Annotated in this window: 55 protein-coding genes and 2 pseudogenes (1 of these 57 running past the window's edge); 19 read left to right on the plus strand and 38 right to left on the minus strand. The window is 62.3% G+C overall.

The annotated features are described in order from the left end of the window. On the plus strand, window positions 1-612 hold a 612-nt coding region (locus MR825_RS11720), incomplete at its 5' end, for a DDE-type integrase/transposase/recombinase (RefSeq protein WP_287880840.1). Window positions 613-873: 261 nt separating this feature from the next. Here MR825_RS11720 and MR825_RS14435 read toward each other — a convergent pair. After that, window positions 874-2171 (minus strand): annotated as a pseudogene (locus MR825_RS14435) (ISL3 family transposase). A gap of 241 nt (window positions 2172-2412) precedes the next feature. On the opposite strand from MR825_RS14435, the gene MR825_RS11735 reads away from it, so the two are divergent. The 13 genes and pseudogenes from MR825_RS11735 to MR825_RS11790 all read left to right on the plus strand — a co-directional run bounded on the left by MR825_RS11735 (window position 2413) and on the right by MR825_RS11790 (window position 18085). Continuing rightward, complete coding sequence (locus MR825_RS11735) at window positions 2413-3390, plus strand: ABC transporter ATP-binding protein (RefSeq protein ID WP_287880846.1); 978 nt, start codon at window positions 2413-2415, stop codon at window positions 3388-3390. Between the two features lie 2 nt (window positions 3391-3392). Next, complete coding sequence (locus MR825_RS11740) at window positions 3393-4385, plus strand: ABC transporter ATP-binding protein (RefSeq protein ID WP_287880848.1); 993 nt, start codon at window positions 3393-3395, stop codon at window positions 4383-4385. After that, the gene (locus MR825_RS11745; RefSeq protein WP_287880850.1) at window positions 4385-5347 is read left to right on the plus strand and encodes an ABC transporter permease; all 963 of its coding nucleotides are present in this window, start codon (window positions 4385-4387) and stop codon (window positions 5345-5347) included. The genes MR825_RS11740 and MR825_RS11745 overlap by 1 nt, the downstream gene beginning before the upstream one ends. 2 nt (window positions 5348-5349) lie before the next feature. Beyond that, window positions 5350-6195 (plus strand): ABC transporter permease, encoded by an 846-nt coding sequence (locus MR825_RS11750; protein ID WP_287880852.1) that lies wholly within the window; start codon window positions 5350-5352, stop codon window positions 6193-6195. Between the two features lie 43 nt (window positions 6196-6238). Further along, a complete protein-coding gene (locus tag MR825_RS11755) occupies window positions 6239-7858 on the plus strand; it encodes an N-acyl-D-amino-acid deacylase family protein (RefSeq protein ID WP_287880854.1) in 1620 nt (539 codons plus the stop codon). A 105-nt stretch (window positions 7859-7963) separates the two neighbouring features. Continuing rightward, the gene (locus MR825_RS11760; protein WP_287880856.1) at window positions 7964-9616 is read left to right on the plus strand and encodes an ABC transporter substrate-binding protein; all 1653 of its coding nucleotides are present in this window, start codon (window positions 7964-7966) and stop codon (window positions 9614-9616) included. 110 nt (window positions 9617-9726) lie between these two features. Beyond that, window positions 9727-10941 carry a dipeptidase gene (locus tag MR825_RS11765; protein WP_287880858.1) on the plus strand — a complete coding sequence of 405 codons (1215 nt, stop codon included), beginning with the start codon at window positions 9727-9729 and terminating at the stop codon, window positions 10939-10941. A 12-nt stretch (window positions 10942-10953) separates the two neighbouring features. After that, complete coding sequence (locus MR825_RS11770; RefSeq protein ID WP_287880860.1) at window positions 10954-12171, plus strand: dipeptidase; 1218 nt, start codon at window positions 10954-10956, stop codon at window positions 12169-12171. An 18-nt stretch (window positions 12172-12189) separates the two neighbouring features. Next, the gene (locus MR825_RS11775; RefSeq protein WP_287880862.1) at window positions 12190-13407 is read left to right on the plus strand and encodes a dipeptidase; all 1218 of its coding nucleotides are present in this window, start codon (window positions 12190-12192) and stop codon (window positions 13405-13407) included. 758 nt (window positions 13408-14165) lie between these two features. Continuing rightward, window positions 14166-14369: pseudogene (locus MR825_RS14480) on the plus strand (IS1182 family transposase); the annotation flags it as partial. Between the two features lie 101 nt (window positions 14370-14470). Then, window positions 14471-15118 carry a hypothetical protein gene (locus tag MR825_RS11780; protein ID WP_287880864.1) on the plus strand — a complete coding sequence of 216 codons (648 nt, stop codon included), beginning with the start codon at window positions 14471-14473 and terminating at the stop codon, window positions 15116-15118. A 360-nt stretch (window positions 15119-15478) separates the two neighbouring features. Beyond that, a complete protein-coding gene (locus MR825_RS11785) occupies window positions 15479-17641 on the plus strand; it encodes an S-layer homology domain-containing protein (protein WP_287880866.1) in 2163 nt (720 codons plus the stop codon). 243 nt (window positions 17642-17884) lie between these two features. Then, window positions 17885-18085, plus strand: a complete 201-nt coding sequence (locus MR825_RS11790) for an IreB family regulatory phosphoprotein (protein WP_287880868.1) — start codon at window positions 17885-17887, stop codon at window positions 18083-18085. 203 nt (window positions 18086-18288) lie between these two features. Here MR825_RS11790 and MR825_RS11795 read toward each other — a convergent pair whose 3' ends face one another. The 21 genes from MR825_RS11795 to MR825_RS11895 all read right to left on the minus strand — a co-directional run bounded on the left by MR825_RS11795 (window position 18289) and on the right by MR825_RS11895 (window position 35171). After that, window positions 18289-18882: a polysaccharide deacetylase family protein gene (locus tag MR825_RS11795; RefSeq protein ID WP_287880870.1), complete on the minus strand. Its 594-nt coding sequence runs from the start codon at window positions 18880-18882 to the stop codon at window positions 18289-18291. Between the two features lie 215 nt (window positions 18883-19097). Continuing rightward, a complete protein-coding gene (locus MR825_RS11800) occupies window positions 19098-19724 on the minus strand; it encodes a single-stranded DNA-binding protein (protein ID WP_287880871.1) in 627 nt (208 codons plus the stop codon). Between the two features lie 152 nt (window positions 19725-19876). After that, window positions 19877-20008, minus strand: a complete 132-nt coding sequence (locus MR825_RS11805; protein ID WP_287880873.1) for a hypothetical protein — start codon at window positions 20006-20008, stop codon at window positions 19877-19879. 9 nt (window positions 20009-20017) lie between these two features. Then, window positions 20018-20152, minus strand: coding sequence for a hypothetical protein (locus tag MR825_RS11810; protein ID WP_256176536.1), 135 nt, complete (start codon window positions 20150-20152; stop codon window positions 20018-20020). Between the two features lie 24 nt (window positions 20153-20176). Continuing rightward, complete coding sequence (locus MR825_RS11815; RefSeq protein ID WP_186908566.1) at window positions 20177-20602, minus strand: cupin domain-containing protein; 426 nt, start codon at window positions 20600-20602, stop codon at window positions 20177-20179. After that, window positions 20595-21689 carry an ethanolamine utilization protein EutH gene (gene eutH, locus MR825_RS11820; protein ID WP_186908567.1) on the minus strand — a complete coding sequence of 365 codons (1095 nt, stop codon included), beginning with the start codon at window positions 21687-21689 and terminating at the stop codon, window positions 20595-20597. The genes MR825_RS11815 and eutH overlap by 8 nt, the downstream gene beginning before the upstream one ends. A 163-nt stretch (window positions 21690-21852) precedes the next feature. Next, complete coding sequence (locus MR825_RS11825; RefSeq protein ID WP_186908568.1) at window positions 21853-22086, minus strand: EutN/CcmL family microcompartment protein; 234 nt, start codon at window positions 22084-22086, stop codon at window positions 21853-21855. After that, entirely contained in the window at window positions 22061-22333 is a 273-nt protein-coding gene (locus MR825_RS11830) for a hypothetical protein (RefSeq protein ID WP_287880875.1), read from the minus strand. The genes MR825_RS11825 and MR825_RS11830 overlap by 26 nt, the downstream gene beginning before the upstream one ends. 73 nt (window positions 22334-22406) lie before the next feature. Continuing rightward, window positions 22407-23027, minus strand: coding sequence for a phosphate propanoyltransferase (gene pduL / locus MR825_RS11835; protein ID WP_186908570.1), 621 nt, complete (start codon window positions 23025-23027; stop codon window positions 22407-22409). 46 nt (window positions 23028-23073) lie between these two features. Then, window positions 23074-23832 carry an ATP-binding protein gene (locus MR825_RS11840; RefSeq protein ID WP_256176537.1) on the minus strand — a complete coding sequence of 253 codons (759 nt, stop codon included), beginning with the start codon at window positions 23830-23832 and terminating at the stop codon, window positions 23074-23076. Window positions 23833-23835: 3 nt separating this feature from the next. Next, window positions 23836-24135, minus strand: coding sequence for an ethanolamine utilization microcompartment protein EutM (eutM, locus tag MR825_RS11845; protein ID WP_186908603.1), 300 nt, complete (start codon window positions 24133-24135; stop codon window positions 23836-23838). Window positions 24136-24503: 368 nt separating this feature from the next. Continuing rightward, on the minus strand, window positions 24504-25967 hold the full coding sequence (locus MR825_RS11850) for an acetaldehyde dehydrogenase (acetylating) (RefSeq protein ID WP_287880877.1): 1464 nt from the start codon (window positions 25965-25967) through the stop codon (window positions 24504-24506). 177 nt (window positions 25968-26144) lie between these two features. Beyond that, window positions 26145-26798, minus strand: coding sequence for an ethanolamine utilization microcompartment protein EutL (gene eutL / locus MR825_RS11855; protein ID WP_186908573.1), 654 nt, complete (start codon window positions 26796-26798; stop codon window positions 26145-26147). 4 nt (window positions 26799-26802) lie between these two features. Then, a complete protein-coding gene (gene eutC, locus MR825_RS11860; protein WP_287880878.1) occupies window positions 26803-27687 on the minus strand; it encodes an ethanolamine ammonia-lyase subunit EutC in 885 nt (294 codons plus the stop codon). A 369-nt stretch (window positions 27688-28056) separates the two neighbouring features. Next, window positions 28057-29421 carry an ethanolamine ammonia-lyase subunit EutB gene (locus MR825_RS11865; RefSeq protein ID WP_186908575.1) on the minus strand — a complete coding sequence of 455 codons (1365 nt, stop codon included), beginning with the start codon at window positions 29419-29421 and terminating at the stop codon, window positions 28057-28059. 35 nt (window positions 29422-29456) lie between these two features. Further along, on the minus strand, window positions 29457-30878 hold the full coding sequence (gene eutA, locus MR825_RS11870; protein ID WP_256176539.1) for an ethanolamine ammonia-lyase reactivating factor EutA: 1422 nt from the start codon (window positions 30876-30878) through the stop codon (window positions 29457-29459). Window positions 30879-30985: 107 nt separating this feature from the next. Continuing rightward, the gene (locus tag MR825_RS11875; RefSeq protein ID WP_287880880.1) at window positions 30986-32077 is read right to left on the minus strand and encodes a 1-propanol dehydrogenase PduQ; all 1092 of its coding nucleotides are present in this window, start codon (window positions 32075-32077) and stop codon (window positions 30986-30988) included. Window positions 32078-32265: 188 nt separating this feature from the next. After that, window positions 32266-33864, minus strand: a complete 1599-nt coding sequence (locus tag MR825_RS11880; protein WP_256176540.1) for an MBL fold metallo-hydrolase RNA specificity domain-containing protein — start codon at window positions 33862-33864, stop codon at window positions 32266-32268. A 31-nt stretch (window positions 33865-33895) separates the two neighbouring features. Next, window positions 33896-34120 carry a hypothetical protein gene (locus tag MR825_RS11885; RefSeq protein ID WP_186908579.1) on the minus strand — a complete coding sequence of 75 codons (225 nt, stop codon included), beginning with the start codon at window positions 34118-34120 and terminating at the stop codon, window positions 33896-33898. A gap of 144 nt (window positions 34121-34264) precedes the next feature. Then, the gene (locus MR825_RS11890) at window positions 34265-34864 is read right to left on the minus strand and encodes a LysR family transcriptional regulator substrate-binding protein (RefSeq protein ID WP_287880882.1); all 600 of its coding nucleotides are present in this window, start codon (window positions 34862-34864) and stop codon (window positions 34265-34267) included. Beyond that, window positions 34779-35171 (minus strand): LysR family transcriptional regulator, encoded by a 393-nt coding sequence (locus MR825_RS11895; protein WP_287880884.1) that lies wholly within the window; start codon window positions 35169-35171, stop codon window positions 34779-34781. The genes MR825_RS11890 and MR825_RS11895 overlap by 86 nt, the downstream gene beginning before the upstream one ends. A gap of 115 nt (window positions 35172-35286) precedes the next feature. On the opposite strand from MR825_RS11895, the gene MR825_RS11900 reads away from it, so the two are divergent. Together MR825_RS11900 and MR825_RS11905 are read left to right on the plus strand one after the other, a co-directional pair. Beyond that, window positions 35287-36576 (plus strand): MFS transporter, encoded by a 1290-nt coding sequence (locus MR825_RS11900; RefSeq protein WP_287880885.1) that lies wholly within the window; start codon window positions 35287-35289, stop codon window positions 36574-36576. A 16-nt stretch (window positions 36577-36592) separates the two neighbouring features. Then, window positions 36593-38044: an aldehyde dehydrogenase family protein gene (locus MR825_RS11905; protein WP_186908582.1), complete on the plus strand. Its 1452-nt coding sequence runs from the start codon at window positions 36593-36595 to the stop codon at window positions 38042-38044. A 52-nt stretch (window positions 38045-38096) separates the two neighbouring features. Here MR825_RS11905 and pyk read toward each other — a convergent pair whose 3' ends face one another. The 9 genes from pyk to MR825_RS11950 all read right to left on the minus strand — a co-directional run bounded on the left by pyk (window position 38097) and on the right by MR825_RS11950 (window position 48534). After that, window positions 38097-39527 carry a pyruvate kinase gene (gene pyk, locus MR825_RS11910; protein WP_287880886.1) on the minus strand — a complete coding sequence of 477 codons (1431 nt, stop codon included), beginning with the start codon at window positions 39525-39527 and terminating at the stop codon, window positions 38097-38099. 196 nt (window positions 39528-39723) lie between these two features. Continuing rightward, window positions 39724-40935, minus strand: a complete 1212-nt coding sequence (locus MR825_RS11915; RefSeq protein WP_256176113.1) for a DHHW family protein — start codon at window positions 40933-40935, stop codon at window positions 39724-39726. 14 nt (window positions 40936-40949) lie between these two features. Further along, the gene (locus MR825_RS11920; protein WP_287880888.1) at window positions 40950-42356 is read right to left on the minus strand and encodes an MBOAT family O-acyltransferase; all 1407 of its coding nucleotides are present in this window, start codon (window positions 42354-42356) and stop codon (window positions 40950-40952) included. Window positions 42357-42369: 13 nt separating this feature from the next. Beyond that, window positions 42370-43434: an acyltransferase gene (locus MR825_RS11925; RefSeq protein WP_186908585.1), complete on the minus strand. Its 1065-nt coding sequence runs from the start codon at window positions 43432-43434 to the stop codon at window positions 42370-42372. A 5-nt stretch (window positions 43435-43439) separates the two neighbouring features. Then, window positions 43440-43808, minus strand: coding sequence for a VOC family protein (locus tag MR825_RS11930; protein WP_186908586.1), 369 nt, complete (start codon window positions 43806-43808; stop codon window positions 43440-43442). Between the two features lie 279 nt (window positions 43809-44087). Then, window positions 44088-44936, minus strand: coding sequence for an L-serine ammonia-lyase, iron-sulfur-dependent, subunit alpha (gene sdaAA / locus MR825_RS11935; protein ID WP_186908587.1), 849 nt, complete (start codon window positions 44934-44936; stop codon window positions 44088-44090). Window positions 44937-44939: 3 nt separating this feature from the next. Next, entirely contained in the window at window positions 44940-45608 is a 669-nt protein-coding gene (gene sdaAB / locus MR825_RS11940) for an L-serine ammonia-lyase, iron-sulfur-dependent subunit beta (RefSeq protein WP_256176115.1), read from the minus strand. 63 nt (window positions 45609-45671) lie between these two features. Then, window positions 45672-47228 (minus strand): amidohydrolase, encoded by a 1557-nt coding sequence (locus tag MR825_RS11945; RefSeq protein WP_287880891.1) that lies wholly within the window; start codon window positions 47226-47228, stop codon window positions 45672-45674. Further along, window positions 47215-48534 (minus strand): chloride channel protein, encoded by a 1320-nt coding sequence (locus MR825_RS11950; RefSeq protein WP_287880893.1) that lies wholly within the window; start codon window positions 48532-48534, stop codon window positions 47215-47217. The genes MR825_RS11945 and MR825_RS11950 overlap by 14 nt, the downstream gene beginning before the upstream one ends. A gap of 275 nt (window positions 48535-48809) precedes the next feature. Between MR825_RS11950 and MR825_RS11955 the strand changes: the two genes are divergently transcribed. Continuing rightward, the gene (locus tag MR825_RS11955) at window positions 48810-50150 is read left to right on the plus strand and encodes a hemolysin family protein (RefSeq protein WP_287880895.1); all 1341 of its coding nucleotides are present in this window, start codon (window positions 48810-48812) and stop codon (window positions 50148-50150) included. A 171-nt stretch (window positions 50151-50321) separates the two neighbouring features. Here the strand turns inward: MR825_RS11955 and MR825_RS11960 are convergent, their stop codons facing one another. From MR825_RS11960 to thyA, 3 genes are read right to left on the minus strand one after another with little or no spacing between them, the layout of a single operon-like run. Continuing rightward, entirely contained in the window at window positions 50322-50903 is a 582-nt protein-coding gene (locus MR825_RS11960) for an NUDIX hydrolase (protein ID WP_287880897.1), read from the minus strand. Window position 50904: 1 nt separating this feature from the next. Next, window positions 50905-51384, minus strand: coding sequence for a dihydrofolate reductase (locus MR825_RS11965; protein ID WP_186908591.1), 480 nt, complete (start codon window positions 51382-51384; stop codon window positions 50905-50907). Window positions 51385-51396: 12 nt separating this feature from the next. Further along, window positions 51397-52227 carry a thymidylate synthase gene (gene thyA / locus MR825_RS11970; protein ID WP_256176119.1) on the minus strand — a complete coding sequence of 277 codons (831 nt, stop codon included), beginning with the start codon at window positions 52225-52227 and terminating at the stop codon, window positions 51397-51399. Window positions 52228-52413: 186 nt separating this feature from the next. Here thyA and MR825_RS11975 point away from each other — a divergent pair, with 186 nt between their 5' ends. Further along, entirely contained in the window at window positions 52414-52914 is a 501-nt protein-coding gene (locus MR825_RS11975; protein WP_256176120.1) for a hypothetical protein, read from the plus strand. A gap of 107 nt (window positions 52915-53021) precedes the next feature. Continuing rightward, window positions 53022-53969 carry a 2-hydroxyacid dehydrogenase gene (locus MR825_RS11980; RefSeq protein ID WP_186908594.1) on the plus strand — a complete coding sequence of 316 codons (948 nt, stop codon included), beginning with the start codon at window positions 53022-53024 and terminating at the stop codon, window positions 53967-53969. Between the two features lie 48 nt (window positions 53970-54017). Here MR825_RS11980 and MR825_RS11985 read toward each other — a convergent pair whose 3' ends face one another. The 4 genes from MR825_RS11985 to MR825_RS12000 all read right to left on the minus strand — a co-directional run. Continuing rightward, complete coding sequence (locus MR825_RS11985; protein ID WP_287880900.1) at window positions 54018-54797, minus strand: IclR family transcriptional regulator; 780 nt, start codon at window positions 54795-54797, stop codon at window positions 54018-54020. A gap of 102 nt (window positions 54798-54899) precedes the next feature. Next, the gene (locus tag MR825_RS11990) at window positions 54900-55826 is read right to left on the minus strand and encodes a uroporphyrinogen decarboxylase family protein (protein ID WP_186908596.1); all 927 of its coding nucleotides are present in this window, start codon (window positions 55824-55826) and stop codon (window positions 54900-54902) included. 73 nt (window positions 55827-55899) lie between these two features. After that, window positions 55900-56880: a D-2-hydroxyacid dehydrogenase gene (locus MR825_RS11995; RefSeq protein ID WP_186908597.1), complete on the minus strand. Its 981-nt coding sequence runs from the start codon at window positions 56878-56880 to the stop codon at window positions 55900-55902. A 13-nt stretch (window positions 56881-56893) separates the two neighbouring features. Continuing rightward, window positions 56894-57353: the end of a TRAP transporter large permease gene (locus MR825_RS12000; RefSeq protein ID WP_186908598.1), read on the minus strand. Its footprint extends 839 nt past the window's final position; only the last 460 of its 1299 coding nucleotides appear in the window; its start codon lies off the right edge, out of view; the stop codon is at window positions 56894-56896.

A 57353-nucleotide genomic window follows, 5' to 3' on the forward strand; every position in this document is an offset into this window, starting at 1 on the left:
GAGAGCCTGTTCCGGGTCATGCGCAAGCTGGGGCAGGCCGAGAAGAAACCAGTCTACAAGCCAAAGCCCTATGAGCAGATAACGTATCCAGGGCAACGGGTACCGGTAGATGTGAAGGTAGTCCCACGTTGTTGTATCGCCAACCCGGAACTGCGTTTGTACCAGTACACCGCCATTGACGAGTTCACACGTCTGCGCTTTCTGGCTGCCTACCCGGAGCAGTCCACTTATTCCTCTGCCGATTTCCTGAAAAAGTTGGTCAAATGGTATGCCTGCCGAGGCATCCGGGTGGAGTGCGTCCAAACGGATAACGGTTTTGAGTTCACCAACCGTTTTCCCAACAGCAAGCGGCACCTACCCACCCTGTTTGAAGCTGCCGCCGCTAAACCAGGCATCCGGCACAAACTCATCCGTCCTTATACACCCCGCCACAACGGCAAGGTGGAACGCAGCCACCGGGAGGACCAGAAACGGTTTTACTCCTGCCACAACTTTTACTCGCTGTATGACTTCGCCAAACAACTTGCTGTCCACAACCGCCGCTCCATCAACTTCCCCATGAGGCCCCTTCACTGGCTTTCTCCCGCAGAGTTCGCCATCCAATATGTTTGACTAACCTACAAATTATAAATTCCAACGGAAAATGATTCTGTCTACTCCCTTGGATTTACAGGGGAATTATGCGATAGAAATGCAAATGGGCATCTCACGTCTGTGATTCATTAACGCGGCAAGGGCTCCGGCGACGGAAGTCGCCTGATTATGACATGTGTCATTTACTAACGGGCAACAATGCGGTATTCTATATAAAATCTTTAAGAGGAACTAAAAAAGGTACCACCAAAGGATGCTTCGGTAGAATGTGTGGGTCGGTCAGCGGCCAGGAAGCCTCGGCTGGACGCTTGAACTGGACAGCATGACCATGGCAATCAGGCTGCGGGTATTCCTGAATCCGTAAGCTGTACGGATAATCAGCTTAATTTTGTTGTTCGTAGCCTCTACACGAGCATTGGAGAGGCCGTGTTTGGCTACCGCAACGATGGCGGAGAAGTGCCTCTTAATCTTCAAGCGCAACTCACGGAAGGCCGGAATTCGGTATCGCTGGGCCCACGCCATCCACTTGTGGAGGGCATCGGCAATCTCTTCTGGGCCAGCCTTGAGCGCCAACCGGAGACCTTCTTTCAGCAAATAGGCGCGGTAAAGCCCCGGGTTTGCCTCCATCAAAAACTGGAGCTGCGCCCTCTGGTTATCAGACAGATGCTCTGGGTTTTTGAGCAGGACATAGCGGAGATTCTTCATTGCCTTTGCCTGCTTTTCCTCCGAATTTACGACCTTGCCCTTGGTGGGGCGGCCGCGACCTCTCTTGGGAGCTTTCTTGGATGCCTGGTAGGCCTCGGACCAGGCTTTGTGGCGCACTTTGTCCAAGATTTCTGTGGCCCAAGAAACTACATGGAACGGGTCTACACATCGCTCTGCATCGGGCAGTAATGCGCCACGCAGTCCGCAATCCATCTGGCTTCATCTACTGAAACACAACCGACAGATGCTCTTTGTTCCGGCGTCAGTCGCTCAAAAAACTGGGACAGGACTTCCTTGCCATAGCCTGCGCTGCACCATACCACGGCCTTCGTATCATGATTGAGAACGACGGTCATGTACTTACGGCCTTTCTTGTAGCTGGTCTCATCAATCCTGACATTTACCAGCCCGTCAAAGTGGAATGCATTTGCAGCTTCAAGATCCTTGTAAACCCGGTCGCAGATGTCACCCACCGTGTGCCACTCCACCCGCATCAGCTCTGAGACAACGGAGCGCGAGGTGTGCGTGGTAATCCAGGCAACCTGTTCCTCGAAGCTCGCACAAAACCGGGAGTCACGCCTTGCCCAAGGCACGGCAGCGGCAACCATACCATGCTTCTTGCAGTAGGCACGGGGCACAGGACCTTCTATAAAAGACTTGTTGGTGCCAATATCCAACGCACGCCAGCGGCGCGGTCCTCGCCCAGCATCGTAATATGGTGCCTTGCAGTGACAGCTACTACACCGGCACTGCTCCTTCTTTGTGGGCTGTACTGCAACCACGAAAGCATTGGCCTCGGTGTCAAAGAAAAGATCTTTCACGACAATATCCTTGGTACCGACTAATGGCTGTATGATATCTTTTGTGCGCATTTGGGGAGCCCCACCTTTTGATTCGTTTTGAATAACATAATCATAGTGAGAAAGCCCTTGCGGATCAAGGACTTCTTCAGTTTTTACTGCCCACGCATTCTACCGAAGAGCCTAAAAAGGCGCTAATCTCCCTGGTGGGATAGCGCTATTTTTATAAAGAGCTGCTTCAACGGGTTAATGCGTTACGGCGCAAAGCACATCCACCTCACGGGCCAGGCCCAGAACAGGAGAGAGAAATGTCATGGCGACGATTGTAGAATTCAAGGATTACAGCATGGGCTTCAAGGACGACGATGGGAAGGTCTTCAATCTCCTGGATCGGCTGTGTCTGAGGGTCGAGGCTGGGAAGGCCCTGGGTGTTGTGGGCGAATCTGGCTGCGGCAAGAGCATGACCAGCCTCTCCGCCATGCGCCTGTTACCCGACGCGGCCACCGTGCAGGGCGGCGAGATTCTTCTGGAAGGCGAGGACCTTCTGCAAATGTCAGAGGAGGAGATGCGCCGGGTCCGTGGTAATAAGTTGGCTATGATCTTCCAGGAGCCCATGACCGCCCTGAACCCTGTGCTCACCATCGGGCAGCAGATCGGAGAGGTACTGACTCTCCATCACCCGGAGATGAACGCCCAGGAGGTGCGGGAACGGGTGATCCAATCCCTCGCCGAGGTCGGCATCGCCGCGCCCGAGACCCGCGTGGACCAGTACCCACACGAGTTTTCCGGCGGGATGCGCCAGCGGGTGATGATTGCCATGGCCATCATTAACCACCCCGACCTGCTCATCGCCGACGAGCCCACCACTGCCCTGGACGTGACCATCCAGGCCCAGATTCTGGACATCATGCGCCGGCTAAAGGGCGCCTCGGGCAGCCTCATGCTCATTACCCACAACCTGGGTGTGGTGGCCGAGGTCTGCGACGAGGTGGCCGTGATGTACGCGGGCCGGGCCGTGGAGCAGGGCACTCTGGCCGCCATTTTTGACCACCCCCTCCACCCCTATACCAAGGGTCTTATGGCCTCCGTGCCTACCATGTACAGTGAAAAGAAGCCCCTGCCCACCATTCCCGGCTCGGTGCCCACGGTATACGACTTTGAGCCCGGCTGCCGATTCGCTGGCCGCTGCGAGCATTGCATGGAGCGGTGTCTCCAGGAGTCTCCCCCCACCCGAATCATTAACAAGGACCACTACGTCCAGTGCTGGCTGGACTTTGACGAGGAGGCGTAACCATGGCTGAACAAGCACCGCTCTTAAAAGTGGAGCACCTGACAAAATTTTTCCCGGTAAAAAAGCGCAAGCTCATCGAGCCCAAGCGGTATGTTCACGCGGTGGAGGACGTGAGCTTTGAGCTCTATCCCGGCGAGACTCTGGGCATCGTGGGCGAGTCCGGATCCGGCAAATCCACCTTAGCCCGCACCATCCTGGCCCTGACCCCGGTGACCTCCGGCCATGTTGCCTACGGGGGGGAGGACATCACGGATTTCCACGTCTCCGCCGCCGAAAAGCGGAAACTCCGCAGCGAGCTGCAGATGATCTTTCAGGACCCCTACGCCAGCCTGAACCCGAAACTGAAGATCGGCGAGGCCATCGCCGAGCCCATGCTCTACAACAGGCAGGCTGCCAACCATAAGGAGGCCGAGGTCAAGGTCAAGCGTCTGCTGGAGACGGTGGGCCTGCGGGCCGAGGTCTATGACCGCTTCCCTCATGAGTTTTCCGGCGGCCAGCGCCAGCGCATCGGAATCGTCCGGGCCCTGGCGGTCAGCCCCAAGGTCCTGTTCTGCGACGAGTCGGTCTCGGCGCTGGACGTGTCGGTCCAGGCCCAGATTTTGAACCTCTTCAATGAGCTGAAGCGCAAATTTAATCTGACCTATGTGTTCATAGGCCATGACTTGGCGGTCATCCGCTACATCAGCGACCGCATCCTGGTCATGTACCTGGGCAAGGTCATGGAGATCGCCCACTACGACCAGCTCTTCGCGGATCGCACCCACCCCTACACTCAGGCGCTGGTCTCCGCCATCCCGCAGCCCAGCACCGCGCCCAGGGCCCAGCGAATCCTGCTGGAGGGCGACATCCCCAGCGTGGTGGACCCCCCAGAAGGCTGCCGCTTCTGCCAGAGATGCTTCAAGGCCCAGCCCCGCTGCTTCGAGGAGGAGCCAGAACTGATGAAGGTGGAAGAAGGCCACTACGTTCGCTGTCACTTCGTAAAGGAGGCTCCATGATGCTTCGCTACTTGATTCGCCGCCTAGGACGCGGCATCCTAACCATTTTCGTCTCTGTGACCCTAGTATTCTTCATCGTCCGGGCCATGCCCTCTAACCCCGTCGACCTGCTCATCAGCCCCCAGATGACCGAGGAGTCCCGTCAGGCACTCATCCAGGCCTACGGTCTGGACAAGTCCAAGGGCGTGCAGTATGTGCTCTATATGCGGGAGCTGCTCCACGGGAATATGGGCACCAGCTTCGCCAAGCGCATCCCGGTGAGCGAGTACTTGGCCCAGAAGCTACCCTGGACCCTGACCCTTCTGGCCGCCGTCATGGTCATCGTCATCTTCATCGGAATCGGCGTGGGCCTGTTCGCCGCCGCGCATAAGGGGAAGTTGGCCGACCGGCTCATCAGTATCGTGGTGACCATGGGCATCTCCGTATTCATCCCCTTCATGGCCTTCCTGCTCCTTTATATTTTCTCCTTCCGGCTCAAGCTGCTGCCCACTGGCGGTGCCTATACGCCGCCCAAGGGGCAGGGAATAGGCTTCTACCTGGATGTGATAAAACACCTGATCCTGCCGGCGGTGGCCCTGTCCATCACTAATCTGGCCAACGCGGTGCTCTACACCCGAAACAGCATGATCGATGTCCTCCGGGAGGACTACATCCGCACTGCCTACGCCAAGGGCAACAGCAAGGGCCAGGTAATTCGGGTCCACGCCCTGAAAAACGCCCTGATCCCCACCGTCACCGTCATTGGAATGCAGATCGGCATCATGGTGGGCGGTGCCACCGTCACCGAGACTGTCTTTTCCTGGCCCGGCATTGGGCGGCTCATCTATGACTCGGTGAACGCCCTGGACTACCCGGTACTCCAGGGCGCATTCCTTCTGATGGCCGTGTCCGTTGTCATCATGAGCTTCCTGACAGACCTTGTCGTGGCCTGGCTGGACCCGCGCATCAAGCTGGGAGGTTGAACATGAAAGAGCGAAAGAACTTTTTATACTACTTTGTCCGTAACCGGAACGGAATGATCGGCTTTATCGGTGTCATGATCATCCTGCTCATCGGCATCTTCGGCCCCATGCTGGTGGCCAAGCCTGACGGCTACACCACCGACATCCTCATGGCGCCCAGCGCCCAGCACTGGCTGGGCACAGACAACCTGGGCCTGGACATCTTCGCCGAGCTGGCCTGGGGCGCCCGTACCTCCCTATATGTCTCCATCCTGGCCATGCTCATCTCCGGCCTTATCGGCATCCCTCTGGGCCTGCTGTGCGGCTATACCAAGGGAATCGTCAGCGAGGTCGTGGACGCCTTCATCGACATCTTCATGACCCTGCCCATGCTGCCCCTTATGATCATTATGGCGGCCGTCATGGGGACCTCCATCACCAACGTGGCACTTATTTTAGGCATCTTCTCCTGGCCCCAGCTGGCCCGGGTGACCAAGAACAGCACCTTGAAGATTCGGGAAATGCAGTACATTGAGGCCGCTAAGTGCCTGGGCCTGCCCGGCCGCAGCGTTTTGTTCAGGCACGTGCTCCTCAACGCCTCCGGGCCGGTGTTCGTCAACATGACTCTGGTCATGGCCTCCGCCGTGCTCACCGAGGCCAGCCTGAGCTTCCTGGGTTTGGGTGACCCCACCACCTGGAGCTGGGGCACCGTCCTCAAGCGGGCCTGGAGTCAGAACGCCGTCATCAGCAGCCCGAACCCCTGGTGGTGGTGGCTCATCCCCAGCCTGTGCATCGCCATTTACGTCATCTGCTTCAATCTGCTGGGCACCGCGCTCAACGATTGTCTGAACCCTAAGGGGCGGGAGTAAAGGAAGCCTTCGCGGAACGATATGAAAGGAGCTGGAAGCAGCAATGTATGATTTTCTAATTCGCAACGGCATGGTCGTGGACGGCACCGGAAAGCCCGCCTTTGCCGCCGACGTGGCCATTCAGGGCAACCGGATCGCCCAGGTGGCCCCCGACATCCGGGAGGAGGCCAGGGATACCTATGATGCCAAGGGGAAGTACGTCATCCCCGGCCTCATTGACCCCCACGTCCACGAGGAGTGGTACTGCTTTGACGACGGCTCTTACGAGTCCTACATCCGTCAGGGCGTCACCACCCTGGTGAACGGCAACTGCAGCCACAGCGTGGTCCCCGGCCACAAGAAGGAGATTCTGGACTACTACCTGGGCAATGGCCTGGTAGGCATCAAGCAGTACCAGCGATACATGGAAAAGTGGCCTGACTGGCACGATTTCGCCGGCTACTGCGACGCGGTGGCCACCGTGGGCACCAACTGCAACTTCGTCACACTGCTGGGCCACGGCAGCATCCGCCAGTACGTGATGCACGGGGCCTACAACCGCCCCCCCGACGAACTGGAGCAGGCCCAGATTGAGGCCATCATCCGCCACAACATGGACCAGGGCGCCTGGGGCATCTCTTTCGGTCTGGACTATGTGCCCAGCCGCTACGCCACCACTGATGAGCTGTGCGACGTGGTGAACATCATCAAGCGCTACGACGCTGTCTCCGCTGCCCATCTACGTCACTACATCGGCATCCCGGAATCCACTGCCGAGTTCTGTGAGGTTGGCCGCCGCACCGGGGCAAAAATTCAAATCTCCCACTTGGCCTCCAATAGCCCTGAGTCCTACGACATCGCCCTCAAGGCCATCAGCGAGGGGGTCCGGGCCCACATCGACGTGATTCCCAGCAGTGTGGGCCACTGCACCGGCAAGGAGCGGATGCTCCTCTTCACCATGGCACTCAGCGATGAGCTCTTCAGTCAGGGCATCGAGGGGGTCAAGCGGGCTCTGAAGACCCGGGAGGGCCGGGAGCTCATCAAGCGGGAAAACTATACCATGGCCGGCCCCAAGGACAAAATTTACATCGTCCACTCAGAGGACCCCCATCTGGAGAACCGCTCTGTGCGGGACATCGCCCGGGAGCGGGGCATCGACGAGGATGAGTGTATGCTGGACCTGATGGCCGACGATCTCAACTACGTCTTCTGGCTCAACGCCCCCGCCGCCAACACCCCCAGCAAGTTCATTGACCACTGTGATTCCATCGTCGCCAACCCCTACGTCTCCGTGGGCAGCGACACCATTATGGGCGACCCGGAGGACCCTTTCGACTGGTATGAGATTCGCCGTCGGGGCGGTTTTGCCATCTTCGCCCAGATGTACCAGAAGAAAGGTGTCCCCTACGAGGAGATCGTCCGCCGGAACACCACCATGGTGGCCGACCACTTCGGCATCTACAAACGCGGCCGCCTGATGGAGGGCTGCTACGCCGATGTGGCGGTCATCGACCTGCCCAACTACCGCTACCCTGAGATGGATCAGATACAGTACAAGACCCCAAAGCTCAACGCCACCGGCTGCGACCTAGTGCTGTGCAACGGCAAGGTTGAACTGAAGGACGGCGAGCTGTTCCAGACCTACGCCGGCCGGGTGCTTAAGAAGAATGAGCAGGGCCTTTGACCGATAATTGCGGGTTGCCTTCCCGTAGTTATAATCCCCCAGGACCAGCGAATACCGCGCTCAGTCTCCGGAGGCACCAAAACAAAAAAAGAAAGGAACCTAGTCATGAAAAAAGCCATTTCCCTCCTGCTGGCTGGCTGCCTGACCCTGTCTCTCGCCGCCTGCGGCAGTGGCACCAGCACCCCCCCCGCTCCCAGCGACAGCGCGACTCCCTCTGCCCCCACTGAGGACCGCACCCCCAAGGTGGGCGGCTCTATCAACGTGGGCCTCAACAGCGCCCCCGTCAGTGAGAACATCTGGTGCCAGAACGACTTGAACTCCGCCACCATTATGAACCTGGTCTGCCCCAACCTGGTGACCATGGATGAAAACGGCGTCAAGTACAACTACCTAGCCGAGTCCTCCACCTCCAACGAGGACTGCACCGAGTGGACCATCACCCTGAAGGACCTGGTCTGGAACGACGGAGTGCCCGTTACCTCCGCTGACCTTCTCTTCACCGCCAAGTACGGTGTAGAGCATCACATTGGCTTCTTCGACAGCTACTACGGCCTGGTAGACTTTGATAAGTCCGAGACCGTGGACGACTCCACCGTGCGCTTCGTCCTCTCATCCCCCAACGTGAACTTCTGGAACGGCGCCGGCTACTGGATGCCCATTATGCGCCAGAGCGAGTGGGAGAGCGTGACCGACCCCACCACCTATGATTACAGCGGTGCCGGCTACGGCCCCTACTACGTCAGCGAGTGGGTGGACGGTGAGTACGTGGTGCTGGAGCGCAACCCCTATTTTACCCTCGCTAACGACGGCCAGGGCGCCTACCTGGATGAGGTAGTGTTCCGCGTCTTCACCGATGAGAACGCCATGGTCCTAGCCCTGCAGAACGGCGAGGTGGATGCGTGCGCCAACTTCCTAAGCACCTCCTCCGTCACCCAGCTCCAGGGTAACCCCTCCTACTTCATTGATAGTGTGGGCTCTCTGGGCTACGCTCTGATCACCTTCTCTCAGACTAACCCCCTGCTCACCGATGTAAACATCCGACAGGCCATCGCCATGAGCTGCGACCGTGAGGCCCTGGTGAACGTGGCCTTTGCCGGCGGTGCCACCGCCATGTACACCCCCGTCAGCCCTGTGTACGGCGACTTTGTGGCCTCCGACATCCGTCAGCCCGCCTTTGACACCTCCGCTGCTGCCTCCCTGCTGGAGCAGGCCGGCTACAAGGACTCCAACGGCGACGGTGTCCGTGAGAGCGACGATGGCACTCCCTTGAGCTTCACCCTCACCTATAAAAGCACCCTGAGCAACGCCGATGGCGTAATGACCATTCTGAAGTCCGGCTGCGCCGAGGCTGGCGTCGAGCTGGTGCTCCAGCCCGTAGACGCTGCCACCTTCTCCGCCAACGTGACCCAAGGCCACAAGTACGACATCAGCTACAGCAGTTGGGGTACCATCGACGACGTGGACACCACCCTGCTTACCTGCTTCGGCATCGGCCAGACCCTGAACTTCATGGAGTTCAACGACCAGACCCAGGAGGACCTCCTCCAGGCTATGCAGGGCGAAACCGATTACCAGGCCCGCATCAAGCGGCTGGACCAGTGGCAACAGTGGTTCGTGGAGAACCTGCCCTGCGTCCACCTGCTGGTACCCAACAACACCTATGTGACTAGCACCGAGAAGTTTGACGGCTGGAATCTGAAGCCCGGCAACTCCGCTTTCTTGGCCTGCTCCGACTTTGTGGGTGTCTACGCCAAATAAGCAAGCGCGTACATCCTGATTGAACGCGGGGAGGCGGTCTGGCCCAGGCTCGTCCACCTCCCCGTTTTATTTTGCGGTCTTATCAAATACCGGGAGGAGTTTTGATTATCATGAAATTCAAGCAGAAGCCGGCCTACAAGGGCTATACCGCCTACGATTACCTGGAGCCCGGCAAGGATTACAAGGACTTCGAGTGGGCTCAGTGGGACTGGGCAGGTCGTCATGTGGTGGAGCTTGACCCGGAACAGGAGGCCATGGCCGCCGAAATTTTCGCCAAGTACCCCTACATCAGCCTTCACGACCACCCCACATTCTACCCCAAGGACATGAGCACCCTGGACCACATTTATGACTCCATGCGCCAGGGCCGAGCCGTGTGCGGCTATGAGGCCCTGTCCTGGTCCAACATCGACTGCGTATTCGACAACATGCTCGACGGCGTGAATATCATCTCCAGCCCCGGCGGCTGGAAGTGGATCGACATCATCCACGACCTTGGTATGCGCCTGTGCGATATCGCCCACCAGGATTTCCTAGTCCACTGTAAGACGGTGGACGACATCCTGGCCGCCAAGAAGGCGGGGAAGATCGCCTGGGTGGCCAGCATCGAGGGTGCCGCCTGCATCGAGAATGAGGTGGACCGCATCGACATCCTCTACGGCTTAGGCGTCCGCCAGCTTGGCGTGACCTACTCCGAGAGCAACGCCCTGGGCAACGGCATGAAGGAGGACAACGACGGCGGCCTGACCAAGTTCGGCCAGAGGTGCGTGGAGCGGATGAACAAGGTTGGTATGCTCATCGACGTGTCCCACTGCGGACAGAAGACCGCCTACGACGCCATCATGTACTCCCAAAAGCCTATTATCATGAGCCATGTGGGTGCCAAGGCCGTCTGGGACATCAAGCGGATGGCCAGCGACGAGGTCCTCGAGGCTGTGGGCGCCAAGGGCGGCGTTATCGGAATCGAGTCCGCCCCACACACCACCATGTCCAAGACCAAGATGACCCATGACCTGGACAGCGTCATGGAGCACTTCGAGTATGTGAAAAACCTGGTGGGCATCGATCACGTGGGCTTTGGCGTGGACTGCCTCTACGGCGACCACGTGGGCGTCCATCACGCCTTTGCCGCCGCCCTCTCCACCGCTGAGACCGCCAACTTGCCCTATGAGGAGGTCCCCTTCGTCTGGGGCCTGGAGAATCCCACCGAGGCAAGCTGGAACATCGTCCGCTGGCTGGTGAAGCACGGCTACTCCGAGGAGGACATCGGCAAGGTCATCGGCGGCAACGCCATTCGAGTCCTGCGGGAAGTCTGGGCCAACTAAGGGTCGCGGCCCATGGAATTCAAGCAGAAGAAGGGCTATCGCCCCTATGAGGCATACCAATACCTGGAGCCCAGCAAGGACTACAAGGTCATCGACTGGGCCGACTGGGACTGGGCTGGCCGAAGCATTCTCCCCCTTAGCGGCGAGGAGGAGGCCCGGGTGGCCGAGTTGCTGGCCAAGTATCCCTACATCAGCCTCCACGACCACCCGGATTTCACCACCCGGGATATGTCCACCTGCGAGCCCCTGTTCGAGGGGATGCGGGAGGGCCGGGACAAGTGCGGCTACGAGGCCCTGTCCTGGTCCAACATCGACGGTATCTTCGACAACATGATGGACGGCACCAACATTATCTCCAGCCCCGAGGGCTGGAAGTGGATTGACATCATCCACGACCTGGGGATGCGCCTGTGCGATATTGCCCACCAGGATTTCCTGGTCCACTGTAAGACGGTGGACGACATCCTGGCCGCCAAGAAGGCGGGGAAGATCGCCTGCGTTTTCGCCATCGAAGGGGCCGCTCCCATTGAGAACGAGGTGGACCGTATCGACATCTTATACGGTCTGGGAATCCGCCAGCTTGGCGTGACCTATTCCGAGAGCAACGCCCTGGGTAGCGGCTGCAAGGAGGACCACGACGGCGGCCTGACCAAGTTGGGCCGGAAGTGCGTGGAGCGGATGAACAAGGTGGGGATGCTTCTCGACGTGTCCCACTGCGGGGAGCAGACCGCCTACGACGCCGTGATGTACTCCCAAAAGCCCATTATCATGAGCCATGTGGGTGCCAAGGGCGTTTGGAACACCAAGCGGATGGCCGGGGACGAGTTGCTGAAGGCCATCGGGACCAAGGGTGGCGTTATCGGCATCGAGGCCGCCCCACATACCACCATGTCCAGGACCCGCATGACCCATGACCTGGACAGCTTCATGGAGCACTTCGAGTACGTCAAAAATCTGGTGGGCATCGACCATGTGGGCTTTGGCGTGGACGGTATGTACGGTGACCACGTGGGCCTGCATCATGCCTTTGCTGCCGCCCTCTCCACCGGGGAGACCTCCAGAAGTCAGAACAAGTACACCGAGGTCCCCTTTGTAAAATATCTGGAAAACCCCACCGAAGCAAGCTGGAACATCATCCGCTGGCTGGTGAAGCACGGCTACTCCGACAAGGACATCGGCAAGGTCATCGGCGGCAACGCCATCCGGGTCCTGCGGGAAGTCTGGGCCTGAAACGAAGGAGAATGTCGAATGGAACTGAAAAAGAAGCCGGCCTACAATGGCTATCAGGCTTATGAGTACCTGGAGGAGGGGGTGGATTACCCCAAGTTTGATTGGGCCCGGTGGGACTGGGCGGGCCGCCACGTGGTGGAGCTCAACGCCGAACAGGAGGCCCGGGTGGCCGAGCTGCTGGCTAAGTACCCCTACATCAGCCTTCACGATCACCCCACCTTGTTCCCCAAGGACGTACACACAGCGGAGAACATTTTCAATGTCATGCGAAACGGCCGTGAGATGACCGCCTATGAGGCCCTGTCCTGGTCCAACCTGGACTGTGTGTTCGACAACCAACTGGACGGCGTGAACATTATCTCCAGCCCCGGCGGCTGGAAGTGGATCGACATTATCCACGACCTTGGTATGCGCCTGTGCGACATCGCCCATCAGGACTTCCTGGTCCACTGCAAGACGGTGGATGACATCTTAGCCGCCAAGAAGGCCGGAAAGATTGCCTGGGTGGCCGTGGTGGAGGGCGCCGCCTGCATCGAGAACGAGGTAGACCGCATCGATATCCTCTACGGCTTGGGCGTCCGCCAGCTTGGCGTGACCTACTCCGAGAGCAACGCTCTGGGCAGCGGCTGTAAGGAGGACAACGACGGCGGCCTGACCAAGTTTGGCCAGAAGTGCGTTGAACGGATGAACAAGGTTGGTATGCTCATCGACGTGTCTCACTGCGCTCCTCAGACCGCCTATGACGCGGTGATGTACTCCAAGAAGCCCATTATAGCCTCCCACGTGGGTGCCAAGAGCGTGTGGCCCACCAAGCGGATGGCCAGCGATGAACTGATTCAGGCCGTGGCTAAGAAGGGCGGTGTTATCGGTATTGAGGCCGCCCCCCACACCACCATGTCCAAGACCAACATGACCCATGACCTGGACAGCTTTATGGAACACTTCGAGTATGTGAAGAACATGGTGGGTATCGACCACGTAGGCTTCGGTGTGGACTGCCTCTACGGCGACCACGTGGGCGTCCATCACGCCTTCTCCGCCGCCTTGTCCATCGCCAGCACCTCCAAGGCCGGGGTCTCCTACGAGGAGGTCCCCTACGTCAAGTACTTGGAGAACCCTACCGAGTCCAGCTGGAACATCATCCGCTGGCTGGTGAAGCACAACTACTCCGACGAGGACATCGGCAAGGTCATCGGCGGCAACGCCATTCGGGTCCTCAGCGAGGTCTGGGCCTGATGAAGCTTTTATACCTGATTCCGGGAGTCATGTGATCCTCCCCTTTAGGGCAGGAGGAGATGGAGTGACGCCGGGCCATCCTGCAGGCCCATACCTTCCCGGCACCGCAGTGGATGTATCGGACGTTGCTTTACCGCCATGACCTTGGCCGCCGCCGCGGCCAAGAGCGAATTATAACCAGTTCAATAACGAGTGGAAAATCAACGCCTATCTCAAAAAACTCAAATTGCTAGGCTGGGAGGCACCTATGACCACGACCATACAGCCCACCTGATTAAGCAACTTTATCGCTCTCTTTCTGGGGGTAGGGGGAACTATGCCCTCACAGCACTACCAGGGTGAGAAAGTTTCACAGGAAGCCTCATTTATCAATGAAATAAGTCGCCATATGATCTGGTATCAAGAGAAACGGATCAAACAATCTCTCGGGGCAATGAGTCCGATTGAATTTATAAAAAGTCTTGGGTTGGTCGCTTGGTCCAAGAAAATATCTGCTCTCCCTACCAGCGGAGAACCTTACTTCCCAAGAACGCTCCTCAAGAGTGCAAGATTCCCAAAACATAATTGGCCGCCATCTCAATGCTTGCACACTGAGATGGCGGCCTTTTTGTGCCGATAGATTTGACGAGGTCAGGTAGAATAAGGGACCTGTTGACAAAGTAGTGCCAGAAGCCTCTATGTGGTACAATGATATGGAAAAAGACACGGCTGGCTGCCGTGCCTTAACCCTAAACATATTATAATAGGAGGGATAGAGCATGATGGGACGGCGAGATGGGCAAATGACAATGGTCTTCGTGGATATGGAATCCCTGATCCCAGAGAAACATTTATTGCGGAAAATTGACCGGGTCATATCCTTCGAGTTCATATACGACTTGCTTGCACCATACTATCCCTCTATCGGGCGCCCATCTGTGGATCCCGTCTGTATGTTCAAGATGCTTCTGGTGGGCTATCTATAGCCACCCACGAGGACGAGATCCCTTGCAAAGAAAGAACCCTGTATCGCTACATCAGTGCAGGATATTTGAGTGCAAAAAGCCTTGATATGCGGCGAAGTGTGCGGTATAAGAAACGGAATCTCACAAAAGAGCCGAAAACCAGTCCTCGCAAGAAAGTTGGGCATCACTATAAGAACTTCAAAGAGTGGCTGCTCCAGAACCCGACAGAGCACATTGTGCAGATGGACACCGTAGAGGGAACCAAGGGCGGTAAAGTCCTGCTGACGCTGTTTTGGTGCGAAGAAAAACTGATGCTGGCATTTCTCCTGGATAGCAAGGCGATGGACAATACCGTAGCTGCCATGAACCGATTGGAGGATATGCTGGGAGATGCTCTGTTTAACAGAATGCTGCCGGTGATTCTCACAGATGACGGAACGGAGTTGTTTGAATACCGGCAGGATGGTACTCGCCGTACCCACCTTTTCTACTGCCAGCCACGCTGTTCTGACCAGAAGGGCGTCATAGAAAAGAACCATGAGTATATTCGATATATCGTTCCCCACGGCACCTCTCTGGACGGCTTGACGCAGGAGAAGGTAGACTTAATGATGAGTCACATCAACAGCACAAAGCGGCCCGGACTGGGCAACAGAACGCCGATAGAAGTGGCCATGGAGCGATTTGGGACCGAGACAATCCGGAGGATGGGTTTAACCCTGATACCACCGGATGATGTGAATTTAACCGCAAAGTTAGTCAAGTAAACAAGCCGATTCAGACAGGAGGGTACACATATACTCCCCCCGAAAGACCGGAAGTTACTCTTGCAAACCGTATTTTCCGGGCTGTACCTTTGTGCGGCCTTTTTTACGCAAGTTTTTTGATTTTGACCCCATGCGCCGCTGAAAATGCGGATTTTTCCGGTTCCCTATGACGGCAAATGTGGCAAACCGGAAGTTAGTCTTGCAATTTTTGCGAGAAAAAGCCAAACCCGAAGTTAGTTTGGCATTCAACCCGGATGTATTTTTTCCTATTTGGTATGGAACATTTCCCTATATTTTTCGTCTACTAATATAATAGTATACCCATGAGTACAATATCAGATTTTATTAGGAGGTATCGGCATGAAACGCAAACTGTTATCTCTGGCATTGGCCTTCGTTATGGCCTGTTCGCTGGTCGTTCCCGCTGCTGCACAGTCGGCGAATGAGCGGTTGTCCACCGTAACGGCCCAGGTCAAAAGGACGCTTGGCCTGGATACGACCCCCTACACGGAATTCTACGGGAACCTGCGCGAGGAGATTCTGGCGCCCACCTGGGAGCTGGAGTGGAACGGTTCTGCCGGAAACCTCTCCATTTCTGCCACCGAAGATGGCAAAATCCTCAGCTACCATGTCTACGAAAATCATGGGGAACCCCGTTCCGGCGCTTTTGCCCCGAGTTTTCCCGCCGGCAGCAGGGATGCCGCCCGCGGCGCGGCCATGGACTTTATGGACAAGGTTCTGACTGCAAACGAAAGCCTCGTGATCGAGGACCGCGGAACGGATGGGCTGAACACCACAAGCTACCGGTTCCGGGGCGAAGTCCTTATAAACGGCCTCTCCGCAGGGCTCACGTACAACATTTCCGTCCGGTGCAAGGACAACAAGATTATGTCTTTCTACCGTGACGATCTGAATGGGGCAGTCATTGGCGGCATCCCCTCCGCCACGCCAAAGATCCTGCCCGACCAGGCTGGCAAAGCGCTGCGCGAAACGCTGGCGCTGCGGCTGGAATATGTTCTCGAGCAGGAGGACGGCACAAAGGCTGTCCTGCGGTATCTGCCGGAATACGGCGACGACTACTATGTGGACGCCGCCACCGGCAAGCTGGTGAATCTGACGGAGTTGGAGCAGGATGTGACCAAAGGCGAGCCGAGGGCTTCCGCCGGCAGCGATAATGCTACCACAGAAGATGCCGCCCCAGAGGCGGGGCTGACAGACGCCGAGCAAAGCGGCGCGGCGTTGCTGGAGGGCGCGCTGACGCGCGATGAGCTGGACGCCAAGGCGCGCGCCATCACGGAACTCGGGCTGAAAGCCTATACCCTCTCCGCCGCAAACTACACCGTTCCAAGAGAAAACGATGATGACGATGCCGTCACAGCGACCCTGTGCTATGGCCGGCAGGTAAATGGCGTCTCTTGGCGCCGTACCGTCGTCATGGATGCCAAGACCGGCCAGCTTCTTCGGGTCAGCAGCTCCGCGTGGATGCCGGATGAGGCGGTTACCCGCTCTGTGAATGCGGATGCCGCCGCAAAAACTGCCAAGGCATTTTTGGACAAACAATGCGGCGCGCAATTCGCCAAGACCGGGCTGTATGACAGCTTGGATGCCATGGAGCAGGAATGGCAGATTTCCCACACCTTTACCTTTGCGCAAAAGGCTAACGGCTATTTCTTCCCAGCCAACAGTATCCAGGTGGGGGTAGACGCCACCGACGGCTCCATCAGCTACTACGAGAAACGGTTTGATGACGCTGTGACCTTTGATACGGAAGCGGGCATCATTACCGCAGAGCAAGCGCTGGATGCATGGCTCAATACCTATACGGTCGATCTCCAGTATGTGTCGGTTCCCACCGCCGTGGACTATTCCAAGCCGGAATACGCGCCACTGAAGGACTATGGGATCGGATACCTCTATAAGCTAGTGCTGGGCTATCAACTGGAGCGGGAAACTTCTTTTGCGGGGATTGACGCCAAGACCGGGAAACCGGTAGAGCACAGTTGGGCAGGCGAGGATGATGGCATTTCATACAGCGACCTTGCCGACCACTGGGCGAAATCGAAGGTTGAGGCTCTGGCAAAGTACCGCGTGGGCTATACCGGCGGGAAATTTGAACCCAACCGCGCGCTGACCCAGTTGGATCTGATCGCGCTGCTGGCCAGCACCGAAGGATACCTGTACGACGCAGGTCAGGAAGGGGCCGCCGACCGGCTGTATGAAGTTGCCTATGAGATGGGCTTGCTTCAGAGGGCCGCGCGCAAGGATACCGCCATCCTCAGCCGGATTGACACGGTGCGGATGATTCTGGACGCCATGGGATATGGCCCGGTTGCACGGCTGAACGGCATCTTCCATACGAAGTTTGCCGACCAGGGCAGCATTCCCGCAGCGGATCTCGGCTATGCGGCGCTGGCCCAGGGGCTTGGGATGGTTGCTGGAGAGCCCGGTGGATACTTCCAGCCCCTTGCCAACGCAACACGCGCACAGGCCGCCACGATGCTCTATAATCTGATGGCTCATTGATACATAAATCCTGTATGGCCAACGCGAATGATTCTGCTTGAAAGGGAAAGATAGCGTTCCATCAAGAAAACGGTGTAACTCCGAGAGTCGGGGTTACACCATTTCTTTTTCCGCTACCATACCTGTTTAGAGGATCCCCGTCGGCAGCCATTATTTTTATGTGGCATTCTCTGCACGGTCTGGATTCTAAAGCAATCATATGGTATGATTTTATCAGAATAGAGGGAGGGTTAGGATGTGTAAATGGATACACCGATTGAAAGCATATTCGCACACATCGTCGCATCCATTCAGGCCGCTGGGTATGATCCATACGCCCAACTGTATGGATATCTCAAAACCGGCAATGAGTCCTTTATCACCCGCACAGGCGACGCGAGAAATATAATAAAGCAATTCAGCCGTGAGAAGGTGCAGCATTATACTGAGAAGCTGCTCAAATAAAATCCAATGTTCATATCGACGACAGCGAGGGTTTGCATATGCTCCACTGGCTACATATCGTAGTAAGCAATGCCAAGGCATTTCTCTTTCTATTTTTACGAAACTTATTCTACTTGACCTCTATGAAAGGCCAGGGAAACATCTTTTAACGGTATTTAGCAGGCAAATGATAGGGACGGTCGAAGATGAGCGGAAGGCATAATTCAAATCTGCCCTGCGGAAATCTTCCAGCAAACGGTTGTGTACCAAGCGCTTGAAGCTGTTTGGGATACATCCACATCCCACTGTATGGGCTCCATGCCGATGGAGCGGATCGCAGTGATCACGTTATTGTCATACTCTCCATAAGGCGGCCGGATCAGGGTGGGACGCACGCCGGTCACCGCCTCGATCTTGTCGTTGCAGGCCTCCACATCGGCAATGATCTCCTCTTTGGAGAGCTGCGACATATGGGCGTGATCGTTGGAGTGGTTCATCACCTCGTGCCCGGCATCATGGAGCGCCTTGACCGATTCGGGGTATTTATCCACCCACGAGCCTACCACAAAAAACGTTGCCTTGACGTTATACTTGCCCAGGATGTCGATAAGCTGCTGGGTATCCTCATTGCCCCAGGCTGCGTCAAAGGAGATGGAGAGCATCTTCTGATCCCGCTGGACGCAGTAGATGGGCAGTTGCCGGTCGGTGGCATAGGCGCTGACCGCCGCAGGATAATTGACCACATAGAACATGGCCGCCGCCGCCAGGGCGCAGGCCAGGGCGGTCAGGCGCTTTCGCTGGAGCAGAAACACTTTCATAGCTGGACCTCCTAAACTTCGTTTGCTCCATCTTATGAAAGACAAGGCCGGTTCAGAAGAATGCGGCGGCAGAAAGGCGGGACAGCGCCAGGGCCAGCAGGATGCTTCTTCCCGCATGTCTCATGATCGTTTCCCTCCTGTGCTCCGATTCCTTCCTTGTAACGGAAACAGGTCGGACATGCAAGTCCGCGGAACCCTCCGGCAGGGATTACCGGCTATGTACCCCCCAGCTCCACCGGCTCCAGCTTCATCACGGACACCTCGTAGGCCACCCGCTGCTGACTGACGCCGTCCTCCACCTTGGTGTAGGAGCGGCTCTGCAGCCGTCCGGCAAGGCGCACCCCGTCCCCCACCTCCAACCCGGCGCAGCGCTGGGCCAGCCCGCCCCAGGCGATGCAGGGCAGATAGTCCGCCCGGCCGTAGCGGCGGTTGACCGCCAGCATCAAATCGCAGATCTCCCGTCCCAGCGGGGTACGGCGGAAGACCGGCGGCTTGCACAGCGTCCCCGCCAGCACCAGATCGTTGGCCGGCTCCCCCCCGCCCTTCCGCAGGGAGCGGGCATACAGAGTGATGACCAGGCGGCTGCCCCGGCCGCTCTTGTTGTTGAAGGAGCGCACTTCCCCCTCCACCTCCAGCGGTGTGCCGGCCGCCACGGAACATTGCTCCAGCAGCGGCCGGGCCGCAATGACGTTTACCCGGTCCTCCGAGCCGGAGAGCCGCAGCACCGAAAGCGGAAAGGTCTCGTAAGCCACGCCGTGATTCTCATGGGAAAGGGTGGGCGCCGCCGCCGCCACGCCCCGCAGCAGCGCCCGGTTCTCATTCCAGCCAGTTTGCATATCCATCCACGCTCCTGTGCATTGCTTTTTTGTTCACTGTGGCATGTATATGCGGGCATGTCCGCGGCTATGCCGCGCTCCGGGCCCTCCCCGGCACAAAACCGCCCCCATCCCCGGCGTCTCACGCGGGTGACGGGGGCGGCGCCCGGTGCGTACGCTTACCGCTCGGTGACGGGCTTGGCCTTTTCCTTGGCGGTTTTGGGCCTGCCCTGGAGCTCCGGCACGGGGGGCGCTTCGTTCCGGGGCTTTTCATGGGTGCGCTCGGGACGCTTCATGCCTTGCTTTGCCATAGGGGCACCTCACACATCGTTATTGGGGAGCGACTGCTTCTTTGCATTGGGATTCTGGTTCTGGTTCTCCCGGGTCAGCGGGGTCTGCCCGTTGCACTTCTTTCTTCGTGCCGTCTTGTTGTCGGGCTGGCTGTCCTTTGGCATAGGGCGCTTCCTTTCTGTGCTGTGCTACGCCTGTTCCTGCCAGTTGGCGGGGTAGACGAAGTACAGGAATCGGGCATGGCCCGTGACGGAAAACTGGATGGAGCTGTCCTTGGGGATATAGATCACCTCGCCCGGACCGGCGCTGACGCGTTCTCCGCCGATGAGCACGTCCAGCCTTCCGCTGATCACGTAGTCCATCTCGTCGTAGCGCAGGGTCCAGGGGAACGTGGTGTCGGTCATCTCCATGATGCCCGCCCCCAGGCGCGGGCTCTCCTGGAGGGAAAACAGATCCCGGGTATAGACCCGGTGGCGGGGGTCTCCCGTGTCCATGCGATGCTCCTCAGAGACCGGCAGGTCGGGTACCCGGACGGCACGCACGCCGTGGGCGCCCCCGCCCAGCTTTTCCAGCAGCACCTGGCGCACCAGCGCCTCCAATGCATTTTTATCCATTCCGTTCCTCCCGGCCGTCCTTGCCTGTGAGGAGCATGGCCACGATCACACCGCCGACGCCGCCCACCAGCTTGCCCACGATCATGGGAAAGATCATGGTGGAATCAAACCCGGCGGTAAAGCCCAAATGGTCTCCGAAGACAAAAGCCGCGGACACGGCGAAGGCCACATTGATGACCTTGCCCCGCTTGTCCATATCGGCCATCATACCGAACATGGGGATGTTGTTGGCCAGGGTCGCCACCATTCCGGCGGCCGCCACATCGTTCATACCCAGCAGCCGCCCCAGCTTGAGCAGAGGCTTCTGAAACACCTTGGTGATGACGAAGACCAGGGGAAACGCGCCCGCCAGCACCACTGCGATATCGCCCACGATGGCGACGCCCTCTTCGATGGGGTTCATGCCCGGGATAATGGTGAGGGGGGTGAGCTTCTGGATGATGGCGGCGGCCAGCCCGATGGTGATGATGATGACGATGATCTTGCCGAAAACCTGAAAGCCCTTGACCATTCCATTGGGGATCAGCCAGAGGCCCAGGGCGATGAGCGCCGCGAAGAGAACGATGGGGATCAGGTTGCGCAGCACCATCCCCACCGGGAAGCCCGCCACCAGGCCGCCCACAAAGCTGCCCACCGGGACGGCCACCACGCCCGCCAGCACGCCGGTAGCCAGATACCTGCGGTCCTCCGCGCGGATGATGCCCAGCCCCACGGGGATGGTGAACACGATGGTGGGCCCCAGCATAGAGCCTACGATCAGCCCGCCGAACTGTCCGGCCTGCTTGGTGAGGGCCAGCTCCTGGGCCAGGGGCGCACCGCCCATATCATTGGCCAGAATGGTTCCCGCGAACATGGCCGGGTCCGCGCCCAAGAACTGATAAAACGGGACCACCACAGGGCTCAGCAGACGGGCCAGCACCGGGGCCAGGCAGATGATACCCACCATGGACAGGGCCAGGGAGCCCATGGCCAGGATGCCCTCCTCGAACTTCTCCCCCAGCCCGAAGCGGTTGCCGATGATACGGTCTATGGCGCCCAGGGCCATGAAGACCACCATCAGGTATACAATGATCTCATTGACGGACATTTACATGTCCCCTTTCTTATAGCTTGGCATAAAAGCGCTTCCCGAAGGCGCCGCTCAGACAGACCCGTTTTCTGCGGCAATCCCGGCGGCCCGGGCAAAAACCGGCGCGGCAGGGCGGGACCGTTTGCCGGACCGGCGGGCGCACGGACGGTTCCGTTCTGCCCTACGGCCCATCGATGATGCCCACAATGGCGGCGTCGATGGGGATATGCGCTCCCGCCGCCACCCGTGCCGCGCCCCCGGTGGCCACCAGGACCCGCTCCCCCTCTCCCGCGCCCACGCAGTCCGCGCATACCAGCAGCGCCCCGTCCACCGCTACGGTCAGCAGGGCCTGTCCCGTCAGGGCGGGGGATTTCTTGGTGGCCCATACCTTACCCGCCACTTGTCCTAATAACACCGATGCCCATCTCCCTCATCTGGCGCTCCATGCCCACGAATTTCTGGTAGATGCCCATAGGGGCGGTACGCTTGTACTGCCTGTACTCCATCGCTTCGGCCAGTACCGCCACCCGCTCCCCCCGCAGCAGCGCGCCCAGGATCTGCCGCGCCGGCTCGTCCAGCGGGATGCCCAGGGACAGAAGGGCCATGTCCTGGATGGGCAGGCTGGTGATGACCAACCGCTCCCCTCTCTGCTCCAGCGTCACGGCAGCCTCATCCCCCGGCCGCCCGGGGCGGCGGAAGCGGGAGCGGCCGGCACCGCGGCGGTCGGAACGCGTCTCACGGCAAAATCATCCCCCTGTCGCCCTTCTGGAAGCCGCAGGCGTTGGCCTCGTCGTAGTCGATATGCACCACCGTGGAAAACTTGGGGGACACCCGCACTTCCATCTGTTCGAAGACCAGAGGCCGGTTGGTGAAGCACCGGAACCGGACGTTCTGACCGTCCGCCACGCCGAGACGGCCGGCGTCCTCAGGCGTCATGTGGATATGGCGCTTGGCCACGATCAGGCCCCGCTCCAGGCGGATCACCCGCTCCCCATGGCGCACGGTGAGGCCCGGAGTACCCTGGATATCCCCGGAGAGACGCACCGGGGGCGTGATCCCCAGGGCCACCGCGTCGGTCAGGGAGATCTCCGCCTGACTCTCGCTCCGTTCCGGCCCGAGTATCACCACACGCTCCAGTTTTCCCTTGGGGCCCTCCAGGGTCAAGCGCTCGGCGCAGGCGTACTGCCCCGGCTGAGAGAGATCCTTGACCCGGTTGAGCTGATAGCCCGCGCCGAACAGGGCCTCCAGATCGCCCCGTGACAAGTGGATATGCCGTCCGCTGGCCTCGATCTCGATGGTCAGCCGGGATACGATCTCCTCCGCCAGGCGTTCGATCGCAAGTACATTGGTTGTCATGTTGGTCCACCGCCTTGTACGGCGCGGCGCCCCAGCGCGCCGCGCATCAGGATTGGCGCCGGTATTGCCCGGCCTTCCACTTGATCATCATGATCCACATCAGTGAGGACAGCCGGTTCAGGCCCAGGATCATGTCGCTGCGCGTCACGTTCCCATCCGGGTCCCGGAACGCGGCATAGGCGGCCAGCTCGGTCTGCCGCACCACGGTACGCAGTTTGTTGAGGGCCAAAAGGGCGGGCCCGTCGGTGTAGCGGATCATAAAATGGGGCTGGCCGAAGTGCTTTTCCGGGTAATGGGAATACTCCCGCAGCTGCTCCGGCGTATAGCCGCACAGCCGGATGCTCCCGACCGGCTCGTCCAGCACGTCGAAGCGGATATAGCGCCGTACGAACCCCAGTACCTCCTCCAGCTCCTCCGCCAGCGCGGGGCAGCCCTCCCCCGCGGCCGCCTGCTGGGCCAGGGTGATCTCCGCCTCCAACGCGTCGATCCAGCCCCGGAAGGCGATGCGGGGGTGGTCCTTAAAGACCAGGAGATTGCCCTTGAGATGGGTCATATGCTCCGGCTTTTCGGTCAGCGCCGCGCCGAACAGCGTCTGATATCGGGGCGCAGACGGGGCTTCCGCGCCGCCGGAGCCCGGCTTTGCTGCGCCCTCGGGCCTTCCCTGGGGGTAGACGACCTCCACCCGGTGCTCCCGCAGGTAGTCTTTCGCCCCGGGTGTGAGCACCTGGTCCCGATTGACCACCACCGGCCCGCGTGCGCCGTTGTCCGACATGCGGCGCACATCCTCTTCGGTCAGCAGGGCCATGGCTTACTGTCCGTCGGATTCGCCCTTGGTATGGGGCAGGATGTGATCCACCTCGGCATGGGGCCGCGGGATGACGTGCACGGAGATGAGCTCGCCAACCTTCTCAGCGGCTGCGGCGCCCGCGTCGGTGGCGGCCTTGACGGCCCCCACGTCGCCCCGTACCATAACGGTCACCAGGCCGCCGCCCACCTGTTCCTTTCCCACCAGCTGGACGTTGGCGGCCTTCACCATGGCGTCGGCGGCCTCGATGGCCCCCACCAGTCCCTTTGTCTCCACCATGCCCAGCGCATTCGTGTTTGCCATACGTTCGTTCCTCCTGTGATTCCTGTTTTTTTCATCCGCCGCTTCCTTGGGAAGGGCGGCGCTTTGGCTCTCCTTTTTGGCGCTCCGGGGCCGCGCCGTCTTTGGGCCTGCTGCGTCCGGACGGGCGGCGGCGTAGCTGCCGCTCCCCGCCCCCCGGCGCCTGCCCGGCGGAGCGGCGGTCTCGGGCGGGATATGTGGCGCGCCGCCCACCGTCCCGGCCGCCTCGCCGTTTCCGGCGAAGACGGTATGCTCCTGGTCGTCCTCCATCCCCTGGGGCGTTTCGGCCATCAGGGTGTTGGACAGGGCCTGTACCTGCTGAAGAATGGCCTCATGGGGGTTGAGCAGCACGCCGTCGGCGTTGACCTCGCTCATACGTTCAGCCTCCTCAGGATCTGCTGGACCAGCTCCTCCAGGCCGGGCATGGCCACAGCCTGTTCCGGCCGTCCCGGCTGGTACGGCGCGCGATCCTGCCGCAGATCTTCCAGCTCCCGCACGCCCCAGGCCACGCGCTTGATGTTGATCAGGTCCAGCGGCCCGATGTTGTTGGAGCTGGAGGAGCCGCCCACCGCGCCGCATCCCAGGGTCAGCGCCGGGAACAGGCAGGTGGTGGCGCCCACGCCGCCCAGGGACGCCGGGGTGTTCACCAGCACCCGGCTGGCGGGCACCTCCTGGGCAAAGCGCTTGACGGTGTCCTCGTCCTGGGCGTGGATGGCAAAGGTATGCCCCGCGCCCTCCCACTCCAGGATCTCCACGCAGCGGCGGAGCACCGCCTCTTCGTCGCTCTCCACGTAGTAGGCCAGGATCAGGCCCAGCTTCTCGTTGGAATAGGGATAGCCCCGGCCAACGCCCCGCTCCCGGGCCACCAGCACCCGCGCCGTGGGCGGCACCCGGTCCAGCCCCGCCAGCTTGGCCACCGTCTCCACCGATTTGCCTACGATGGCGGGGTTCATGGTGCCGTTGGAGCGCAGGATGAACCGGGAAAGCCGGCTGTGCTCCTCATCCGAGAGGAGATAGGCCCCCTGGGCCTTCAGCTCGGCGCTCACCGCCGCCTCCATCTCCCGGGTGACCACGATGGACTGCTCGCTGGCGCAGATGGTGCCGTTATCGAAGGTCTTGGAATCCAGGATGCGTTTGACGGCCAGCCTCACGTCGGCGCTGCGGTGAATATAGGCCGGTCCATTGCCCGCGCCCACGCCGATGGCTGGCGTCCCGGAGGAGTAGGCCGCCTTGACCATGGCCCCGCCTCCGGTGGCCAGGATCAGACGGGTCGCGTCGTGGCGCATCAGCGCCTGGGTCGCCTCCAGGGTAGGATTTGTGATGCAGGCGATGGCTCCCGCCGGCGCGCCGGCGCTCTCCGCCGCCCGGCGCACCACGTTCACCGCCTCCAGGATGCAGCCCGCCGCGCTGGGGTGCGGGGAAAAGAGGATCGGATTGCCCGCCTTCAGGCAGATCATGGCCTTATAAATGACGGTGGAGGTGGGATTGGTGGAGGGCACCAGCCCCGCCACGATCCCTACCGGTACGCCGATGTCGATGGTGCGTTTCTCCCGGTCCTCGGCCAGGATGCCGTGGGTGCGCTCGTCCTTGATGGCGTCGTAGAGGGTGAGGGCGGCAAAGCGGTTTTTGATCTCCTTGTCCGCCGGGATACCGAAGCCGGTCTCCTCCACCGCCAGCTCCGCCAGCCTGCGGGCTTGCTCCGCCGCCGATACGGAGATGGCCTTCGTTATTTTGTCCAGCTGTTCCTGGGTCATGCGTTCCAGGGCGCGCTGCGCCTGCCGGGCCTGTCCCAGCAGGTCCCGCACCTCCTGAATGGATTGCAGGTCCTTGTCCAAATCGTTCCCTCCTTGGGCTTGCAGAGACGGCTTGCCGCCTTTGCAGACATTTGCGGAATCGATGCCAGCCGCGGCGGCCCCCTCAAAGCGCGGAGGGGGGCGCACCGCAGGTGCACGTCCGGAGGGAAGCGCTCTCCCCCGGACGGCGCGTCGCGTTTGCGCCGAAAAGCGACGCGTCTAAACCTCACGCGGCCGGGCCGCCACGGCCTTGACCGCCTCGGCGAACGCAGCGGCGGCCGCGTTGCAGGCGGACTGGGTGCCGGTCAGCAGACCGCCGCCGAAGTTGGTCTCGCTGGGCGGCTCAAAAAGGGCTACCAGCTCCACGTCGGAAGCCTTGAGCGCTTCATCCAGGCCCACCACCGCCTCCAGCGGGGGCGCGATCAGGTAGGCCAGGGCCTCGCCCTCCTTTACCCCCGCCGTTTTGGACAAATAACTGCCTGTCCGGGAGACGGTATGGGCGAAGTAGACAATGGAGTCGTCCTCGTTGGCGGAGACAAAGCCCACGCCGCTCTCCATAAAGTCCACGCAGGATCTCAGCCCGCTCTGGACCTCCGCCGGGTTGGGCCCGGCCAGAATGCCGATGACCTCTCCCGCCAGCTTGGTGGAAGCATTGGCCGCTCCGGCATAGAGGGAGCGGCCGTAGACCACCTCCACGGCGGCGGCCTTGGTGGCCTCGTCCAGGGCGCAGTAAGTCACATCGTCGCTGTCGGCGGTAAGGATGCCGATGGAGCGGTATTCCTGGGGCAGGCCCAGCTTCTGGGCCAGCGTCTCGCTGACGTTTGCAATGGTATGGGTGGCCAATACCTTGGCCGGGATCCGGTCGCCTGTCATAACATCACCTCAAATCAATGCCGGAGGCTTTCTTCTCCAGCATCCTGTGAATCAATTCCGCAATGTGGGCCCCGGCCTCCACCGCGGTGGTGCCCTGCCGGTGGATGTTGGATACCACGGTGCGCTTGGACTCGGGTATGCCGATGTGGGGCTGATAGGTCACGTAGGCGGACATGGATTCCGCCGTCACCAGACCGGGCCGTTCTCCGACCAGCATGCACACCACCTCCGCCCCCGTCAGATCTCCGATGTGATCGCAGGCCCCCACCCGGCAGTACTTGACAAAGAGCACCGGCCCGGGCGGAATGCCATAGGCCTCCAGGCCCGCCCGGATGGCCTGCATGCAGTCGGCGGCGTTGGCCTCAATGGCGGCGGAGCTCAAACCGTCCCCCACCACCAGGGCCACCTTGGGGCTGCGTCCAAAGGTCTTTTGGATGATGGCCTGATTCTGCTCGTCGAACCGGCGGCCCCAGTCGGGGCGGGTCAGATATTCGTCCTTGTCGGCGCACAGCGTCTGGGAAAACACCCAGCCGTTTTGGTCCACAAAGGCCTCGTCCACGTGGGAAAACACGGAATCCTGCGCGGCCGCATGGTCTGCGCGCATGCGCAGCATGGTGATGGTCTTGTACCGGGCGCCCGCCCGGCCTACCCCCAGGCGGGCGGGGGTCTTCCGCTTCAGGTCCAGAAACGCCGGGCCGTTGCGGGGGTCCTTGACCAGATACTGCCGCCGCAGATCGATCTCGGAGATGTCGTCCAGACAGCCGTCTCCGGCGGCGCTCTCCCGTTCCATGGGGTGGTAGTCCGCTCCCTTCACCTGGGGCGTGGGCGCCTGGCCCGCCAGCTCCACGATCATGCGCTCCACCAGGGCGCGTACCTCTTTTTCGTTCATATCGATTGCTCCTTCGCCTCGCAGAGTTCTGTCGTCCGCAGACGACGGAATAAAATCAGGATCCGCCCGTTCCGGGAGACATCGGGTTCCCCCGGGGCGGCACGGCCGCCCCGGCCCGCGTGATACAGGCGCCGCTGGCGCATGTCCGCACGCTGCGCCCTCGGAACGGACGCTTCCCATGAAATTTTTGCCGACCGCTTCGTGCAGCTTCCTCGAACCGGCGGCAAAGCCGCTTTTTCCACTGCCTCGCTTGCCCCTTCGGGGCAATTCGCCTTCCGTGCGCCGCAGAATATACCGCCCGGCCCGTACAGGGCGGCTTCGCCGCTTTTTTGCCCGCCCGGCCGGAGAGGCCCTCTCCCGCCGGCCGCGTCAGGCCAGTAAAATCGACGCATCCCCCGCCAGGGCCGTGAGCTTGTTGTCCTCCACAAAGCCCATCTGCTCCAGCCAGCGCTGGAAGGGCTTGATGGCGGTCAGCCCGAACATTTCCCGCAGGGCCGCCGTCTCATGGAACCCGGTGGTCTGGTAGTTGAGCATGACGTCGTCCCCGTGAGGGATGCCCATAAAATAGTTGCACCCGGCGGTGGTCAGCAGGACGGCCAGGTCCTCGATGTCGCTCTGATCGGCCTTCATGTGGTTGGTATAGCAGGCGTCGCACCCCATGGGGATGCCGGTGAGCTTGCCCATGAAGTGATCCTCCAGCCCCGCCCGGATGACCTGCTTGGAGTTGTAAAGATACTCCGGGCCGATAAAGCCCACCACCGTGTTGACCAAATAGGGCTGAAAGCGCTTGGCAAAACCGTAGCACCGGGCCTCCATAACCACCTGGTCGGCCCCATGGTGGGCCTCGGAGGAGAGCTCCGAGCCCTGCCCGGTTTCGAAATACATCACATTGGGCCCCTCGGCATTGCCCTGGCGCAGCGCCAGCTGGCGTGCCTCCTCGATCAGCTTGCCGTCCAGGCCGAAGGCCTCGTTTCCCTTCTGGGAGCCGGCGATGGACTGAAAGATCAGATCGCAGGGCGCCCCCTGGCGTACCGCCTCCATCTGGGTGGTCACGTGGGCCAGTACGCAGATCTGCGTGGGAATGGCCCAGCGGTTGCGGATCTCATGGAAGCGGTCCAGCACCCGGCGCACGCTCTCCACACTGTCGTCTACCGGATTCAGTCCCAGCACCGCGTCCCCCGCGCCGTAGGTCAGCCCCTCCAGCAGGCTTGCCATGATGCCGTCCGGGTCGTCGGTGGGATGGTTGGGCTGAAGGCGGCAGGACAGCGTGCCCGGCTCCCCGATGGTCGTGTTGCAGTGGGCGGTGACGGTGATCTTCCTGGCCGCATAAATCAGGTCCATATTGCTCATAAGCTTGGCTGCCGCCGCGATCATCTCGGCGGTAAGCCCCCGGCTGAGACGCCGGATGGCGGCGGAGTCGTTGTGCTCGTCCAGCAGCCACTCCCGCAGCTCGGCCACCGTCCAGTTCTTGATTTCGTCATAGATCGTTTCGTTCACGTCGTCCTGGATGATACGGGTGACCTCGTCCTCCTCATAGGGGACGGCGGGATGGTTGCGCAGGTCGGCCAGGGTCAGGTTCGCCACCACCACCTTGGCCGCCACCCGTTCTTCGGCGCTCTCGGCGGCGATGCCCGCCAGGGAATCCCCCGACTTGACCTCGTTCGCCTTGGCCAAGACGTCCTTGACCGACTGAAACTGGTACACATGGCCCAGCAGCTTTGTTTTGAGTATCAAAAAAATCCGCTCCCTTGCAGCGGGGCATCCCCGCCCTACTTGTTGAATACCAACGTCTTAATGATCACCGGCAATACAGCTCCATTGGCGACGGGCGCGCCGATGTCGATGTAGTCGCCGTTGTCTACCCCCACGCCGTCCAGGCACAAAATAGGTCCCTCCAGCAGGGGCGCCATGGTCTGGCCCAGCACCTTGGCCATGTCCCGCTCTACCACGACCACGCTTGCAAACCCCGCCCGCCGCAGGGGCTCCAGCCCCCGTGCCACGCCCTGGGCCAGCTCCCGCACACGGGAATAGCCGGGGTTTTCCTCTCCCCGCAGGCCCAGGGCCAACTGGCTCAGGCCGCCCTCATCGGCAAACCAGCGCAGCTTGGCCCCGATGGCCTGCTCCAGCGCCTGGGCCGATCCCCGTTCCTCCGCCTCGGTAAGCTTCAGGATGGGCAGGTTTTTCAGCGGGAACACCGCGTTCCGATAGAAGATGGTCGAGCCGGAGAGCTCCGTGGAGTGGCTGCCCGCCCCCACCACCGTGGCCCGGATGGTCTCGGTGCCGGCGCGCAGCTGTGCCCCGCGGAACCGGGGCGACTCCCGGATGGCCCGGCCCAGCAGCACGCCGATATCGCCATAGGCGCGCCAGTCCCCTTGGGGCGTGTAGATGCAGTCGGCCACCCCACCGGAGAAGGAGCACACCGGCGGCCGGTCCGGCGGCTCCCACCGGGTCCCCTCGGTCAAAAGGGCGTCCAGCTTATCCCGGCCCGGCCGCAGTCCCGCCGCCTGTTCCAGCGCCTGAGTCAAAAACTCCACCACCGGCGCCAGCGCTTCGGGGTGTGCCCGTTCCCCTGCCGCGGGGGGCGGGCACACTCCCGTCCTCCGCAGCACCGGGGAGACATAGGTGACCAGCCCCGTCTCCCGCTCCAGCTTGATCAGCCGTCCGCCCACATCCAGGCATCCGGTGCGCACCAGCTCCCCATGGGAGTAAAGCGCCAGGTTGGAGGTGCCGCCCCCGATATCGAAGTTGAGCACATCGGTATGGTGCTCCCGGGCGTAGGCGTCCGCGCCCGCGCCCCGGGCGGCCAGGATGCTCTCCAGGTCCGGCCCGGCGGTGGCCACGACGAAGTCTCCGGCAAAGGCCGACAGGGCGCCGAGCACTTCCCGCGCGTTTTCCTTCCGGGCGGTCTCCCCGGTGATGATGACCGCGCCGGTGCCGATTTGGCGCTTGTCAAAGCCGGACTTCCGGTACTCCTCTTCCACAATGCGCCGTACCCCGTCGGCGTCGATCACGGTCTCCGATTTCAGGGGCGTAAAGTGGATGTCGCTGCGGTAGAGCACCTCCCGCTCCGCGATGGCTACCCGCGGCACGGAAAAGGGATTGGCCCGGTTTTCCAGGACCAGCCGCGAGATGACCAGCTGCGTGGTGGAGGTGCCGATATCAATGCCGACCGATAAAAGCTGCTCACTCATCCGGGCACCTCCGCCGCCGCGGCCCCGCAGGCCCGGTCAGGCTCCGCCGGCCCGGTGGAGGCGGGGCTCCGCCGGCAATGCCTGCCGAGAAACACAGCCCCTCCATGCTATACCAGCTCCTTCAGGATCGCCTTCACGTCCAGCACCGAGACGCTTCTGGGGTTTGTGGGGGTACAAAGGTCGGCCAGGGCGGCCTCGGCCAGTGCGTCCATGTCTCCCCGGAGCTGCCCCGCCTCCACGCCGCAGGCGCTCAGCCGGTCGGGCAGCTTCAGGGCGGCGCGCAGCCGGTTGAGTGCCGCGGCCAGCGCCCGGGGGTTCTGGGCCAGGCCGCAGCGCCCGGCCAGCCGGGCATACCGCCGGGCGGCTCCGGCGTCCGCCGCGTTGAACTGGATGACGTGAGGCAGCAGCAGCGCATTGAGCCGCCCATGGGGCACGTGGTAGCGCCCGCCCAGGCTGTGCGCCAGACCGTGGCAAAGGCCCAGCCCGGCGGCGTTGAACGCCATCCCCGCCATGCAGGAGGCCAGCAGCATGTTCTCCTTGGCCCGGCTCTCCCCCGCCGTCTCATAAGCCGGCTTCAGGTGTTCATAGGCCAGTGAGAAGGCCTGCTCCGCCAGCGCGTCGGAGAAGGGGCTGGCCTGTTTCGCCACGTAGGCCTCGGCGGCGTGGGTGAGCACATCCATACCCGTGTCCGCCGTGACGGCGGGAGGCACGCCGGCCAGCAGCGAGGCGTCCAATACCGCCGCGTCCGGCAGCAGGGCATCGTCCACCAGGGGATACTTGACCCCCCGCTCCGTATCGGTGAGCACCGCGAAGGAGGTCACCTCCGATCCGGTCCCCGCCGTGGTGGGCACCGCGTAAAAAAGAGGAGCCAGCCCCGTCTCCAGCTTTTTCCCGAACTCCACCATGGCTTTGGCGCAGTCCATGGGCGAGCCGCCGCCGAAGGCCACCACCGCCTCCGGCCGGAAGTCCGCCAACGCCCGGGCCCCCCGCGCCACCAGGGCCAAAGAGGGATCGGGAACCACCTCGGTGAACCGTTCCACCGTGCAGCCGGTCAGGCGGGCGGTCACCCGGTCCAGCAGTCCGGAGCTGGATAAGAACGCGTCCGTGATGACCATCACCCGCTTTCCCGCCAGCGCATCCAGCGCCGCCAGCGCGTCCGGGCCAAAATAGATTGTCGGTTTCAGTTGAAATCGTTCCATGCCGTTTCCCCTGCTTCTTCCTTGATGGGGTTAGTATGGCAGAGAATGAAATGATTATGCAGCATGACTTGCCTGGACCAGCTGCAAAAAGCCGCCGGGAACTCCGACTCACGGAGTTCCCGGCGGTTTTTTGCACGTTTGGGGTTGGGGGGCGGCTTTGCAGCACGCTTATGCGGCCTGCTTCCGCCCTATCGGTCCCACTTCTCGATGAGGGCGCGCAGCTGGTCGGCAAACTTGCCCAGATCCTTGTTGGCGCCGCCCTTGTTGCGGGCGATGACCTGCATGAGCTGTGCGCCCATGTCTTCCAGACGCCGGTAGGCCGGGGATGCCGCAGGGGCCGCGGCGGCGGACTTGGGCGGCAGCGGGATGCCGGCGGCCAGTACGCGGTTTTCCAGCAGATCGTAGACCTCTTCGTAGTCCGGCGCGTGCGCGGGAAGGCCCCGCTGGCGCAGGGTATCCGCATAGATCTCGGTGACTTCGCAGTCTCCATGGACCACAAAGACCTGGCGCGGCTTGGGCTGATAGTGGTCGATCCACTGCAGCAGACCGTCCCGGTCGGCGTGAGAGGACAGGCCGTGGAAATTGACGATCCGGGCCCGGACGGCGATCTCCTCCCCAAAGAGCTTCACGGAGGAAACCCCGTTCAACAGCCGCCGGCCCAGGCTGCCCTCGGCCTGGTAGCCCACGAAGACCACGGCGCATTCGGCCCGCCAAAGGTTGTGCTTGAGATGGTGGCGGATGCGCCCGGCGTCGCACATGCCGGAGGCCGAGATGATGACCTTGGGCGACTTGTCCAGGTTCAGCGCCTTGGACTCCTCGCTGCTCTCGGTGATGTTCAGCCCCGGGAACTGGAACAGGGCCCCGCCTTTCAGCGCCTGGATGGCCTGCTCGTCCAGATAGCCGTGCAGGTCGCCGGAAAAAATACGCGTGGCCTCTCCTGCCAGGGGGGAATCCACATAGACCTGGAAGTTGGGGACGCTTTTGACCATTCCCTGCTCTTTCATCTCCCGCATAAAGTACAACAGCTCCTGGGTACGCCCCACGGCGAACGAGGGGATGATCACGTTCCCGCCCTTGCTCAGCGTCTCGTCAATGATGGCGGCCAGGTCGCCGGTGTAATCCGGCTGCTCGCTCACATCGTGGAGACGGTCGCCGTAAGTGCTCTCGGTGAGCACATAATCGGCCTGACGGATGTACTGGGGATCCCGAATGATGGGCTGGTCCCGGTTTCCGATATCCCCGGAGAAGACGATCTTCCGCGTCTCGCTCCCCTCGGTGAGCCACATCTCCACGCTGGCCGAACCCAGCAGATGGCCGGCATCCACGAAGCGGGCCTTCACCCCGTCGGCGATCTGGATCTCCGAATCGTACTCGCAGGTGACGATGCGTTTCACCGCTTCCTCTGCGTCCGCCACCGTGTAAAGGGGCTCCACCGGCTCCCGGCCAGCCCGCCTGCCCTTTTGGTTGGTCCACTGGGCGTCGCTCTCCTGGATGTGGGCCGAATCCCGCAGCATGATGGACAAAAGCTGCCCGGTCAGGCGGGTGCAGTAGATATTGCCTTGAAATCCCTGTTTCACCAGCAGAGGGATGCGGCCGGAGTGGTCGATGTGCGCGTGCGTGACCACCACCGCGTCGATGTACCCGGCGCTGAAGTCCAGCTGGCGGTTGTCCCGCTCGTCCCTGCCCTGCTGCAAGCCGCAGTCCACCAGGATCTTCTTCCCGCCGCACTCCACGCAGTGGCAGCTGCCGGTGACCGCCCTGGCCGCGCCGAAAAAGGTCAGTTTCAACAAAGCACCTCCTTGTTTTTTCGCTTCGACTTTATTTTACATCCAAAACCGCTCGGTGTAAATACCTGTCCAGCATCCGGTAGGAGGGGCAGCAGATCTGCCGCCCGAACACCTGGGACAGCGCTTGGTTCCACTCCTCCAGGGTATAGGTATTGACCGGCAGCAGGGTCAGCAGCGTCAACAGCCACGCCGGGTCGGCTCCACAGGGCTCCACGCCCATACTCCGGCGCAGGCGGGCCAGAATGCGGTTTTCCATGCCCTCAATCACCTCTGCGCCTATTTTATGCGCCTCAGGCGGCTGGCGGGACCCCCCCGCCGCCCGGCGACGGCAGATGCAGGCTGGGCGCGTGCCCCCGGCGGCAGGCTTTCGGATCCAAACGGACGGGCCGGCCCGGCGCCTTCAGCGGTAATAACGGCGCAGTTCCTCCAAAAAAGCCATCAGCAGGGGGTTGGCGTTTCCCCGCCGCCGGACGGCGCACAGAGCGCTCCATGTGTCCGGCAGGGGGAAAACCCGCAGCAGCGGGTTTGCATAGTCCCGCAGGAACCGGTCGCACACCAGCACCTCGTCGTCCCGCTGCAGCGCGCTGATCAGTCCGTGCGCGTTGGAGGTCCACACCGCGATATCCGGCGTGAAGCCGCCTTGCCGCAGGCAGATCTCCCGCACGTAGGCCGCATACCGGGGCGTCTCCTGCTCCCGTATACCCACAAAGCGCTGCCCCCGCAGGTCCTCATAGGTTACCCGCTCCTTTCGGGCAAGCGGATTGGAGCGCAGCATACATACCAGCTTGGGACAGGTGCAGATTTCTTCCTGCTCCAGCTCCGTCTCCGCCTCCCCCGCGTCGAACGCGATGGTGAGCACTACGTCCACCTCGTCCCGCAGCAGCTTGGAGCGCCACTGAGAAAACGAGGCGTATTCAAAGGACAGGTCGGCCTCCGGCTGCCGGCGCAGCAGTGCGTTGCGCACCTCCGGCATATCGTTGAGCACATTGAGGGAATCCACCGTGCATACCCGCAGGCGGCTGGCCCCAGTTGTCCGGAAAGCGCTCCAGCACCTGGACGGACTGCTCAAAGGCGGCCAGGAGCGGCCGCCAGCGGCTGTAGAGCAGCTCCCCCGCCTCGGTCAGCCCCACTGGGCGCTCCTCCCGGCGGAACAGCCGCACGCCCAGCTCCCGCTCCAGCACGCCGATGCGGCGGCTGACGGTGGACTGCTCCAGATTTACCTGCTCCGCCGCCTTGGAAAAGCTGTGCTGCTCCGCCACGGCCAGAAATACCTGGATCTGTAGCAGACTTACGTCGAATTCCAGCATATGCCCCCTCCTGTACTATGTATTTACTGCATGATATCATGTAAAAGTTCATTTTACAACGGGCGTTCTTTTTTATATGATTACGCCAGCAATACAAATAACAGGAGGGATTATTATGGGCAAACCAACCAACAAGCAACTGACCAACAGCAAGTTTGGCCCCTGGGGCTGGAGCATGATACTTTATGCGTTTCTGCTCTACTATTTCTGGGCCGGCCTTTCAGTGGACGCCCTGAATGTTTACCCTGAAGCATTTGCCGCCCTGCACGGCTGGGACCCCAACGTACTGCTGGGCTTCGCCACCCCCGCCGGCATCATCGGCGTGCTGGGCGGCATCGTTTTCGGCCGCCTTATTATGAAGACCGGCGCCCGTAATTTGTCCGCAGTCACCCTGATCGTCACGGGCCTGATCTACATCCTCTTTGGCCGGGTGAGCTCCCCCACCATGTTCCTGGTCTGCCTGACCCTGTTCACCTTCATGGCCAACGCCTTCGGCCTGATCGTGACTTCCACCCTGATGAACAACTGGTTCCCCCGCAAGAAGGGCATCGCCCTGGGCTGGGCCACCATGGGCGCCCCCTTCTGCACCGCCACCTTCGTGGCCATTATTTCCGGTCTGTTCGGCAGATTCGGCATCCCCAACGCCTGCGCCATCGTGGGCGTGGTGGTCATCGTCTTCGGCGCGGCCTCCTTTCTCTGGGTCAAAAACTATCCCCACGATGTCGGGGCGTATCCCGACAACATCCGGGACGAGGGCGTGGATCTCAAGGCTCAGGCGGAAGCCGTCCACCACTATAAGAGTCCCTTTACCTTGGGCAAGCTGCTCCGGGACAAGGACATGTGGTGCATGGCCCTGGGCTTCGGCCTGCTGTGGATGGTCACCGTCGGCATTGTCAGCCAGTTCGTGCCCCGCATGATCAGCGTGGGCAATTCCCAGCCCGCCGCCCTGATGATGCTCACCGTGGCCGCCGTCGTGGGCCTGTTCGGCAGCTACTTCTGGGGCTGGCTGGACCAGAAGATCGGCACCAAGACCGCCAGCGTGATCTACTCCGCCTCCTACATCATCGCCCTGCTGCTGCTCATCTTCGCCAAGCTGCCCATCTTCACCTACATCGCCATCGTCTTTGTGGGCCTGGGCATCGGTGGCCTGCTGAACCTGATGCCCTCCATGGTCATCTCCGTGTACGGCAAGTATGACTTCACCGCCGCCAACAGCCTCGTCTCTCCCATCGCCTCCCTGCTGCAGAAGTTCGCCTTCCTCATCATGGCCGTGCTGCTGGGCAAGTCCGGCGGGGACTACACGCTGCCCTACGGCGTGTTCATCGTCATCGACGTCATCGGCGCGGCGCTGCTGCTGTGCGTCACCGGCAAGTGCAAGGGCAAGCAGGACGAAACCCAACAATAAAGGAGATATTGTCATCATGTCCGACTGCAAGAAAATGTACATCGGCGGCGCGTGGGTGGACGCCATGAGCGGCCAATTCTACGACGACTGCGACCCTTACACTGGCGAGGTCTTCGCCCGGGTGGCCAACGGCGGCGGCGAGGATACCCGCCGGGCCATCGACGCCGCCCAGGCCGCCTTCCCCATGTGGAAGGCCTACAACCCGGTGGAAAAGCGCAAGCTGCTCAACCGGGCGGCCGACCTGCTGGAGGAACGGATGGATCAGTTCGTGGACGCGCTGAACCGTGAGACCGGCGCGGCCACACCCTTCGCCAAATTCCAGGCCAAAAACTCCCCCGAGTTCCTGCGGGAAGCCGCCAGCCAGGTCCTCAATGTCCACGGGCAGATGTTCCCCTCTGAGACGCCCGACTGCGTCGGGATGATGTGGCGCCAGCCCATGGGCGTAGTGGGGTGCATCTCCCCCTGGAACGCGGCGCTGCTGCTGGCGCTGCGGGCGGTGGTCTTCCCGCTGGCCTGCGGCAACACCGTGGTCCTCAAGACCTCCGAGGCCTCTTCCGTGGTGGGCGGCGTCATGCTGGCCCAGCTCTTTGCGGACGCCGGCTTCCCCGCAGGAGTATTCAACCTGGTCACCACCGGCCCGGGCCGCTCCGGCGAGGTGGGGGATGTGCTCACCAGCGACAAGCGGGTGCGGTGCATCACCTTTACCGGCTCCACGCAGGTGGGCCGCGCCCTCAATGTCCAGTGCGCCCAGAACCTCAAGCGCTTCTGCGCCGAACTGGGCGGCAACTGTCCCCTGATCGTGCTGGGAGACGCGGACGTGGACTATGCCGTCAACGCCGCCGCGTTCGGCCGCTATATGCACCAGGGGCAGGTGTGTATGAACACCAAGCGTATCGTGGTGGAGCAGTCCATTGCCGACGCCTTCCTGGAAAAACTCACCGCCAAGGCCAAAAGCCTGAAGTTTGGCGACCCCAAGCTGCCCGACACCATCATCGGCCCTCTGATCAACCAAAGTCAGATGAATACGCTCCTCCGCCAGATCGAGACCGCCCGGGCACAGGGCGCCGAAATCCTCTGCGGCGGGCAGAACCACGGCCTGGTATACGAGCCCACGGTGCTGGTCATGACCGAGGAGATGGAAATCGCCCATCAGGAGGTCTTTGGGCCCGTGGCCAACGTGATCATTGCCAAGGATGCCGGGGACGCGCTGCGCATTGCCAACGACACGGACTATGGCCTCTCGTCCGGCATCATCACCGGCGACCTTGCCCGGGGCTGGGACATGGCGGAGCGGCTGGAGGCCGGCTGCTGCCACATCAACGACTGCACCCTGGGCGACGAGCCCCACGCCCCCCTGGGCGGCATGAAGGAGAGCGGAAGCGGCAAGAACGGCTTCATGGCTATCGAGGAATTCACGGAAGTCCGCTGGGTCACACTGCAAAAAAAGCCCCGTCACTATTTGTTTTAAACCAAAACCCGCCCCGGCGTTTGAAACGCCGGGGCGGGTTTTTCTGCGCGGCTTACAGGCGCTCGCCCACGACCTGAGCCTTGATCAGGTTGGTGGTGCCGGAGATGCCGATGGGCACGCCGGCCGTAATCACCACCGTGTCGCCGGGTTTGACGGCGCCCTCCTTCCGGGCCACCTCCACGGCCAGGGAAAACATCCGGTCGGTGGAGTCCACCTCTCCGGACAGGTAGGGGTGCACGCCCCAGGAGACGGCCAGCTGCCGCCGGGCCGACTCGGTCTGGCACAGGGCCACGATGGGGCAGGCGGGGCGGAAGCGGGAGATGACCTTCGCGGTATAGCCGGACTTGGTGGCCGCCAGGATGGCGGTGGCCTTCAGATCCATGGCGGTCAGGCAGCCGGAGTGCGAGATGGCGTCGCTGATGGTGGACACGCCGGGCAGCAGGCTGCTCTCCCGGAAGCGCCCCCAATAGTCGATGGCTCCCTCGGCGGCCCGGACGGTATCCACCATGGTCTCCAGCGCCTCGATGGGGTATTTGCCCGAGGCGGTCTCGCCGGAGAGCATCACGCAGGAGGTGCCGTCGAACACGGCGTTGGCCACGTCGGACACCTCCGCCCGGGTGGGCCGGGGATTGCGGATCATGGAGTCCAGCATCTGGGTGGCGGTGATGACCGGCTTGCCCTGCCGGATGGTGGCCTTGATCATCTTCTTCTGGAGGATGGGCACCTCATGGGCGGGGATCTCCACGCCCAGATCGCCCCGGGCCACCATCACGCCGTCGGAGGCGGCGATGATCTCGTCCAGGTTGTCCGCGCCCTCCCGGTTCTCGATCTTGGCGATGATGCGGATATCGTCTCCTCCGTGCTTGTGCAGCTCGGCGCGGATATCCTCCACATCGCCGGCCTTGCGCACGAAGGAGGCGGCGATAAAGTCGAAATCGTTTTCCACGGCGAAACGGATGTCCTCCCGGTCCTTGTCCGTCAGGGAGGGCAGCAGGATATGCACGTCGGGAATATTGATGGATTTATTGCTGGACAGGGCGCCTCCATTTTCCACCGTGCAGTGGATCTCATGGCCGCAGACCTGCTGCACCAGCAGTTCGATGAGCCCGTCGTCCACCAGGATGCGGCAGCCGGGGCCCACCTCGTTGTGCAGATTGGCGTAGGTCACCGACACCCGCTTCCCGTCGCCGGGCACGTCGTCGGTAGTAAGGGTAAACGCCTGCCCCCGCTCCAGGGTCACCGCTCCGTCGGCAAAGGCGCGCACCCGGATCTCGGGGCCCTTGGTATCCAGGATGGTGGCCACGGGGGCCCCCAGCTCGTCCCGGACCCGCTTGAGCTTTAAAAGCTGCGCCCTGTGGCTCTCATGGGTGCCGTGGGAAAAGTTGAACCGGGCGGCGTTCATGCCCGCCAAAATCAGCTTTCGGATGGTCTCCTCGCTGTCTACCGCAGGGCCCAGGGTGCAGATGATCTTGGTCTTTCTCATGTCATACCTCCATCGGGTAGGATGTCTGTTTCTCTCTTAAATAAACCGCAGTTATTTTACTACAGCCGTCCGGATTTGGAAAGTAAATTTTTTGTGTCCAGCCGCAGCGCGTCCCAAAGCAGCGCCGCGCCGGCGCAGCAGCCGCTGGAACACGAAGGCGGCGGTGGGAGGGGAGCGTCTTACCTTCGTCCAAGGGTCATTCCTCCAATGCGGCTTTGGATGGAAACAGCGCTGCGTTTCCCGTCGAACCCGCCGTCATCAGGCTCAGCACCAGGTCGGGCTCCAGCTTCACGACGGTGTCCAGCAGATCGCCGGAAAAATAGCGCAGGTCGATGGTGACCAGTTCCGAGCAGGACAGCGCCAAAAAGGGTGTCAGCGCGCAGGCGAACGAGTCCCGGAGGAGCACGATCCGGGGGCCGTCCGGGTTTAGGTGGTTGGTGACGGTGGCCAGGGGGTAGTCTCCCCCGGCGTAATAGGTGTAGGGGTTGCCGCCGAACCAGTCCCGCCGGGCCACCCGTTCGGGAAAGCAGACCGATGTTTGGAAGGGTCCCCTGCGGTCGATGGCGTAAAAGGGACAGGCGTAGGTCAGCTGCGTTTCAAACTTCGGGGTATAGAGCGTTAAGCGGTCGGTCCCGGCATAGAGCGTGCCCACCCGCTTGCCCTGGCTGCCCAGGAAAAAGTCCTCCAGCACCCGGGTGTCCCAGTTGGACGCCTGGGTAAGGGCGGCGTCGCAGGCAAAGCCGTATTCCTCTTCCAGCAGTCCGGTCAGATACTGCCAGGCAAAAAAAGCCGCCTCCGGCTTCCAGTGGTGGTCGGTACGGAAGAACCAGTCCGCATAGCTCCCGTTTTCCTCAAAGAGCGGCCGCAGGTCGGTATAGGCCGCGCCCGCCTCCGCCAGCCCCGCCAAAAAGGCGTCCGCCGCGGCGTTGCCGCGGTCGGTCACCCCTGTGGGCAAAAGCGCCTGATCCCGGCCGATCTTCTGGGGGGCCAGCAGGAAACGGTAGGGGATGCCCCGCTCCGACAGGTCCTGGGCGAGGGCCGCCGTAGCCCCGGCGTTTTCGGCGGCTTGGGGCGCGGGGTCCGGACCGGTCAGATCAACAAAGTTCAGCGCCCCGGTCGAGAGCTTTACCACCGTGTTTTCTCCCACGGCGTCCTCCACCACCCGGCGGCCGCACAGCCGCTGTACCCCGCCAAACAGCTGGATGAAAAAATGATCCCGATCCAGGTCCTGATTGACGGCGCGCTCGGCCCCGTCCAGCACGGCCTGCACGTCCCGGTCCCGGAGGGCCTGCTTCAAAAGGGTCTCCAGCGCTCCCTCTCCCCCGAAGCAGGAGGAGACCACTACCGCCAGGGCCAGCGCCAGCGCCGCCAAAAATCCCAGCGCGGTCAGGGTATCTCTGCGCTTCACCGCTCTTCCCCTCCCTAAAAGTTAAAGTAGATAAAGGGATTGTAGGTCCCCTTGATGAGAAAGCTGGCCGCCGCCGCGAAGAGGAGCAGCATCAGCACCGCGTACCCCACGTCCAGCAGCAGACTGGGCCGGGCCGTGGTCTTTTTCCGCAGCCAGCGCCCCGCCGGCACGGAAAAGGCCGACGCCGCCAGCAGCACCAGAACGTTCTCCCGCAGGTAGAAGAGAAACAAGCTGTCCCAGCCTGCGGCCCCGAGGCCGAGCATGGCGCCCAGATACCGCCCGGCCGCGCCCAGGCTGTCCGCCCGGAAGAGTACCCAGGCAAAATTCACCATCAGGAAGGTATACAGTCCTTGCAGGGGGGCGGGCCAGCCGCGCCCCAGGCGGCCGTATTTCTCCAGCACCAGCAGCACGAAGTAGAACAGCCCCCAGGCGAGGAAGGTCCAGTTGGCGCCGTGCCACACGCCGGTGAGCAGCCACACCACAAACAGGTTGCGGATGTGCTTGGCCCTGGAGTCCACCCGGCTGCCGCCCAGTGGGAAATACACATAATCCCGAAACCAAGCGGACAGGGAGATATGCCACCGGCGCCAGAACTCGGTAATCGAGCGGGAAACATAGGGATAATCAAAGTTCTCCAGAAAGTGGAACCCGAACATCCTGCCCAGTCCGATGGCCATATCGGAGTAGCCGGAAAAATCATAGTAGATCTGAAAGGTGTAGCACAAAGACCCCAGCCAGGCAAAGGCGGCGGAGAGCTCCCCGCCGCCCAGGGAAAACGCCCGGTCCGCCACCACGGCCAGCTGATTGGCCAGGAGCACCTTTTTCCCCAGGCCCACCAGAAAGCGGCGGCACCCGGAGGCAAAGTCCGTCCAGGTCTCCGTTCGGGCGTCGATCTGCTCCGCCACCGTCTCATATTTGACGATGGGTCCGGCGATGAGCTGGGGAAAGAAGGCGATGTACAGTCCCACCTTCAGGGGGTCGCGCTGGACCTGGCCCCGGCCCCGGTGCACGTCCAGCACATAGCTCAGCGCCTGAAAGGTGAAGAAGGAGATGCCGATGGGCAGTTCGATCCCCGGCACTGCAAAATGCCCGCCCAGCCGGTTGAGGGTGTCCAGCACGAAGGTCAGGTACTTGAAGACAAACAAAAGCCCCAGATTGGCCGCCGCGGCCGCCAGGAGCGGGAGGCGGCAGGAGGCCCCCGCCCGGCGGCGCCGGTCCACCCAAAGCCCGAACCCGTAGTTGGCCAGGATGGAGGCGATCATGACCAGCACGAACCAGGGCTCCCCCCAGGCGTAAAACAACAGGGAGGCCGCCAGCAGGAACACGTTCTGCCCCTGCCTCCGGCGGCGCAGGGGCAGATAGTACACCAGCAGCACCAGGGGCAGGAACAGGAAGAGAAACAGGGAGCTGGAAAAGAGCATGGCTTTGGCTCCTTTATGTGAGATAACGGCCCACAAGGGGGATCTTGGAGAGCACCCACGCCACGGCAAAGGAGCATAGGAAGATGCCCGCCGCCAGTACCGGTACGGCCAGCGCCGGCGCGAAGGAGAGCGCGTCGATCCCAACGCGGCGCAGCAGCATAAGAAACAGGTCATGCACCAGATAGATCCCGAAGCTCACCTGCGCGGCTTTGGACAGGCGCTCCCGGCGGGAGCGCTCCTCGCTGACCCCCAGCACATACCGAAACAGCACGAATACCGCCACGGACATCAGCGCTACATTAGGGCTGTCGTAATTATAAAAGACCTGCACCAGCTCCCCCCGCTGCCGGGAGAGCAGGGCCGTCCCGCCCACGGTGACCGCCGCCCCCAGCGCGCCCAGCAGATAGAGCGCAAATTCCGCCGCCCGGCTGAGCGTGTTCTGCTTCAAATAGTAGCCCAGCACGTAGTACCCTACATAGCCCAGGACCAGATGCAGGTTCAGATTGCCGATCCAAAGGCTCGCCGTCTGGCTGGGCCGCAGGCGAAGCAGGGTGGGCAACAGGAAGGTAAACACAAACACCAGCAGAAAAAACCAGTGAAAGTCCCCCCGGCCCGCGCCCCGGACGAAGGCCCGCAGCACCGGCGTGACCAGATACAGGCCGAGGATCATATACAAAAACCACAAATGATAGTGGGTGTGCCCCCGCAGGGCCTGCCAAAGGGCTTCCCGCACCCCGGGCCAGGTCCATGCGCCGCCCTGCTCCAGATGGTTGGCCACGGCGTAGACCGCGCCCCACACCGCCAGGGCCGTAAAAATGCGCAGGATGTGGCGGAACAGGAGTTTGGGCAGAGGCAGGCTGTGCTTGGGGTCCAGCAGGAAGGCGCCGGACAGCATCACGAACACCGGCACACACCAGTGGGTCAGGCCGTCGTAAACATTGAGCACCTGAAATGCCCCGGAATCCACCGGCACATCCGCCAGACGCGCGCCGGACACGTGGAGCAGGACGACTGCAAAAAGCGCGGCGCAGCGCAGCAGGTCCGCCCAGGCCAGGCGTCCGTTACCGTTTTTCCCCATGTATCCTACTCCCGGGCCGGGACGATCTCGATCCAGTAGCCGTCCGGATCCTCGATGAAATAGACGCCCATCGCCGGGTTTTCCAAGCACACGCAGCCCATGGCCTTGTGGCGGGCATACAGCGCGTCGTACCGGTCGGTCCGAAATGCCAGATGGAATTCCTGCTCCCCCAGGTCGTAGGGCTCGGTGCGGGAGCGCAGCCAGGTCAGTTCCAGCAAAAAGCCGGTCTCCCCGTCCCCCAGGTACACCAGCCGGAAGGAGCCGTCCCGGGCCGTCTTTTCCCGGACCGTCTCCAGCTCCAGCGCCTGCCGGTAAAAGGCCAGCGAGCGTTCCAGGTCCAGCACGTTGAAATTGAAATGGTTGAATTGCAGCATCGTTCTCTTCCTCCTGATCCTTCTCCGGGCGGCGCTTTGCCGCTTTTCCGCGAATCGCCCCCTACATCCCTTCCGCGATCCTTCTGCCGGTGGGTGTGGCCGCCAATCCGCCTCCGCCCGTCTCCCGCAGCGCGGCGGGCAGGGCGTCCTTCCCCGCGAAATATTCCATCCATTTCGCGGGGCCCCCTCCTTTCCCTTGCGCGGCGGAAATGAATTCCGCCTTGCGCCAAGGTTCTTGCCTGCGGCAAGAACGCTTGTGCGGGCTCCGCCCGGCCCGCCCTACATCCCTTCCGCGATCCTTCTGCCGGTGGGTGTGGCCGCCAATCCGCCTCCGCCCGTCTCCCGCAGCGCGGCGGGCAGGGCGTCGCCCACGGCGCGCATGGCGTCAATGACCTCGTCACAGGGAATGGCGCTCTCCGCGCCGGACAGGGCCATCTCTGCACAGGACAGGGCGTTGACCGCCCCCATCACGTTGCGTTTGACGCAGGGCACCTCCACCAGCCCGGCCACCGGGTCGCACACCAGCCCCAGGGTGTTGGACAAGGCCATGGCACAGGCATGGGCCATCTGCTCCCCCGTTCCGCCCATCACATGCACCAGCGCGGCGGCGGCCATGCCGGAGGCGGAGCCCACTTCGGCCTGACACCCCCCCTCCGCACCGGCGATGGAGGCGCGGGTGGCGATGACCTGCCCAAAGCCCGCGGCGACATAGAGGGCCTGGATCATGACCTCGTCGCTGAGCGCGTCCCGCTCCCGCAGGGGGATGAGCACTGCGGGCAGCACGCCGCTGGCCCCCGCCGTGGGGGCGGCCACGATGCGGCGCATACAGGCGTTGCACTCCCCCGTTTTCAGCGCCGCGGCAATGATCCTGCGCAGAAAGGGCGGGCACAGGCCCGGTCCCGTCCCGTCCAGCCGGGCGCCCTCTCCCCCGCTCAGGCCGCTGGGCGAGCGGCGTGCGGGATCATAGTCCTCCAGCGGAGCCTGCATCGCCTTCCAAAGACGCTCCATCTGCGCCCAGGAATGCTCCCGCGCCACGCCCCGGTCCCGCTGGTCGTCCTCCAATACCGCCTGCCACAGGGGCGTCGTCCGGGCAGCCGCCAACAGTCCCTCAACGGATGAAAACGCCATGGCTCATTCCTCTCCTTCCAGATCCAGATAAGTCACGCTGACGATGCCGGGGCAGGCCCGCAGCTCCTCCGCCGCCGCGCCGCAGATGGGCTGGTCGCTCTCGATGACCATCACCGCCAGACCGCCCCGCATATCCCGGTAGAGCTGCATCGCGGCGATATTCACCTGCCGCCGGGACAGCACGCCGGTGACTTCGGCCACCATGCCGGGCTTGTCCCGGTTGCGGATGATCAGGGTAGGCAGGTCCCCCGTAAAGCTGGCCTCCAGGCCGTCGATGGAGCAGACCTTCACCCGGCCGCCGCCCAGAGAGGAGGCCACCACCTCCATCTCCCGGCCGCTGCCGCCCTTCACCCGCAGCAGCACCGTGTTGGGGTGCGCTCCGCGCAGCACCGTCTTTCCCAGGGCGAGGTCCATCCCGGCCTCCTTCGCCAGCTCAAAGGAGCGGGGCAGGCGGGGATCGTCAGGCCGCATGCCCAGCAGCCCCGCCACCAGGGCCCGGTCGGTGCCGTGCCCCGCGCCGGTGGCCGCGAAAGACCCGTGGAGCAGCAGCTGGGCCGAAACAGGCGGTTCCCCCAGCAGCCGCCGGGTAATCCGCCCGATCCGCGCCGCCCCCGCCGTATGGGACGAAGACGGCCCCACCATGATCGGCCCCATGATATCAAACAGGTTCATACGATCGCTCCCTTCTCCCTTCCGGCAGAGCGCCCCGCCAGGCCGCCCTCCGCGCGCTTTCGTTCAGCGCGCGTATACCGTCGTTCCGTCCTTGATGGTCTCCAGCACCCGGATCTGCCGGATGGACATGGGCTCTACCGCCGTCGGGTCGCCGCTCAGGATCACCAGATCCGCCCGCTTGCCGGGGGCGATGCTTCCCCGCTCGTTCTCCATAAAATACTGGTACGCGGCGTGGATGGTGACAGCCTTGAGCGCTTCCCGCGGCGAAAGGCGCAGCTCCGGACCCAGCACCGCGCCGCGCCGGGTCACCCGGCACGCCGCGCACCACACGCTCTCCAGCATGTCCGGCTGGATGACCGGGGTATCCTGGTGCAGCGTAAAGGGCAGGCCCAGCTCCGCCGCCCAGGCCAGGGGGCTGATGGAGGCGGCCCGCCGCGCTCCGAAGTTCTCCGTGTGGACATCCCCCCAGTACCACAGGTGGGCGGCAAAAAAGGAGGGGATCATCCCCAGCCGTTTCATCCGCTCCAGCTGCTCCCTGCGGACCAGCTGGGCATGGATCATCACGCTCCGGATGCAGGCGGCTTCCACGCCGGTCTCCGCCGCTGCCCGCTCCATACAGCGCAGGTACTGTTCCGCCGCCGCGTCGCCGTTGCAGTGCGCCAGGATCTGCCGCCTGCGCTTCAGCGCCGTACGCAAAAATCCCGTCACTTCGTCGTCGGAATAGACCGGGTAGCCCCGGTAATCCGTCTCCCCTTCCTCCTGCCGCGCGTAGGGCTCCAGCATCCAGGCGGTGCGTCCCTGGGGCGACCCGTCCAGAAAGATCTTATACCCGCCGATCCCGGGCCGCTCCGCCAGGTCCGGGTCATGTTTCAAATCCGCATAGCCCACGGTGTCCACCGTCAGCCGCGCCGATGCCAGCAGATCGTACCGCCCCTGGTCGGCCAGCCCCTCCTGGGCCAGCACAATGCCGTGGGACAGGTAGGCCTGCTCCGCCGCCGCCAGGGCCTTGCACGCATCCGCCCGGGACGGCGCGGGCAGGGCGGCGCGGATGCGAAGGAAGGCGGTCTCCTCCAGGTAGCCGTTGGGCGTGCGTCCGTCGGCCTCCCGGCCGATCCTGCCGCCTTCCGGGTCCGGGGTGTCCGCGGTGATCCCCATGGCCTCCAGCGCGGCGGTGCTGGCCACCCCCATGTGGCCGGATGCGTGGGTAATGAGGACAGGGACTCCGGGCATACATTCATCCAGCACCTGCCGCGTGGGGTGCGCCCGCTCGTCCAGCACGTTGTGGTCGTAGCCAAACCCGACCGTCCACCCCTGCGGATGGGCCGCGCGGTAGTCCTGCAGGGCCGTCCGGATCTCCCGAAAGGAGCCCGCCGCCCCCAATTGGCACAGGCCCAGCGTGGAGGCCAACGCCGTGATGTGGGAGTGGGCGTCCAAAAACGCGGGCATCAGGCAGCACCCCTCCAGGTCCCGCCGCCGGGCGCCGGGGGCCAGCGCCGTCAGGGCGGCCAGCGGGCCCGCCGCGGCAATTTTTCCATCCCGGACCAGCACCGCCTCCGGGGCCGGAGCATCCTCCATGGTCAAAATGCTTCCGCCGAAAAACAGGGCCTCACTTCTGCTCATGCTCGTTCGCCTTCTTATTGATAAATTCCGGTTTGAGCTTACTATAAACGATTTTTTGTTCGCTATACAGGCCATAATAACCGGAAAGCATATAAGAAACGCCGATCGAGACGGCGAAGAGCCCCAGGCTCTGTCCGGTAAACATCCCGTAGCTGTCTCCGGCGAACAGCTCCAGGGAAAGCAGCAGGGAGGTCAGCGGGCAGTTGGTGACGCCGCAGAAGACGCTGACCATGCCCAGCCCCGCCCCAAAGGAGGGATGCAGTCCCAGCAGCGGGGCCACGGTGCAGCCGAAGGTCGCCCCGGTAAAGAAAACGGGAACGATCTCACCGCCCTTGAACCCCGCTCCCAGCGTGATGGTGGTGAAGAGCATCTTCAGAAAAAAGGCCTCGGGCCGGGCCTGACCGCCGATCGCGGCGTGGATGACCGCCTCCCCCGCGCCGTTATAGTCGTAAGTGCCCGGGTTCCACAGCCAGACCAGGAACGTCAGCCCGATCACGACGGCTCCGCCCACTGCGGCCCGCAGCACCGGCCGGGGCAGGAAACGGTCGTAGATCTTCGGCGCGGCGTGCATCAGCCGGCAGAACAGGATGGAAAGGGCGGCAAACAAAATGCCCATACCGATCACCTGTACCAGGGTCAGCGGGGTCAGATCGGGCACCCCCGCCAGGTCAAAGGCAGTGCCGGGCACGCCAAAAAACTGCGCCACCCACAGTCCGATGATGGCCGAGAGGACGCAGGGAACGATGGCGGCATAATAGAGCACGCCTACACTGGTGACTTCCATGGCGAACATGGCCGCCGTCAGGGGCGTACCGAACAGCGCGGAGAACGCCGCCGACATGCCGCACATGGTAATGATGCGCCGGTCCTTGTCGTTCAGCCCCATCCAGTGGCCGATCTTGGAGGAGATGGAGCCGCCGATCTGAAGGATGGCCCCCTCCCGGCCGGAGGAGCCGCCCACCAGATGCGTAATAATGGTGGAAAGGAAGACCAGCGGCGCGGTACGTAGGCGCAGGGGCTGGTCCTCCCGCACGGCCACCAGCACGAAGTTGGTGCCCCGGTCCCGTTCCATCCCGCAGGCCCGGTAGAGCAGCACGATGGCCGCGCCCCCGGCGGGCAGCAGAACGATGAGCCAGTGGTGGGCCTGCCGCAGGGTGGTGGCCCAGTGAAAGCAGAAATAAAAGGCGGTGCTCACGCCGCCCACCACGATGCCGATGACGCAGGCAAAGGCCACCCACTTGAGGAAGACCCCCGGCTCGTCCAGCCATCTGCGCAGCGCGCCGCGGCGCGGTTTTGCTTGGTTCATATCCGCTCACTCCGTTGTCAGGATTACATATGGGGCCTGCGCGGCGGAAGCGCCGTGTTGCCGCCCGGATCCCACAGATGCCAACCCGTTCGCGGCGGAAGCCCGCAGGGCGGGAACGCAGCGTGCCGGGCAAGCGGCATAACAGCCGTATCGCGGCTATTATACCATGCATCCCAAGTTTTTTCTTCATTTATATAGATTTTTTCCCCAAACATGGTATACTGAATTTTGTATCGCATCCAATTTGTCCCGTATTTTTTAAGGAGGAATTTGTTTTGCAACCCCCGTTATGGCCGCAGCTGCTCTTACAAGTCGTGCTCATCGCCCTTAACGCCTTTTTCGCCGCCACGGAAATCGCCGTCCTCTCCCTGAATGAGGCGGTGGTCCGCCGCCAGGCCGAGGAGGGCGACAAAAAGGCCGTCCGCCTGCTGGCGATCGTGGAGACGCCCACCCGCTTCCTCTCCACCATCCAGATCGGCATCACCCTGGCGGGCTTTCTGGGTTCGGCTTTCGCCGCGGACAACTTTGCCGGACGCATCACCCGCTTTTTTACCGTTCAGTACGCCCTGCCCGACGCCGCCGCCGGGGCGGTCCACACCCTGTCGGTCATCCTCATCACCGTGATCCTCTCCTTCTTTACCCTGGTCTTCGGGGAGCTGGTGCCCAAGCGCATCGCCATGAAGAAGAGCGAGCCGGTGGCCCGCTTTGCCTGCGGTGTGGTAAGCGCGCTGTCGGTGGCCATGCGCCCGCTCATCTGGCTTTTGACCGTCTCCACCAACGGCGTGCTCCGTCTGGTACATATCGACCCCAACGAGGAGGGCGATGAGGTATCGGAAGAGGGCATCCGCATGATGGTGGACATCGGCGAGGAGCAGGGCGCCATTGAGTCCGGCGAAAAAGAAATGATCGAGAATATTTTTGAGTTCAACAACACCACCGCCGAGGACGTAATGGTCCACCGCACCGATATGGTGATGCTCTGGGCGGAGGACACGGCGGAGGAGATCGAGCAGACCATCGAGGACTCCGGCCTGTCCCGGTTCCCGGTGTACGAGGAGGACGCCGACGATATCATCGGCATCCTCAACACCCGGGATTGGCTGCTCAACGCCCGCAAACCCGCCCCCAAACCCCTTCGCCAGCTGCTGCGCCCGGCCTATTTCGTGCCCGAGTCGGTGCGGGCCGACATTCTGTTCCGCGATATGCAGAGCAAGAAGGTGCACCTGTCCATCGTGGTGGACGAGTATGGCGGCACCTCGGGTCTGGTGACCATGGAGGACCTGCTGGAGGAGATCGTGGGCAATATCTACGACGAGTTCGACCCGTTGGAGGACCAGGAGATCGTGCCTCTGGGCGACAATCTGTGGCGGATCGCCGGCGGGGCCGATCTGGACGACGTAGCCCAGGCGCTGGACGTGCAGTTCCCTGAGGACGAGGATACCGAGACCCTGGGCGGTCTGGTCTTTGCCCAGCTTTCCGTCATTCCCGAGGACGGCAGCCACCCGGAGGTGGATGCCTGCGGTCTGCACATCAAGGTAGAGGAACTCACCGACCGCCGGGTGGAGTGGGCCCTGGTATCCAAGCTGCCCCCCACGGAAGCGGAAGACGACGACTGACGCCGTGTCTTCGGCGCGGCGATCGGCTCCAAAGGCCCGGCCCGCTGCGCGCGGTCAAACGCTGTTCCGGCGCTTGACCGGAGTTGGACCGGATGGGAACGGATGCAAACCCGTGCGCGGCTCAAACGGAGCCGCGCACGGGTTTTCTCGTTCCAGCCGCCCGCCGTCTTCCTATGCGCGTCCGGTCTCACGGCCCAGCAGCGCCCTGGCGCGGGCGAGCAGCTTGGTATACACCCCGTCCATCTGCCACTCCCGGGTGTATTCCAGCAGATGCTCCGCCGGGAGCCAGCCCACCCGGGTATTCTCCCCCTCCCGGGCCCGGAGCGGATCGGTTTCATCGGCCACCAGAAGATAGGAGACGTTCAGATGCTGGTGGGCGCATACATACCGCCCCCTCTTCACGTGGCCCCAGACGGGCAGGATATCCACCGAGGCGATCTGTGCGGACAGGGGCCGGACATGCTCCGCGCCGGTCTCCTCCCGCGCCTCCCGCAGGGCCACTGCCAGCAGGTCGGCTTCCCCGTCGGCATGGCCGCCGGTCCAGGCCCACACCCGGTAGAGGTTATGGTGGGCCATCAGCACTTTGGAGGCGTCGGCGTTGACCACGAAACCCGAACTGGTCATGTGGGCGATCGCGTTGTCCCGGGTGAGGATATTGTCGGGAAAACGGCGGATATACTCCAGGATCATCCGCCGGTCCGCGTCCTCCTGCTCGTTTTGGGGCGAATAGGCCCGCAGCGCGTCGGCATACATACTAAGGCCTCCTGCGATAGGTCACATAGCGGAAGACGAGCCCCTCGTGCTCCAGCGGAGCCTCCGCCCCGGCCACGTACCAGTCCGCCCGCCGGTCCAGGTCGGGGAAAAAGGAGTCGGCGGGCCAGGCGGCGTCGATCCTGGTCACATAGGCGGTGTCGCAGGCGTCCAGCAGGGCGCGGTATACGCTCTCCCCGCCGATGACGAAGGCATCCGCCGGGGCGGCCCTGCGCAGGGCGTCCAGGTCCTGAAAGACCTCCGCCCCCTCGATCTCCAGTCCCGCCTGCCGGGAGAGCACCAGGTTCCGGCGCCCCTTCAGAGGCCGTGCGCCGGGAAAGGTGGCCAGGGTCTTCCGGCCGAAAATCACCGTGTGTCCGGTGGTCAGGGCCTGGAAGCGCTTGAGGTCGGCCGGGAGATAGCACAGCTGATCCCCGTCCTTTCCAATGGCCCAGTTCCGGTCCGCCGCCACGATCAGATTCATGCGCCCGCCCCCTTACACCGCCACCGGGATGGGCGTATCCAGCGGATGGAACTGATAGCCCTCCAGCTTTACGCTGGCGGGGGTAAAGCGGTAAAAGTCCTCCACCGCCGGATCCAGCCGCAGCCGGGGAGCCGGGTAAGGCTTGCGGGCAATGATCTCCTCCACCACCGGCACGTGCCGGTCATAGATATGCGCGTCCGCGATCACATGGACCAGCTCCCCCGGTACCAGGCCGGAGACCTGGGCCAGCATGTGCACCAGGGCGGCGTACTGCATCACGTTCCAGCCGTTGGCGGTGAGCATATCCTGGCTGCGCTGGTTCAGGATGGCGTTGAGGGTCCTGCCCGAGACATTGAAGGTCATGGAATAGGCGCAGGGGTACAGGGCCATCTCGTGCAGGTCGTGGTGGTTGTAGAGATTGGTCAGGATACGCCGGGAGGCAGGGTTATGCTTCAGGTCGTAGAGCACCCGGTCCACCTGGTCGAACTCCCCCTCGGGGTAGCGGTGCTTCACCCCCAGTTGGTAGCCGTAGGCCTTTCCGATACAGCCGCTCCCGTCGGCCCAGGCGTCCCAGATGTGGCTGTTCAAATCATGGACATTGTTGGATTTTTTCTGCCAGATCCACAAAAGCTCGTCCACCGCGCTTTTGAACGCCATGCGGCGGATGGTCTGGACCGGGAACTCCTCCCGCAGGTCGTAGCGGTTGACGATGCCGAAGCGCTTCACGGTATGGGCGGGGGCGCCATCCTCCCACCGGGGGCGCACCTCCAGATCGGTATCCCAAACGCCGTGGCTCAGGATCTCCTTGCAGTTTTGGATGAACAGCTCGTCTGCGCGGCTCATGTACATTCCTCCCGGGTTTCCTTGATTGGGTCATCCCATGGCATTACACGGCATACGCCCGCCGGAAGTCCGGCAGGCGTACTGCCCCGGATTCACCGAGGGTATCATAACACAAAAAATTGCAATTGGGTAGGGGTCGTGATAGGATAGAATCAATTGAACTTCATCTGCTTGGGAGGCAACGCCATGAAGGATCATCCGGAAGAAAAACGCGGCCGCAGGTGGCTGGCGGCCCTGCTGCTTCTGAACCTGCTTTTGACCGCGCTGGAACGGACGCTGCCCGTCTGGCCGTACCGGAGCGGCCCTGTGCTCCTGCTTGCGGCCGCCGGACTGCTGCCCACGGCGGTGGTGCTCTGGGGACTGCTCCGGGGCAGCTGGCCCGCCCTGGCGGTGTTCTGTATCGGCGCGGTCCGGGGCGTGGGCGATCTGGTGGGGCTGCTCCAATTCGGCGGCGTTTCCGCCCTCGACCGGGCGACCGCTTTGACGCTGGTCGTCCTGCTCTCCCGCATCACGGTTCTGCTGGCCCTTTTCCGGCAGGACGACGTCAGCCGCTACTGGGAGCGGCGCCGCCTGCGCCGCCGCCGCGGGGACCTGGTCCTGGAGGCCGTTCTGTTTTTGTCGGCCCTTGTCCTGCCCCTCCTGCTGGGGGCGCTGCTGCAAGGCGCGTTTTCCTCCGGAAACCTTTGACGCTGCGGGAAAAAGGGCTTGTCAAGGGGCAAAAAAGGTGATATAATAAAACTACATTTTAATGTATGAAATTTACAGCGTGTAAACGACAGGAGGATGCTTCCCGGATGAACATTGTTTTGCTGGAATCCCTGGGCGTGCCGGACCAGATCCTGAACGCCTGCGCCAAGCCCCTGGTGGATGCGGGGCACACGTTCCAGGCCTACCCCAAGGACACCGATCCCCAGGTGCAGATCGAGCGCGCCAAGGCCGCCGACGTGATCATGATCGCCAATATGCCGCTGAAGGGCGAGGTCATTTCCGCCTGCCCGGAGCTGAAGTTCATCGACGTGGCCTTCACCGGCGTGGACCACGTGGACCTGGACGCCTGCCGCGCCAAGGGCGTGAAGGTATCCAACGCCGCCGGCTATTCCAACCAGGCCGTTGCGGAGCTGGTGATCTGCATGGCCCTCTCTCTGCTGCGCAACGTTCCCCAGGTGGAGGCGCGCTGCCGCGCCGGGCAGACCAAGGACGGCCTGGTGGGCTGCGAGCTGCAGGGCAAGACGGTGGGCATCGTGGGCGTAGGGGCCATCGGCCGGCGTACGGCGGAATTGTTCCACGCCTTTGGCTGCAGGGTGCTGGGCAATAAGCGGCACGTCAAGGGGGACGAGCCCTCCTTCATCCAGTTCGTCTCCCTGGACGAACTGCTGGCGCAGTCGGACCTCGTCTCCCTCCACTGTCCGCTGAACGAATCCTCCAAGGGCCTGATCGGCAAGGAGAACATCGCCAAAATGAAGCAGGGCGCGCTGCTCATCAATGCCGCCCGGGGCCCGGTGGTGGACTCCCAGGCCCTGGCCGACGCGCTGAACAGCGGCTATCTGGGCGGCGCCGGGATCGACGTGTTCGAAGTGGAGCCTCCTCTGTCCGCCGACCACCCCCTGCTCCACAGCAAGAACACCATCGTTACCCCCCACGTGGCCTTCGCCTCCGCCGAATCCATGGAGGAGCGCTGCAAGATCGTATTCGACTCGCTCCAGCAGTGGATCGCGGGCCGTCAAATCAACGTGATCCTGTAACAAAACCCCCGCCCACGCAATTGCGTGGGCGGGGGTTTTCGCTGCCGTTCACATGGCGTCATAGGCCAGGGCCTTGGAGATTTGGGCCGCCGTCCCCGTGACCACGGGGGCTACCTCCCGGATATGCTCCATCGTCATCCGGGAGATGGGCCCGGAAATGCTGATCCCGGCCACGATCCGGCCGGTATAATCCCGAACGGGCGCGGCCACGCAGCGGGCCCCCAGTTCGCACTCCTCATCATCCAGGGCATAGCCCTGGCCGCGGATCTCCTCCAGCTTAGCCGCCAGGGCCTGTTTGGTGACCAGGGTATTGGGGGTCAGTGCAGGCAGTCCCTTGGCGGCTATGTATTCGTCCAGCTGCTCCTCGCTGTAATTCAGCAGCAGCAGCTTGCCGATGCCGGTGGAGTGCATGGGCGCCCGTTTTCCGATCCGCTGCATGATCTTGAGCATACTGTCCGGGCCGTCCACCACATCGGTATAGACCACTTCCATGTCCTCCTCGATGGCCAGACAGGAGGCCTCGCGGCACTCCCGGGACAGCTCCGCCAGCAGGGGATGCGCGATATCCCGCAGGCTCACCTGCTCACAGACCCGGCTGCCGATCTGTGCGAATTTCAGCGACAGGGAATAGCGCAGGCTGTGGGGATCCTGGTTCACGTAGCCGTACACCAGCAGCGTATTGAGCATCCGCAGGACCGTGCTGGCCGGCATGCCGCATCCGGCCGCCACATCCTGCAGGCGCATGGGCTGCCGCTCATGCGCCATGATCTCGATGATCTGGAGCACCTTTTCCACTGATTGATTGAGTTTTGACAATTTGGCCGTCATGTTCCCTCTACACCCTTCACTTCATTTCATTACGTAAAACTTTAGCACAATTTTTCCAAGCACGCAAGTGTAAAGGAACTCTTGGGGCAGAAATAAATCCGCTCAGCTTCTCCGGAGGCGCCCATAGGTGCGTATTTCATCCCGCAGGATGGCCGGATCCAGTTTCAGCTTCATAGGATACAAATCCCACAGCAGCAGATTGTTCCTGCCGCCCAACGTGTCGATGTAATAACGCACCACCGCGCGGGCCTCCTCCTCCGTACAGAAGTCAAATTTCTGCATATCCATGTTGGAGGAGAAGCCCAGCCGGTCCCCGTACTGCGCATAGAGCGCGGGCAGGTCACAGCAGGGCATCACCGAATCCCAGGTATCCGCGCCGAGCGCTGCGAAGCGCCCCACCAGCGGGTCCACCTTTCCGCAGGAGTGGAAGACGAACACCTTGCCCCGCGCATGCACATAGTCCGCGATCCGTTTCAGAGAAGGCAGGAAGAAGGCATCAAAGATCTCCGGGGAAAAGAACAGGCTGGTCTGGGTACCATAATCGTCCCGGTAATCCACGATATCCGGATCATACAGGTCGATCAGCCTTTCCATGAGCTTCAGGCGGAAATCGGTCAGCGCCCCGATCAGCTCCAGCGTTGCCTCCGGGTCGTCATAGAAGGAGGTCGCGCCATATTCAAATCCCAGCAGGGAGTGCAGGCGCTCAAACAGGCCCTGAGACAGGGAAAGCCACAGCGCCTTGCTTTCCCGCTCCAGTCCGGGCAGGAGCCGTTCGGCCTCCGTCTTCCAGTCGATGGCGTCCAGGTCCGGAAATACCACCCGCTCCTTCCACTCCGATATGTCCTCGAACAGCGGCTCGTTCAGCGGGGAAAAATCCCGCCAGCGCACGCCGAACCAGTCCAGCCCCTCCTTTACCTTGTCCCGGGACTGGGGTACTGTGAAAAAGCGCACGCTGTCTGTAATGTTGGCGATCCACTCCGCCTTCCCGTCGTGCCGGAGTGCATGCAGGACATTTTCCTTTTCCGTCATTGCTGACCACGCTCCCTTCGTTATACATGGCCGCAGGGGCAGGGGCCGCTTCGGTCCCTGCCCCTGCCGGTGCTCAGTACTTTCGCTTCAGGTCGATCTCGTTGAACAGAGGCTCGCCCTGTTCAAAATGCTTCAGGTTCTCGCAGAACTGCTCCATGGCCCGGTCCATATAGAGGGTGCTGTCCGCCGCACAGTGGGGCGTAAGGATCACCTGTTCCATGTCCCACAGGGGGCTGTCCGCAGGCAGCGGCTCCGGATCCACGGCGTCCAGGGCGGCGCCGCCGATGATGCCCTTCTGGAGCGCTTCTACCAGCGCTTCGGTATCCACCACAGGCCCGCGTGCAATGTTGATGAGCACGCCGGTGGGTTTCATTTTGGCCAGCTGCGCCGCGCCGATCATGCCCCGTGTGGCGTCGGTCAGGGGCGTGAGGATCACCACGAAGTCGGAGGCGGCCAGCACCGTGTCCAGTTCCGTGTTGGGGTAGACCCGGTCATAGTGCTCCAGGGGCGTAACGGTACGCTTGACGCCCAGTACCGTCATATCCATGCTCTTGCAGAGCCGGGCCACCTCGCCGGCGATGGCGCCGGCGCCGATGATGCCCACGGTCAGGCCGGTGGGTTCCATAAAGGTGACGGTGGTCTTGTCCCACACATGCTCGCGCTGTTGGCGCAGCATGGTTGGGAAATGCCGCAGAAATGAGATGATGTACCCCATGGTGGTCACGCCCATGGTCTTGCCGTGAATGCCCTTGGCGTTGGTCAGACGCACCGGCAGATCGGAGATGGGACCGTCCATGATGGGGTTGACGCCGGCGGAAAAGGAGTTGATCCATTTCAGCCGTTTGGAAGATGCGCACCATGCCTCAGGCATCCTGCCGCTTCCGCCCCAGAGGAAAAGGACCTCGGCGTCCACGCCGTCGGCCAAAGCCTCCTCCTCGGTCTGGTAGTAGTACACCTTGCCGGAGCAGGCGGCCTGGACCGCATCCAGATGCCGCCGCTCCACCTTCATGGGGATGTCGGGCCGGTGCCCGAAGAGGATCAATACGTCTGCCATCGTTTTCTTCTCCTTATACGACAAACATGGTCAGGGGTTCCACATACACCAGCAGGAACAGGATGGCGATCATCAAAAGTACGAAGGGGAATATCTTTTTGACCAGATTCGTCATACTGACCTTCGCCACGTCCATCGCGGTGAACAGGCAGGTGCCGAAGGGCGGGGTCACAAAGCCGATGCACACCGCCACGCACATGCAGATGCCGAAATGGAGGGCGTTGATGCCCACGGCATTGCAGATGGGCAGGAAAATGGGGATGGTGATCAGCATGATGGGAGTGGCGTCCATGAGGCAGCCCATCACCAGCAGCACCGCGATCATGATGAAGTACAGCACGGCGCGGCTGTCGGAGATGCTCATGAGCACGTCCAGGATGATCTGGGGCACGCGGGCGTAGGAGATGACCCAGGCGAACAGTCCGGCGGCAGCCACGATGTACATGACCTTGGCGGTACTCTTGGCGGAGCCC

The sequence above is a fragment of the Lawsonibacter sp. genome (assembly GCF_022777125.1).
GTDB classification, from domain to species: Bacteria; Bacillota; Clostridia; order Oscillospirales; family Oscillospiraceae; genus Lawsonibacter_A; species Lawsonibacter_A hominis.

Excerpts from the sequence above, each read along its gene's own strand:
- MR825_RS11735 (WP_287880846.1), top strand. The coding sequence starts at position 2,413 with ATGGCGACGATTGTAGAATTCAAGGATTACAGCATGGGCTTCAAGGAC.
- MR825_RS11740 (WP_287880848.1), top strand. The coding sequence starts at position 3,393 with ATGGCTGAACAAGCACCGCTCTTAAAAGTGGAGCACCTGACAAAATTT.
- MR825_RS11745 (WP_287880850.1), top strand. The coding sequence starts at position 4,385 with ATGCTTCGCTACTTGATTCGCCGCCTAGGACGCGGCATCCTAACCATT.
- MR825_RS11750 (WP_287880852.1), top strand. The coding sequence starts at position 5,350 with ATGAAAGAGCGAAAGAACTTTTTATACTACTTTGTCCGTAACCGGAAC.
- MR825_RS11755 (WP_287880854.1), top strand. The coding sequence starts at position 6,239 with ATGTATGATTTTCTAATTCGCAACGGCATGGTCGTGGACGGCACCGGA.
- MR825_RS11760 (WP_287880856.1), top strand. The coding sequence starts at position 7,964 with ATGAAAAAAGCCATTTCCCTCCTGCTGGCTGGCTGCCTGACCCTGTCT.
- MR825_RS11765 (WP_287880858.1), top strand. The coding sequence starts at position 9,727 with ATGAAATTCAAGCAGAAGCCGGCCTACAAGGGCTATACCGCCTACGAT.
- MR825_RS11770 (WP_287880860.1), top strand. The coding sequence starts at position 10,954 with ATGGAATTCAAGCAGAAGAAGGGCTATCGCCCCTATGAGGCATACCAA.
- MR825_RS11775 (WP_287880862.1), top strand. The coding sequence starts at position 12,190 with ATGGAACTGAAAAAGAAGCCGGCCTACAATGGCTATCAGGCTTATGAG.
- MR825_RS11785 (WP_287880866.1), top strand. The coding sequence starts at position 15,479 with ATGAAACGCAAACTGTTATCTCTGGCATTGGCCTTCGTTATGGCCTGT.
- MR825_RS11790 (WP_287880868.1), top strand. The coding sequence starts at position 17,885 with ATGGATACACCGATTGAAAGCATATTCGCACACATCGTCGCATCCATT.
- MR825_RS11795 (WP_287880870.1), bottom strand. The coding sequence starts at position 18,882 with ATGAAAGTGTTTCTGCTCCAGCGAAAGCGCCTGACCGCCCTGGCCTGC.
- MR825_RS11800 (WP_287880871.1), bottom strand. The coding sequence starts at position 19,724 with ATGGATATGCAAACTGGCTGGAATGAGAACCGGGCGCTGCTGCGGGGC.
- MR825_RS11805 (WP_287880873.1), bottom strand. The coding sequence starts at position 20,008 with ATGGCAAAGCAAGGCATGAAGCGTCCCGAGCGCACCCATGAAAAGCCC.
- MR825_RS11810 (WP_256176536.1), bottom strand. The coding sequence starts at position 20,152 with ATGCCAAAGGACAGCCAGCCCGACAACAAGACGGCACGAAGAAAGAAG.
- MR825_RS11815 (WP_186908566.1), bottom strand. The coding sequence starts at position 20,602 with ATGGATAAAAATGCATTGGAGGCGCTGGTGCGCCAGGTGCTGCTGGAA.
- eutH (WP_186908567.1), bottom strand. The coding sequence starts at position 21,689 with ATGTCCGTCAATGAGATCATTGTATACCTGATGGTGGTCTTCATGGCC.
- pduL (WP_186908570.1), bottom strand. The coding sequence starts at position 23,027 with ATGACAACCAATGTACTTGCGATCGAACGCCTGGCGGAGGAGATCGTA.
- MR825_RS11840 (WP_256176537.1), bottom strand. The coding sequence starts at position 23,832 with ATGGCCCTGCTGACCGAAGAGGATGTGCGCCGCATGTCGGACAACGGC.
- eutM (WP_186908603.1), bottom strand. The coding sequence starts at position 24,135 with ATGGCAAACACGAATGCGCTGGGCATGGTGGAGACAAAGGGACTGGTG.
- eutL (WP_186908573.1), bottom strand. The coding sequence starts at position 26,798 with ATGACAGGCGACCGGATCCCGGCCAAGGTATTGGCCACCCATACCATT.
- eutC (WP_287880878.1), bottom strand. The coding sequence starts at position 27,687 with ATGAACGAAAAAGAGGTACGCGCCCTGGTGGAGCGCATGATCGTGGAG.
- eutA (WP_256176539.1), bottom strand. The coding sequence starts at position 30,878 with ATGAGTGAGCAGCTTTTATCGGTCGGCATTGATATCGGCACCTCCACC.
- MR825_RS11875 (WP_287880880.1), bottom strand. The coding sequence starts at position 32,077 with ATGGAACGATTTCAACTGAAACCGACAATCTATTTTGGCCCGGACGCG.
- MR825_RS11885 (WP_186908579.1), bottom strand. The coding sequence starts at position 34,120 with ATGGAAAACCGCATTCTGGCCCGCCTGCGCCGGAGTATGGGCGTGGAG.
- MR825_RS11895 (WP_287880884.1), bottom strand. The coding sequence starts at position 35,171 with ATGCTGGAATTCGACGTAAGTCTGCTACAGATCCAGGTATTTCTGGCC.
- MR825_RS11900 (WP_287880885.1), top strand. The coding sequence starts at position 35,287 with ATGGGCAAACCAACCAACAAGCAACTGACCAACAGCAAGTTTGGCCCC.
- MR825_RS11905 (WP_186908582.1), top strand. The coding sequence starts at position 36,593 with ATGTCCGACTGCAAGAAAATGTACATCGGCGGCGCGTGGGTGGACGCC.
- pyk (WP_287880886.1), bottom strand. The coding sequence starts at position 39,527 with ATGAGAAAGACCAAGATCATCTGCACCCTGGGCCCTGCGGTAGACAGC.
- MR825_RS11920 (WP_287880888.1), bottom strand. The coding sequence starts at position 42,356 with ATGCTCTTTTCCAGCTCCCTGTTTCTCTTCCTGTTCCTGCCCCTGGTG.
- MR825_RS11925 (WP_186908585.1), bottom strand. The coding sequence starts at position 43,434 with ATGGGGAAAAACGGTAACGGACGCCTGGCCTGGGCGGACCTGCTGCGC.
- MR825_RS11930 (WP_186908586.1), bottom strand. The coding sequence starts at position 43,808 with ATGCTGCAATTCAACCATTTCAATTTCAACGTGCTGGACCTGGAACGC.
- sdaAA (WP_186908587.1), bottom strand. The coding sequence starts at position 44,936 with ATGGCGTTTTCATCCGTTGAGGGACTGTTGGCGGCTGCCCGGACGACG.
- sdaAB (WP_256176115.1), bottom strand. The coding sequence starts at position 45,608 with ATGAACCTGTTTGATATCATGGGGCCGATCATGGTGGGGCCGTCTTCG.
- MR825_RS11945 (WP_287880891.1), bottom strand. The coding sequence starts at position 47,228 with ATGAGCAGAAGTGAGGCCCTGTTTTTCGGCGGAAGCATTTTGACCATG.
- MR825_RS11950 (WP_287880893.1), bottom strand. The coding sequence starts at position 48,534 with ATGAACCAAGCAAAACCGCGCCGCGGCGCGCTGCGCAGATGGCTGGAC.
- MR825_RS11960 (WP_287880897.1), bottom strand. The coding sequence starts at position 50,903 with ATGTATGCCGACGCGCTGCGGGCCTATTCGCCCCAAAACGAGCAGGAG.
- MR825_RS11965 (WP_186908591.1), bottom strand. The coding sequence starts at position 51,384 with ATGAATCTGATCGTGGCGGCGGACCGGAACTGGGCCATTGGAAAGGAC.
- thyA (WP_256176119.1), bottom strand. The coding sequence starts at position 52,227 with ATGAGCCGCGCAGACGAGCTGTTCATCCAAAACTGCAAGGAGATCCTG.
- MR825_RS11975 (WP_256176120.1), top strand. The coding sequence starts at position 52,414 with ATGAAGGATCATCCGGAAGAAAAACGCGGCCGCAGGTGGCTGGCGGCC.
- MR825_RS11980 (WP_186908594.1), top strand. The coding sequence starts at position 53,022 with ATGAACATTGTTTTGCTGGAATCCCTGGGCGTGCCGGACCAGATCCTG.
- MR825_RS11985 (WP_287880900.1), bottom strand. The coding sequence starts at position 54,797 with ATGACGGCCAAATTGTCAAAACTCAATCAATCAGTGGAAAAGGTGCTC.
- MR825_RS11990 (WP_186908596.1), bottom strand. The coding sequence starts at position 55,826 with ATGACGGAAAAGGAAAATGTCCTGCATGCACTCCGGCACGACGGGAAG.
- MR825_RS11995 (WP_186908597.1), bottom strand. The coding sequence starts at position 56,880 with ATGGCAGACGTATTGATCCTCTTCGGGCACCGGCCCGACATCCCCATG.